We start from the raw sequence: 54796 nt of genomic DNA on the forward strand, positions 1-54796 counted from the left end.
CCAGGCCGCGGGCGCGGCCACGTCCTTGCGCGCCCGCGCGCCAAGGCGCGCGCGCAGCTCCGGGTCCGAGGCCAGCCGCGACAGGCAGCTGGCCAGCGCGCGCGCGTCCTGCGGCGCGAAGAGAAGCCCGGTCCGTTCGTGCTGCACCACCTCGCGCACCGAGGGCCGGTCCGGCCCCACCGCCGGGATCGCGGCGGCGGCGTATTCCGTCAGCTTCATCGGGTTGCCGTAGTCCAGCGTGTCGGGCAGCACGCCCACGTCGAAGGCCGCCATGTAGTCCGGCACCTCCTCGGGCGGCACCGCGCCGACCGAGGTCACCCGGTCCGACAGGCCCAGCTCCGCCGCCTGCGCGAGCACCGCCTCGAGCTGCGGGCCCTTGCCCACCAGCAGCACATGCGCCGGCAGATCGCGCGGCAGCAGGGCCAGCGCCTCGATCAGCAGGTCCACCCGGTGCCAATCCAGGAACGAGCCCACGAAGCCGAAGACGCAGCGGTCCCCCAGCCCCAGCCGGGCGCGCAGCGCCTCGCGGTCGGCCGCGTCGAAGGCCTCGAGCGTCACGCCGTTGCGCACCAGCCGCAGCTTGTCCTCGGGCACCCCCTCGGCGATCAGCCGGTCCCGCACCGAGTTGGAGGTCGCCACGACCACGGGCGCGGCCTCGGCCTGCGACATCAGCAGCCGGTGCGCGAGGCCCGGCAGGCCGGACCCGATCTCGGCTTCCTCCGAGCTTGGCGAACAGTCGTCCAGCACCAGCGGCAGCCCGGTCATCCGCGCCGCCACGGCGCCCGAGACCGCGCAATTCATCTGCGTCTCCACGATGACCTCGGCGCCCTGGTCCTGCGCCGCGCGCGCGACCTTCTTTCCGAAGGCCCGCGAATCCGCCTGCCGGCTGATGTCGCGCAGCGCCAGCGCGATGGGCCGTGGCAGCATGCGCCGCAGCGCACCGCGATAGCCCGCGACCATCGCCGCCGAGGTGCGCGACGCGCCGGCACCGCTCGCGCGTTCGACGACCTGCACCACGTGCCCGGCCCGCCGCAGCGCCTCAATGAGATGCCGCGCGCGCACCATGTCGCCGCGGGTCGAGCCCAGGCCTTCACCCCAGGCGGGGATGCTCCAGGTCACCTTCATCGCGCCGGACCCGCCGGCCGCGCCGCGCCTCCCGCCGTATCGGCGCGCAACGGCGCGCCACGCTCACTCGTGCTGGACATGATCCCGGGCCACCCCTGCTGAAATGCGTGATGCCAGAACGCTAGTCGGCTGCCCGCGACAGCGGCAATCTGACCAATCGGGCGATGCGCCGGGCCGCTCGGAGGTCCCGCACCGCCATTCGGATGAGCCACCTCCCGCCGCGCTACGCCCTGCGCGGCCTTGGGGGAAAACCACGAACACCGGGTCCGCACGGCCTCGAAAGCTGCCCAATCCGGGCGCATGCCGACCCTGCGTCAGCCTCAAGTTTCGGCAATTTCGTTCGATTCTCGAAGTTTCTTTGACAGTTCCGCCGGATGGGGTTGTCCCTCCCGCGGGCTTCCGGTCTACCGCGCCGCAACGGCAACAATCGGAGGCACCCGAAGCAGCATGCAGACGGACACCACCACCGGCGCCGCCATTACCTTCGATGCGGTCGGCAAGGCCTTTCCGAAGAAGGGCGGCGGCAGCGTCATGGCGCTGGAAGACATCTCGCTCAGCGTCGAACCGGGCACGATCACCGGCATCATCGGCCGGTCGGGCGCGGGCAAATCCACCCTTCTGCGGATGGTCAACGGCCTGGAAAAGCCGACCTCCGGGGCAGTTACGGTCGCGGGCCGCGACGTGGGCGCCGCCGGCGCCGCCGACCTGCGCGAGATCCGCCGCGAGGTCGGCATGATCTTCCAGCACTTCAACCTGCTCTCCTCGCGCACCGTGCGCGAGAACGTGGCCCTGCCGCTGGAAATCTCCGGCACCCCCGCCCGCGAGATCGCGCCGCGGGTCGACGACCTCGTCGAGAGGGTGGGCCTGCAGGACTTCCGCAACCGCTACCCCGCGGAGCTCTCGGGCGGCCAGAAACAGCGCGTCGGCATCGCCCGTGCGCTCGCCACGCAGCCCAAGGTCCTTTTGTCAGACGAAGCAACTTCGGCCCTCGATCCGGAGACCACGCAGACCGTTCTCGAGCTGCTGGGCGACATCAACCGCGACCTCGGACTGACCATCCTGCTGATCACCCACGAGATGGCGGTGGTCCGCGACATCGCGAGCCACGTGGCGGTGATCGAGGACGGCCACATCGTCGAGGACGGCTCGACCTACGACGTCTTCACGGCGCCGCAGCACCCCACGACGCAAAGCTTCCTCTCCAGCGTCACCGGCGTGACCCTGCCGCATTTCATCGCCCGCCAGCTGCGCGACACCCGCCCCGAGGGCAATGCCCGCGAGGTCATGCGCATCACGTTCGCCGGCGAGAACGCCACCGACCCGCTGATCGCCGAGATGAGCCGCGACCTCGGCCTGCAGGTCAACATCCTCGCCGGCGCCGTCGAGGAGATCGGCCCGCGCCCCTTCGGCAACCTGCTCATCTCGGTCGATGCCGATGGCGCCGAACAGGCGCGCGCCTTCCTCGAACGCAACCAGCAACGCACGGAGGTCCTCGGCTATGTCGGCTAACCTAGTGAACATGCTCATGGAGGCGACCTGGCAGACGCTCTACATGGTCGCCGTCTCGACCCTTCTGGGTGCCATCGGCGGCCTGCCCATCGGCGTCTTCCTCGCCTGCTCGCAGAAGGGCGAACTGCTCTCCTCGCCCACCGTGAACAAGGTGCTGGGCGTCGTGGTGAACGCCACGCGCTCGGTGCCCTTCATCATCCTCGTGGTGGCGATCATCCCCTTCACGCGGATCGTCGCGGGCACCTCCATCGGCACCACGGCGGCCATCGTGCCGCTGACCATCGCCGCCGTGCCCTTCATCGCCCGCCTGGTCGAGAACTCGATCCGCGAGGTCGACAGCGGGCTGATCGAGGCCGCGCGCTCGATGGGCGCGACGCCCATGCAGATCATCCGCAAGGTCCTGATCCCCGAGGCGCTGCCCGGCATCACGCTGGGGCTCACGCTCGCCGTGGTCAGCCTGCTGGGCTACTCGGCGATGGTCGGCGCCGTCGGCGGCGAGGGCCTGGGCGATCTCGGCATCCGCTACGGCTACCAGCGCTTCATGCCTGAGGTCATGGGCCTCGTGGTTCTCATCCTCATTGTCCTCGTGCAGCTCGTGCAGACCATCGGTGAATGGATCGCGCGCCGCGTGGACAAGCGGGCGCCCAGCAACCGCGGCGCCTGATCCTCCCCCTCCCAATAAAGAAGGAGCAATCCCATGAAACACCTGACGACTCTCGTCTCCGTCCTGGCCCTCACCGCAGGTGCCGCGGCCGCGCAGGAAATCAGCGTGGGCGTCTCGCCCGGTCAGCACGGCGAGATCATGCAGGAGGTGGCCAAGGTCGCCGCCGAGGACGGGCTCGACATCGACATTGTCGAATTCTCGGACTACGTGGTGCCGAACCAGGCGCTGGCCGATGGCGACATCGAGGCCAACAGCTTCCAGCACCGCCCCTACCTCGAGCGCCAGATGGATGACCGCGGCTTCGACCTCGTCGAGGTGGGCACCACCATCAACACGCCGATGAGCCTCTACTCCGACGAGTTCGCCTCGCCCGAGGAGATCCCCGACGGCGCCACCATCGGCATTCCGAACGATCCCACCAACGGCGGCCGCGCGCTGCTGGTGCTGCAGCAGAAGGGCCTGCTGACGCTGGCCGAGGGCGTGGGGCTCGTGCCCACGGTGCTCGACATCGCCGAGAACCCGCGCGACATCCGCATCCAGGAGCTCGACGCGGCGCAGCTGCCGCGCTCGCTGCAGGATCTCGACGCGGCGATGATCAACACCAACTATGCCATCGCCTCGGGTCTCGACCCGGTGAACGATGCCATCGCCACCGAGACCGACAGCCCCTACGTCAACATCATCGTCGTGCGCGCCGGTGACGAGGACGAGCCCTGGGTGCAGCCGCTGGTCGACGCCTACCACTCCCCCGAGGTGAAGGCCTTCATCGAGGAGAAGTACAACGGCACCGTGCTCACCTCCTGGTAAGCCGCCCCGCCGCGATGCATGCCCGGCCGGTCCCGAAAGGGGCCGGCCGTTTGCGTTCCGGGCCCGCGAGTCCCGCCCCTGACGCCCGATCACGCCTGCCGCGAATTGACGTCACCCCGGGGGGCGCCTAGCATGCAAGCGACAGAATGTGGTGTAATGGTCGTTCTGGTGGGAAATCATCCCAATCGCGATTCGAGGGATCGGCGCGCGACGGGGTGCCGAGGTTTGGAGGGCACGCGATGCAGATGGGGGATTTCGCCGACAGGGACGGCACGATCTGGTTCGACGGACGGCTCGTGCCCTGGCGCGAGGCGCAGACCCACGTCATGAACCAGGGCCTGCACTACGGCGCCACCGTCTTCGAGGGCGAGCGCACCTACGGCGGCCGCATCTTCCGCCTCACCGAGCACACCGAACGCCTCATCGCCTCGGCCCGCGCCATGGGCTACGAACTCCCCTACAGCTGCGGCGAGATCGAGCTTGCCACCATGCAGGCGATCAAGGCTTCCGGCCTGCGCGACGGCTACGTCCGTCCCTTCGCCTGGCCCGGCAGCCGCTACATGGACCTGCTGATCCGCGACAACGAGATCCACCTCGCCATCGCCGTCTGGGGCGTGCGCGCGGGCCCCGACGAAAGCACCCGACGCCGCGGGCTACGCCTCCAGCTCTCCGAGGGGCGCCGCCCGGACGACGCCACGCTACCCGGCGCCGCCAAGTCGGCGGCCAGCTGGGCCATCGGCGGCGTGGTCCGCGAAGCCGCGGTCCGCGCCGGGTTTGACGACGCCATCATGCTGAATCCGCAGGGAAATCTTGCCGGAACCACCGGCGCCAACCTCTTCCTTGGCATCGACGGGGCGCTGCACACGCCTCTGCCCAAGGGCTATATCGACGGCATCACCCGTCGCACGGTCATCGACCTGATGAAGCGCCGGGGCATCGAGGTCATCGAGCGCGACATCGCCCCCGGCGAGATCGACAGCATCCGCGAGGCCTTCATCACCGGCACCGCCGCCGAGGTCACGCCGGTCACCCGTATCGGCAATCGCAGCCTCTCCATCGGCACGTTCACCCGCAAGGCCACGGCCGACTACCACGACCTCGTGCGCTCCGAGGGCGAACTAATCAACTGAAACGCACGCGCCGCCCGTTGCCGAGGCTGCGCAGGCGAAAGCTCGTGCGGATGCGGGTCACGCCCTCGATGTTGCGCACGCGCGTCTTGAGGAAATTCTCGAAGTCCTCGAGCCCCTCGCAGATCACGTGGATCATGAAATCGTCCTCTCCCGCGAGCAGGATGCACTCCAGCACCTGCGGGCACCGCATCAGGTCGGCCTCGATCCCCGAGAGGAACTGTTCGCTGTGGTGGTCGAGGCTCAGGAAAATGTAGGCCTGCATCGGCAGGCCGACCTTGGCCGGATTCACCACCGCGACGTAGCGATCGATCACCCCGGCCTCCTCCAGCAGCTTCTGCCGGCGGTGCGCGGGCGAGGGCGAGAGCCCAACGCGCTCGGACAATTCCGCGATGGTCATGCGGCCGTTGTCCTGCAATGCCTCGAGGATGCGAAGGTCGGTGGCGTCAGGCTTCATGGAGAATATTTCCTACGATTTTCAGCTATCGTGGATGATATTTGCGATCATTTCAAGCGCACCCCCGCAGTTTGGGCAATTTGCCGGTGCCGGCAGGCGTAGTGTCCCCGCAAGACATCAACCGGAGAACATGCATGTTGCGCATCGGAGTCGACATCGGCGGCACCTTCACCGACTTCTGCGGCTGGCGGCAGGGGCAGAGCGAGCCCGTCGCCACCTTCAAGGTTCCCTCGACTCCGCCGAACTTCGAGGACGGATTCCGCGAGGGCTTCGAACGCATGCTCGACCTGCTCGAGCCCGAGCCGGGCCAGCCCGCCTACGTCTTCCACGGCACCACGGTCAGCACCAACGCGATCATCGAGCGCACCGGCAGCCGCCTCGCGGCCTTCGTGACCGAGGGCTACAAGGACATGCTCGAGCTGCAGCGCTTCGGCCTGCGCAACCCGCTCAACCTCTTCGAGACCCGCGTGAAGCCGCTGGTCGACCGCCCGATGGTCTTCGAGATCGCAGAGCGCCGCATGCGCGAGGGCGCCCTGCGCACCCCGCTCGACCCCGAGCAGGTCCGCGCCCAGGTCCGCGCGGCCCGCGACGCGGGCGCCGAGGCCTTCGTCGTGGCGCTGCTGCACAGCTACGCCGACGCCTCGCACGAGCAGGCCGTCGCCGGGATCATCCGCGAGGAAGTGGGGCCGGACGCCGACATTTCGCTCTCGTCCGAGATCTGGCCGCGCCCCGGCGAATACGAACGCGCGCTGCTGGCCGTGCTCAACGCCTTCGTCAAGCGCCGCATGGGCGACTACGTCGGCGCCGTCGAGACCTATGTCGCGGGCCGTCTGCCCGGCTCGCACCTCTTCGTCACGCGCTCCAACGGCGGCGCCATGTCCTCGGGCGACGCGGTCGAGCATCCCGTGCACACGCTGCTGTCCGGTCCCGCCTCGGGCGTTACCGCGGTGCAGTATCTCGGCAACCTCATCGGCGAGGACAACATCCTCACGATGGACATGGGCGGCACCTCGACCGACATCTCGCTCATCACCGACGGGCAGACCCTGACCACCGGCAGCGCGGAAGTGGGGGATTTTCCCCTCGTCATGCCCGTCACCGGCGTCGAGGCCATCGGCGCGGGCGGCGGCTCGATCATCCAGATGGACGGCGGCATGCTGCGCGTCGGCCCGCAAAGCGCAGGCGCGCGCCCGGGCCCGGCCTGCTTCGGCCGCGGCGGCACCCGCCCCACGCTCACCGACGCCTACCTGCTCTCGGGCTACCTGCCCGAGGCGCTGCTCGGCGGCGAGATGACCCTCGACCGCGCCGCGGCCGAGGCCGCGCTCGCCCCGGTCGCCCGCGAACTCGGCTGCGACGTGCCGGCGGCGGCCGAAATGGCGGTCCGCGTCGCCAGCTCGAACATGGAGGCGGGCGTTCTGCCCTTCGTGGCGCGCTACGGCGTCGACCCCGAGGACCTGACACTCATCGTCTACGGCGGCGGCGGGGCGCTGCACGGCCCCATCTTCGCCCGCGAGATCGGCGTCAAGCGCATCGTCGTGCCCGGCGTGCCCTCGGTCTTCTGCGCCTACGGCGGCCTCGTCTCCGAGGTGCGCCACGACCTGACCACCAGCGTCCAGGGGCGCAGCGTCACGGCCGACGACATCGCCGGCATCTTCGCCGACCTGCGCGGCCAGGCCTCCGACTGGCTCGACCAGCAGGTCGACGCCTCGCTCCTCGAAGAGGTCGACTACGAGTACTGGTCCGAGATGCGCTACGCCGGCCAGTCCTTCGAGGTCGACGTGCAACTCTCGCAGGAGGCCGTCGAAAACCGCGACCTCGCCGCCATGCAGCAGGCCTTCCACGTCGCGCACGAAAAGCTCTACAGCCACTGCGACCCGTCCAGCCCGACCGAGTTCGTGCACTTCCGCGTCCGCGTGAAGGGCCGCATGCCGATGCCCTCCGAGCCGCGGGGCATGGGCACCGGGGCAGGGGAGCCCCGGCCGCAGACCCGGCGCGAGATCCGCTTCGCCGGACAGGCCTACCCCGACACCGCGGTCTATGCCCGCGAAGACCTCTGGGAGGGCGCGCACCTCTCCGGTCCCTGCGTGGTGCAGCAGCGCGACGCCACCGTTCTGGTGCCACCGGGCTACTCGCTCGAATGCGCCGCCTACGACAACCTCGTGATCTCGAAGGACTGACCGCCATGGACGCCGTCGCGACCGCCATCATGAATAACCGGTTCAACGCCATCGTCGAAGAGGCTTCGGCGGCGATCTACCGGACCGCCCACACGACCTTCGTCAAGCTGGTGCAGGACTACCAGTGCGCCATCGCCACCCCGGACGGCGACATCTTCGCCTATCCCTCGCAATCCGGGGTCAACGTCTTCATCGGCATCCCGCTCAAGAAGACGATCGAGACCATCGGCCTCGAGAACATCGAGGAAGGCGACCTCTTCATCACCAACGACCCCTTCGCCAGCGACGGGCTGGTGACGCACCTGATGGACGTCACCATGATCCTGCCGATCTTCCACGAGGGCGAACTGGTGGCCTTCGGCTGGTCCTTCGTGCACGCCTCGGACATCGGCGGCGCGATCCCGGGCAGCATCTCGCCCGCCTTCCACGAGGTCCTGCAGGAGGGTGTCCGCGTCCGTCCGACCAAGCTCTTCTCGCGCGGCGTGCTGAACGAGACCGTGAAGAACTTCTTCATGGACAACAGCCGCATCCCCGAGGAGATCTGGGGCGACTTCCAGGCCATGATTTCCGGCCTGAAAAGCATGTCGCGGCGTCTGGGCCAGCTCTGCGACCGCCACGGCAGCGACCGCATCTGCCAGTCGATGGAGGACGTCATCTCCTACGGCGAGGGCAAGGCCCGCGAGGTCATCTCGACCATCCCCGACGGCAGCTACGCCTTCTCGGACTACCTCGAGGGCTTCGAGGAAGGCCAGCTCGCCCATGTTTCCGTCACCGTGACGGTCGAGGGCGACGAGCTGACGGTGGACTACGAGGGCACCGACCCGCAGTTGCCCGCCGCCTACAACCTCGTCTCGGGCGAGACCACGCATCCCTACATCGTGCAGGCGCTGGTCTCCTTCATCCTCACGATGGAGCCGCTCACCCCGCGCAACGCCGGTCTTCTGCGGCCGATCCACTCGCGCGCGCCGCGCGGCTCGATCCTGAACGCGGTCTACCCGGCCTCGGGCGGGGCGCGGGCGGCCTCGGCCACGCGGGCCTATGACGTTCTGCTGGGCTGCCTCAACCAGGCGCTGCCCGACGGCCTCGCCGCCGCGGGCGCCGGCATGGCGGGCATCATCGTGGCCGCCGCGCCCGATCCGCGCACCGGGCGCCAGCGCGTCAACGTCATCAACCCCATCGTCGGCGGCAGCGGCGGCCGTGTCGGCCGTGACGGCGTCGACGCGATGGAGGTCCGCTACAGCGCCCTGCGCAGCGTGCCCACCGAGGTGCTCGAGATCGAGACCTCGATCATGCTGCGCGCCGTCCGCCTCGTGCCCGACAGCCGCGCGCCGGGCCAGTTCTCGGGCGGCGCCGCGATCTCGCTCGAGCTGGAGAGCACCGCCGAGAAGGCGCTCATCACCGTGCGCTCGATGAACCGCTTCCAGCTCGCCCCCTGGGGCGTGCGGGGCGGGGCCCACGGCCGCACCGGCGAGACGCTGCTCAACCCCGGCACCGAGCGCGAAAGCTCGGTCGGCATCATCACGCAGCTCGGCCTCGAACGCGGCGACGTGCTGCGCATCACCAGCCCCTCGGGCGGCGGCTTCGGCGATCCGCTCGACCGTGACCTCGCGGCCCTTGCCGCCGACCTCTACCACGGCCTGCTGAGCCGCGAACGGGCCGAAGCCGACTACGGCGTCGTCTTCGACGCGACCGGCGAGATCGACGCCGAGGCGACCGAGGCGCGCCGCGCCGAGCTGCGCAGCGACACGCCTCCGCCGGCCTTCACCTTCTGCGCCGCGCGGCAGGCGCAGGACGCCGCCTGGCCGATGGACCTGCGCCGGCAGCTCGCGACCCGCGCGCTGGCCTTCGACGTTGCCACCCGCAGCCGCATGGTCGACACGCTGCACCGCCGGCAGGTCGCGGCGGGCACGCCCATGTCCGAAGAGGACCTGCAGCAGGCGCTGAACGCCGAAGCGCAGGCCTTCGGCGTCTACGCGGCCTGAGGAGCGCACGAGGATGGATCAGGCAACCCCGCCGCCGCTCGCCCCCGTGCTGGCCGAGATGCGCGCCGCCGCCGACCTCGCGGACGTGCAGGAGCCGCCGGTGCTCGCCGACCTCCGGCAGGGGCGCAGTCCCATCGCGCTGGGCTCGGCGCGCAGCTGGTTCGCGGTCTGGGACGCGGTGCAGGGGCAGCTGCGCGACTTCTCGATGCACATGATCCTGCCGGCCGTGCGCCTCTACCGCGACGACAGCTTCCCCCGCACGGCGGTCCCGCGCATGATCGGCGGCTTCATCCTGCCCAACGCGCGCTTCCTCGCGCAGTTCGGCTTCCCCGAGCTGACCCGCTGGGCCGAGGCCATGGCCGCCGCCGACCCGCGCGATCCCGACCTCGACGCCGCGCTCGCCACCTACGGACGCTACGCCAATCGCCTCAACGCCTGGGTCTTCCACCACTTCCCTTGGGACATGGCCGACGACTGGGACTTCACGCCCCCGCCGCCCGCCGCACCCCACGCCGAGGCGCCGCAGGCCCCCGCGACGCGCGCCGGGATCGCCCCCACCGACACGCGCATCACCATCGCCTTCCCGGACCTCGGCCTCTCGGTCGAGGCATGGCTCGCCGACACCGCGAACCCCGCGCTGGTCGCGGAATTCCGCGCCGCGCTGCCGTTCCGGGTCTTCATCGACCACGCCTCGGTCGCGGGCGAGAGCATGTTCGCATGGTCGCCGCTCTATTCCACGACCCCGCCCGATGTCGCCGAGCGCGTCTGCGATGCCCCGCCGGGGCGCCTGCGCTTCTCGCAGAACACCGGGCAGAAATTCACCATCCAGTACGGCGAGACTCATGAGACCATCGAGGTCGCCGTTCTGGGGGCAGTGCAGGATGCCGACCTCGGCACCCTGCGCGAGATCGGCGCGCAGGTGCGCCACGCGACGACGGTAACGAAGGACCTGGTGTGGATGGAGGTTTCCGAGGCCTGACCCGCCAGCAACGCTTTTCCCCGGGTCGCGCTCCGCCGGCGGCCCCGGGGATACGCAGGACCGGCGGACAACGACACCGGAACGCCAGTGAAACAAGGGCGCCCGCAACAGCGATGGAGACGAAGATGACCAAGCAGACGACATTCCGGGGGACCGCGCTCGCGGCCCTTCTCGCGGCCGCCGCCGCGCTGCCCGCCTCGGCCGAGACCTGGCGCATGAGCACCCAGGCCAGCTCGGAGAGCTTCGAGGGCCAGGCCATCGACAAGTTCGCCGAACTCGTCGAGACCTACACCGACGGCGAGATCGAGGTCCGCGTCTATCCCAACGAGCAGCTCGGCAAGCTCGACACCGTGATGGACCAGCTGGGGCAGGGCGTGATCCAGGTGGTCTCGACCTCGGTCGCGCTGCTGGGGCGCTACGTCGAGGCCATCGACTACACCAGCGCGCCCTTCCTCTTCGAGGACTACGAGCAGTGGTCGCGCTTCATGAACAGCGAGCTCGTGCAGGGCTGGGTCTCCGAGGCCGAGGAAGCCGGCAACATCGAGGTGCTGGGCGACGTGACCGCCATGCCGCGCGGCAGCTACCGCGTGATCGCCTCCGAGACGCCCGTGGCCTCGCTCGAGGACTTCGACGGCCTGCGCGTGCGCCAGTGGTCCAACGACCTCATGGTCAACGCGTGGGAGCACCTCGGGGCCGAGGTCCGCATCCTGTCGTGGTCCGAGGTCTACGACGGCCTGAACCGCGGTCTCATCCAGGCCGTGACCTCGCCCATCGAGCTGATCGAGCCGCAGAAGTTCTACGAGGTCGCGCCGAACATCTCGCGCACCAACGAGTATCCGCAGGCGCTGGCCTTCCTCGTGAACAAGGACACCATGGAGGGCCTCTCGCCCGAGATGCAGGAGGCCGTCGAAAGGGCCCACGCCGAGGCCTCGACCTTCATGGAGGACCTGCTCGACGCGAACGTCGAGGAGATCGTCACCACGCTCGAGAGCGAGGGCGCGACCTTCGTCGACCTCGACCTCGGCCCTGTGGTCGAGCGCATGGACGGCTTCTACCAGGAGCTTGACGCTGCCGGCGAGCTGCCCGATGGCTTCCTCGACGCGGTCGCCGCGGCGCGCACCGAGTAACCGCGCCGCCTGATCCCGCGACCCAAGGCCGCCCGGACGATCCGGGCGGCCGACGCGCATTCACCGACCCGGGGGCCCGCATGGACCTGCTCGACAAAATCCTGAAACGGCTGCGCGACGTCTTCGTCGCCTGCGCCAACATCATCCTCGCGCTGATGCTCGTCTCGAACGCCGTCAACATCGGCTGGCGCGCCCTCGTGGGGACGGCCTTCAACCCCGTCTTTCCCTGGACGGTGGTGGGCTTCGTCTGGCTGACCTTCCTCGGCTTCTACGTCTTCGTGCACGACCGCGGCGACGTGGCGGTCGACCTCGTGACCAGCCGGCTGCCGCGCGTCCTGCAACGCGCCGCCGGCGTTCTGGCCGTCGGCGTGACCCTCACCATGCTCGTCATCATCCTCGCGACCGCGCCCAGGCTCATCTCCAGCCAGTCCGACGCGATGGACATGATCGGAATCCCGCGCTTCGCGCTGGGCATCCCGCTCTTCGTTTCCGCCGCGCTGGTGATGATCGTCACCCTGCGTCGCATCCCCGAGATCTGGCGTGGCCCGCCGGAACACTACCACGTCCCGGAAGGAGCCGACTGACATGACCGGCGTTGTCGTCCTGACCTCCCTGATCGGCTTCATCCTGCTGGGTGTTCCGGTCAGCTTCGCGATCCCCGCCTCGGCCTTTGCCGGCTTCATCGTCGCCGGATGGGGCGGCGAGTGGCTGATCGTCACGCAGCAGCTGCTCGACGGGGTGAACCGCCCGACACTGGTGGCGCTGCCCTTCTTCATCTTCGCGGGCTCGCTGATGAACCGGATCGGGCTCACCGACCGGATCTTCAACCTCGCGCTCGCCTTCGTCGGCCACTTCCGCGCGGGCCTCGCCCACGTCAACGTGGTCGCCTCGCTGATCTTCTCGGGAATCTCCGGCTCGGCCACCGCCGACCTCGCGGGCCTCGGCCAGATCGAGGTGCAGGCCATGCGCAAGCGCGGCTACGACCACGATTTCGCCGCCGCGCTCACGGTCATCACCTCCATCGTCGGCCCGGTGGTCCCGCCCTCGATCACGCTCATCGTCTACGCCTGGCTCTCGAACACCTCGGTTGCCCGGCTCTTTCTCGCCGGCATCATCCCGGGGCTGATGATCGGTCTCGCGCTCATGCTCTTCATCCGGATCACCGCCATCTGGCGCGACTACCCGCAGGAGCCGCGCATGACCCGCTGCCAGATCGGCACCGCGCTCATCGAGGGGCTGCCCGCGCTGGTCGCCCCGATGATCATCCTCGTCGCGATCACCTTCGGCCTCACCACCGCCACCGAGGCGGGCGTGCTGGCCTCGGTCTACGCGCTCTTCCTCGGGATCTGCTACCGCACGGTGCCCGCGCGGCAGCTCTGGTCGGCCCTGACCGAGACCGCGACCGTCAGCGCCTTCATCATGATGATCATCGGCGGCAGCCACGTCATGAGCTGGATCCTCACCTTCGAGCAGGTGCCGCAGGCCATCGCCGACACGGTCCTGCCGCTGGTCGAAAGCCGCGCGGCCTTCATCCTCATGACCATCGCGCTGCTCTTCGTCGTGGGCTTCTTCCTCGAGGCGACGCCCTCGCTCATCATCCTCGCGCCGCTGCTGCTGCCCTCGGTGGACGAATACGGCATCGACCGGGTGCAGTTCGGCATCCTCGCGGTGATGACCCTGCTGACCGGCATCGCGACGCCGCCCGTGGGGGTGGGGCTCTACGTCATGTCGGGGATGACGCGGATATCGCTCGAACGGCTCTCCTTTGCCGTGCTGCCGATGCTGTTGCCCGTCTTCATCGCGATCTTCCTCATCGCCTACGTCCCCGAGCTCAGCCTCTGGCTGCCCAACCTCGTGATGGGGGAGTAGCGCCATGACCGCCACCGGACTCGCGGCGCTGGAGGCCGAACTGGATCACCAGCGCAGCCTGCTGAACCTGCCGCCCAAGGCGTGGATGCCGGAAACGCGCGGCCCGGGCGGCGCGCCGGTGCTCGACGTCGCGATCCTGGGCGCCGGCCTCTGCGGGCTGGTGGCCAACGCGGCGCTCGCGATGGAGGGCATCTCCAACGTCCGCCTCTTCGACCGCGCCCCCGAGGGGATCGAGGGGCCCTGGGTCACCTATGCCCGCATGCGCACCCTGCGCACCGCCAAGGAGGCGGCGGGCCCGGCGCTGGGCATCCCCGCGCTCACCTTCCGCGCCTGGTTCGAGGCGCAGTGGGGCAGCGCGTCCTGGGAGGCGATGGACCTCGCCCCGCGCGAGACCTGGATGGACTACATGCGCTGGTATCGCCGCGTGACCGGCGCCGACGTCGTCAACGACTGCGACGTCACCGGGATCACCGAGGCGGGCGACCTGCTGCGGCTGGAAACCTCCACCGGCCCGGTCCTCGCCCGGCGGGTGGTGCTGGCCTCCGGCCTCGATGCCCTCGGCGCCCCGCGCCTGCCCGAGGTCGCGCGGGGCCTGCCCGAGGGCCGCGTCTTCCATTCCGCCGACTGCTTCGACCCCGCCACGCTGCGCGGCAAGCGCGTCGTCGTGGTGGGCGCCGGCGCATCCGCGATGGACAACGCCGCCACCGCGCTCGAGGCGGGCTGCGCCCGGCTCGACCTGCTGGTCCGCCGCCCGGCGATCCCCACCGTCGACAAGTTCACCGGCACCGGCTCGCGCGGGATGACGGCGGGCTATGTCGGTCTGCCCGACTGGGCCAAGTGGGAGATCATGGACGAGGGGGACCGCTGGCCCGTCCCGCCGCCGAAGCACTCGGTCGAACGGGTGGCCGCCCATGCCAACGCGCACCTCCATCTCGGCGCCACGGTCGAGGCGGTCGAACCCACCGCCGAGGGGCTGCGGATCACCACCCCGGCGGGGCCGGTGGAGTGCGATCTCGCGATCTTCGCCACGGGCTTCGGCGTCGATCTGGACGCGCGGCCCGAACTTGTACAGTTTTCCCGTACGATCCGTACATGGGGCGACGTCGTCGGCCCCGAGAAGGCCGCCACGAATCCCGGCCTCGCGGCGCATCCCTACCTCGCCCCGGACTTCACCTTCACCGAGAAGACCCCCGGCGCCTGTCCCGCGCTCGCCCGCATCTCCTGCTTCGCCTATGCCGCCGTGCCCAGCCATGGCAAGGTCACCTCCGGCATTCCCTCGGCCACCGAGGGCGCCCGCCGGCTGGCCTCCGGCCTCGTGCGCAGCCTCTTCGCCGAGGATGCCGAACACCACCTCGCGCGTTTCCGCGACTACGACACCCCGCTCATGAGCGGCGACGAATGGCCGGCCGACACCCCCGCCATGCCCGCCCGAAAGGAACCCACGTGACCGATCTGCACGCCCGTTCGCACGTCATCGACGCGCTGCAATGCTCTGACTTCAATCGCGAAATCCTGCTCGAGGCGCAGGCCGGAGGGGTCACCGCGATCAGCGCCGCCTCGGTGCTCTGGGAGAATTTCCGGGGCGGCATGGACTACGTCATCATGTGGAAGGAGAAGCTGCGCGAGAACGCCGACATCGCCATGCCGATCCGCACCGTGGACGACATCCACCGCGCCAAGGCGCAGGGCAAGGTCGGCATCATCTTCGGTTGGCAGAACACCTCTCCGGTCGAGGAGCGGCTGGCCTATTTCGAGATCTTCAAGGATCTCGGCGTGAACATCATGCAGCTGACCTACAACACCCAGACCGTCTTCGGCTCGGGCTATCTCGAGGAAAATGACAGCGGCCTCAGTGGTTTCGGCCGCGAAGCCGTCGACGAGATGGGCCGCTGCGGCATCCTGATCGACCTCAGCCACGTCGGCGTCCGCACCTCGCTCGACACCATCGAGCACTCGGACAAGCCCGTCGCGATCACCCACTGCCTGCCGCGCGCGCTGCGCGACGTGCCCCGCAACAAGCCCGACGAGGTCTTCAAGGCCTGCGCGGAAAAGGGTGGAATCATAGGTACTTCGCTTTTCGCGCCGGGCCTCGCGGCGGGCAACGACGCGACCGTGGCCGACGTGATCGACGCGATGGAATACACGCTCGATCTCGTGGGCGAGGATCATGTCGCCATCGGCACCGACTTCAACCACAACCGCCCGCGACCCGGCCCCTGGCTGCTCTGGGCCAACCGCGACAAGGGCACCGGCCGCACCCTGACCGAGTTCGGATCGGCCAAGATCTCCAAGCCCGAGGGCATCCGCCGCAACGACGAATTCCCGAACCTGACCGCCGAGATGCAGCGCCGCGGCTGGAGCGACGCGCGCATCACCAAGATCCTCGGCGGCAACTGGCTGCGCCTGTTCGGTCAGGTCTGGGGCTGACCTGACCGGCCTCAGGCGATGCCCCGTCGCCTGGTGCATGACATCAGGGGCAGGGGGCATCGCCTTGGATTCAGGGTGTATTCCGGGGCTCAGGCCTCCAGCAGATCAGCCACGTGCGCCGGGCCGCTCGGCCGGATGCCGCTCGGGTTCAGGGCCTTGATCGAGTAGTAGCCCCGCGTGATGTGATCCATGTTCACCGTTTCCGCCACGCCCGGCAGACGCAGGATGCGAGCCATGTAGCCGGACAGCCGCGGATACTGCGCGATCAGCCGGCGATTGGTCTTGAACAGCCCGTGATAGGCCGCGTCGAAGCGGATCAGCGTCACGAAGGTGCGGATATCGGTCTCGGTCAGCCGCTCTCCGAAGAGGAAATCCCCCTCCAGCCGCGCCTCGAGTTCGTCCAGCATCTCGAAGACGCCCTCCACCGCCTCGTCGTAGGCGTCCTGCGACGAGGCGAAACCGGCCTTGTAGACGCCGTTGTTCAACTTGTCGTAGATCCGCGGGTTCAGCGCGTCGATTTCCTCGGCAAGATCAGTGGGGTAGAGCCGGATGTTCGAGGGCGCGATCTCCTCGAAAGCGGTGTCGAACATGCGCAGGATGTCCGCGCTCTCGTTGTTGACCATGACGCCGCGTTTCATGTCCCAGAGCACCGGCACCGTGGCGCGCCCGGTGTAATGCGGCGCGGCGCGGGTGTAGAGTTCGTGCATGTATTGCGCGCCCATCAGCGGATCGGCGTCGGCGCCCGGATAGCCGCCGAAGCGCCAGCCCTGGTCGCCGACCGTCGGATTGACCACCGTGACCGGAATCAGATCCTCCAACCCCTTGAGTTTGCGGGCAATCAGCGTGCGCGAGGCCCAGGGGCAGATCAGCGCGACGTAGAGCCGGTAGCGGCCGGCCTCGGCCTCGAAGCCGCCGTCACCCGTGGGGCCCGGGCGTCCGTCGGGGGTGATCCAGTTGCGGAACTCCGAGACCTGCCGCACGAAGCGGCCCTTTTCGTCGGCCTTCTGCACCGGCTGCCAGTTCTCGACCCATTTTCCGTCGACAAGCATGGCGGTTCTCCTTTCAAGTCAATCTGTTCAGGGGGGATCTTCGCGCTCAGGACAGCGCGAAGGCCGTGCCCCAGGGGTCGTTGAAGCGATCGCTGCCGAGGCGCGAGGTGATGGTCTCACGCGCCTGCGGGCTGACGCCCAGCGTGACCTCGGCCAGCCCCGCCGCGCCCGCGTCGCGGGGCCCGGCCCGCCGGCTGTTCCAGACGTTGCCGGCCAGCTGGTGGTGATAGCCGCCGCTGCCGTAGAAGCTCGCGCCCGGATAGGTCGCGGCAATGTCGAAGCCCAGCTGGTCGCGGTAGAAGGCATCCGCCTTGTCCGTGTCGCCCACCTGCAGGTGCACGTGCCCGATGATCCCGGCCTCGGGGAAGCCGGCCCAGGACTTGCCCCCGGCCTCTTTCAGGAGCCCCTGCACGTCGAGCGGGTCGGTCGACATGCGGATCGCGCCCGTGCTGTCGTGCCAGCGGCTCGGCGGCCGGTCGACATAGACCTCGATGCCGTTGCCCTCGGGGTCGGCCAGGTAGATCGCCTCGCTCACGAGGTGGTCCGAGGCGCCCTGAAGCGGCACGCGCGCCTCCATGGCATGGGTGAGCCAGCGGGCGAGATCCCCGCGCGCGGGCAGCAGGAAGGCCGTGTGGAACAGCCCGGCCTGCCGCGGATCGCGCGGCCGCAGGGCAGTGTCACCGTCGAGGTGAAGCAGCGGCGTCTCCCCCGCGCCGAGGGTCACCTGGTCCGCCGATTGCGACAGCGTGGCGAGGCCCATGACGTCGCGGTAGAAGCCGGCGACTGTCTCGATGTCGCGCACGCGCAGGCGGACGGCGTCGATGCGGATCGGGGCCGCGGTCATGTCGAATGAGTCGGTTTGCGTGGTCATGTCGGACCTCCTGTTCTCCGTGCCCGGCGGGTGCCGGGCTGTTGAGAGAGAAGATAGGTCTTGCCCGAAATCAACGAAATGACGATTATATGGAATGACTATCCTCGAAACGTTCTTAAATCCTTTGCATGGACACCATCGATGAACTCCGCGCCTTCGTGGCCACCGCGCAGACCGGGTCGTTCACCCGGGCGGCGGACCAGCTTGGCGTCTCTAACCGGCTGACCTCGAAATACGTGGCCGACCTCGAGCGGCGCCTCGGCGTGCGGCTTCTTCAGCGGACCACGCGCAAGGTCGGCCTGACCCCGGCGGGCGAGGACCTGCTGGCGCGGGCGCCGGCTCTGATCGACGATCTCGACGACCTCTTCGGCGAGGTCTCGGAGGGCTCGCGCGGGCTCACCGGGGTGATCCGCATCTCGGCGCCGGTGACCTTCGGCGAAGCCTACGTGGCGGGCATGCTGGGCCGGTTCGCCCGGCAGAACCCGGACCTGTCCTTCGACCTGCGGCTGAACGACAGCTACGTCGACCTCGCGAGCGAGGGGATCGACCTGGCCTTTCGCATGGGGCAGTCGGAGATGCTCTCGCTCAAGGCGCGCAAGCTGGGCAGCTTCGTCAGCCTGCTGGTCGCCAGCCCCGACTACCTCGCGCGGCAGGGCGCGCCGTCACGGCCCGCCGACCTCATCGACCATGCCTGCATCGTCGACACCAACCGCCGCATGCCGAACAGGTGGGTTTTTCCCGCGATGGCGAGAAGGCCGTCGTCAACGTGCGCGGCCGGTTCCAGGTCAATTCGGCGCGCGCCGCGCTGGCCCTGGCGGCCGACGGCATGGGGGTCGCCTATGCGCCGCGCTTCGCCGCGCACGGGATGCTGGCCTCCGGCGCGCTTGTGCCCCTGCTGCAGGACCACGAGGGCGAAAGCGGCCCGGTGAGCGCGCTCTACCTCGAGGGACGGGTGCTACCGCGCAAGGTTCGCGCGCTCATCGACTTCGCGGCGCAGGACATGCGAGCGACCACGCTTCTTTGACGCCGAGCGGGCAGCGCTGGCGGCCTGACCCTGGCGGAGGGGCCTCAGTCGGCGGTGGGTGCGAGGCGGCGCCGAGCGAGGGTCCGCCGTGCCCGCTCGAGGATCGGCTTGTCGATCATCCGGCCGCCAACCGAGACCGCGCCGCGCCCCTCGCGGGTGGCGGCCTCCATCGCCTCGACGACCTCTTCCGCCCAGGCGATGTCGTCCTCGGAAGGGGAGAAGCCGCGGTTCAGCGGCGCGACCGCGCCGGGGTGGACGGCCGTCGCGCCCGAAAAGCCGAAGGCCGCCGAGCGCGCGGCCAGCTCGCCGATGCCATCGCCGGAATAGGCCGCCACGCTGTCGAGCAGCCCCAGCGGCGCGATCCCCGCGGCGCGGGCGGCGTAGACGATCTGCTGTTTCGCCCCCAGCAGCGTGGCCTCGGACGGCACGATCCCGCAGGTTGCGGCGAAGTCCTCGCTCCCCAGCAGCAGGGCCACCACGCGCGGGTGCGCGGCAGCGATGGCATGGGCCGCGTGCAGGCCCGAGGGGCTTTCGATCAGGGGGACGATCCCGGTGCGGCCCGCCGGGTCGAGCGTGTCGAGCGCCTCGGCGACCATGCGCACCTTGCCCGCATCCTCGCACTTGGGCAGCAGGATCGCGGCGAGGTCTCGCCCGGCCACGAGGTGCAGGTCGCCCGCGAGATGCAGCAGCTCGCCGTTGACACGCAGGCAGAGGTCCGAGGGTCCCCGTTCCAGCTCGGGCAGGGCCCCGGCCACCATGTCGCGCGCCGCCTGCTTCCGGTCGGCGGGGACGCTGTCCTCGAGATCGAGGATCAGCGCGTCGGCGCCACGGCTCTGGGCCTTGCCGAGGAAGCGTTCGTTGTTGCCCGGCACGTAGAGAAGCGAGCGCCAGGTCGCGGCCTGTTCCCTCATTCCGAATGCTCCCCGACGAGCCCGCTTTCGAAGAGCTGCGCCGCCTCGGTGGCGTCGAAGCCCGCGTCCGACAGGATTTGCCGGGCGTGTTCCGAGATGTGCGGGGCAGGGCGGTGAAAGGTTCCCGGCGTCGCCGAGAGGCGCGGGACCGGCGCGTGCATGGGCGCGCCGCCCAGATCCTCGTCGGGCAGTTCGACGTAGATGCCGCGCTCGCGGAAATGCGGGTCCTCCGAGATGTCGGCGATGTCGTAGACCGGTGCGGCGGTGATGCCGTTGCGGTCGAAGATGTCGAGGACTTCCTCGGTGCTGCGCGCGCCGACCCAGTCGCCGACGATCTTGTCGACCTCCGCCCGGCGGGCGACGCGGCGCTCGTTGGTGCAGAAGTCGGGATGCTCGATCAGGTCCTCGCGGCCGATGCAGCGGAAGACGCGCTCGGCGGTCTTCTGCATCGAGGCCGAGAGCGCGATGTAGCCACCGTCCTTCGCCTGGTAGACGTTGCGCGGGCTCGAGGTGTTCGAGCCGTTCCCCAGCCGCGGTTTCGGCGTGTGCGAGATCTGGAAGTCCAGCGCCTCGGGCCCCAGCACCGAGGTCATGGCGTCGAGCAGGCCGAGGTCCACGACCTGCCCGCGCCCGGTGGTCTCGCGGGATCGCAGCGACATCAGGATCGCGTTGGAGCCGTAGAGCCCCGCGATCATGTCGGCCAGCGCGAGCGGCGGCAGGAGCGGGTCGCCGCCCTCTTCGCCGTTGCGGGAGGCAAAGCCCGACATGCCCTCGACCAGCGTGCCGAAGCCCGGCCGCGAGGAGTAGGGCCCGGTCTGCCCGAAGCCCGAGACCCGCAGGATCACCAGCCCCGGGGCCAGCTCGTGCAGCACCTCCGGCCCCAGTCCCATCTTCTCCAGCGTGCCGGGGCGGAAGCTCTCGATCAGCACGTCGGCCCCCGCGACCAGCCGCTTCAGCAGCTCGACGGCGCCCTCCTTGCGGAAATCGAGGCCCAGGCTGCGCTTGTTGCGGCCGTAGACGGTCCAGAAGGTCGACTTGCCCTCGCGCTTCCAGGCCCTCAGCGGGTCGCCGGTCGGCAGGGGCTCGACCTTGATGACGTCGGCGCCGAAGTCCGCGAGTTGCAGCGAGCACATGTTCCCGGCGACGAGGCGCGACAGGTCGACGACCCGGATGCCCTCCATCGGCCCGCCGGCGGTTTCGTCGAAAGTCTTTTTCTGCCAGCTCATGTCGTTTCCTTCACTCTTCGGGGTTCCGCATCTCGCGCAGTTTGCGCGCGCGCAGGCGGCCGAAAACCGAGCCCGCGACGATGAGGATCATCAGGACGAGAATGGTGAGAGAGATCGGCCGTTCCACGAAGATCGCGGCGCTGCCCTGTCCCAGCATGACCGACTGCCGGAAATAGTTCTCGGCCAGCGGCGCGAGCACCACCGCCAGGATGAACGGCCCGGTCGGGTAGTCGTTCTTCTTGAACAGGTATCCCACGACGCCGAAGATCAGCATGATCCAGATGTTGAAGGCGCTGTAGCTGAGTGAAAAGGCCCCGACGACGCAAAGCGCGATGACCACGTTCGCCAGATTGTTCTGGATCGTGCGCAACAGGTTCACGAAGACCGGGATCAGCAGGACGTTCGACAGCAGCAGGAAGAAATTCGCAAGCACCAGCCCCGCGATCATGGCCCAGACGATGTCGCCCGAGGTCTGCATCAGCAGCGGCCCGGGCCGCAGTCCGAACATGATGAGCGCGCCGAGCATGATCGCCGTGCCGCCCGAGCCGGGGATGCCCAGCGTGATGAGCGGGATGAGCGAGCCGGGCACCGCCGCGTTGTTGGTGGCCTCGGGGCCCGCGAGGCCGCTGATCTCGCCGGTGCCGAACTTCTCGGGCCGCTTCGAGAGGCGCTTTTCCAGGGCGTAGTCGAGGAAGGTCGCCACCGTCGCGCCGGCACCGGGCACGATGCCGATGATGGTGCCAAGCACCGAGCCGCGCATGGTGGGGGCGGCGGCCTCGCCCAGCTCGGCGCGGCCGGGGACGAATTCCTTGACGCTGAACCGGGGCTTGCCGAGTTCCAGCTTCACCTTCTTCTCGAGGTTGTAGAGGACCTCGCCCAGCCCGTAGAGGCCGATGATGATCGCGACGAAGTCGATCCCCTCGATCAGTTCGGGCACGTAGGCGAAGCGGATCTGACCCGAGACGTAGTCGCTGCCGAAGCTGCTGACGAGCACGCCGAGGCAGGTGACGAAGAAGGCCTTGAGCATGCTGTCGCCGGCCAGGAGCATGACCGTGGCCAGGCCCACCGCCATCAGCAGGAAATACTCCGGCGGCCCGAGGAAGATCGCGTAGGAGGCGATGATCGGCGCGAGGAAGATCAGCACGCCCAGGCCGAAGAGACCGCCGATGAAGGAGGCGACCGCCGAGATGCCGAGCGCCATGGCCCCGCGTCCCTGCTTCATCATCGGGTAGCCCTCGAGGGCCGTGATGATCGCCGGCGCGTCGCCGGGCGCGTTGATGAGGATCGCGGTGATCCGTCCGCCGTACATGGTGCCCATGTAGACGCCGGTGAGCAGGCACAGGCCCGAGGCCTCGTTCATGCCGAAGGTGAGCGGGAGCATCAGGGCGATGCCCGCCGAGGGGCCAAGCCCGGGCAGGGCGCCGACGACGGTGCCGATGAGCCCGGCCGCGAAGATGATGGCGATGTTGAACGGGGTCAGCACTTCGCCGAACCCCATCATCAGGTTGCCTAAGGCTTCCATTGGGAAAGCACCTTTCTTTTCAGGTGACCGGGATGTTCAGCCAGAGATTGAAGATCGCGAAGACCGCGGCGAGCGTGATCGCGTTGAGGATCAGCGCGCGGATCAGCGAGTGGCCCAGCATGGTGATCGAGATCACGATCATCACGGCGTAGAGCGGGGCGAGCACCGATCCGAAATGCATCAGGTAGGTCGCGACGAAGAGCAGCGCGGCGGCGCCGATGGCGGGCAGTGCGGCGCGGACGCGGTCGCCCACGGCGCTGGGGTCCTCGTCGTCGTCGGGCGCCTTGCCGCGCGACTTGAGCAGGATCAGCAGGCCCAGGACCAGGGTCGCGACGGCGAAGTTCATCGGCACGAAGCCGGGGCCGAAGCCCTGTGCCGAGAAGTAGCGGAATTCGAGGCTCTGGTAGCAGAGCACGGCCGCGAAGACGGCGATCGTGGCGATGAGGACGAGTTCGGACGCTCGCATGGAATCCTCCGGCGAGTTTGAGACACGTTGCGATGGCAGGGGGAAGGGGCCCGGCCCGCCGCTGGCGGGACCGGGCCGGGGGGATTACTGGCTCAGCATGTCCAGTTCGCCGAGGGTCTCGCGGTAGACCTCTTCGGTGTTGCCGAGGTAGTCGGCGAACTCGTCGCCGGTGATCACGAGGGGCACGACCGCGTTGGGCTCGATGTACTCCTCCTGCCAGGCCTCGGTCTCGAAGAGCGTGGTCACCAGCTCGGTCAGCGCCTCGCGCGCCTCGTCCGGGATGTCCGGCGCGGCGGTCAGGCCGCGGAAGAGGCTGATGGTGATGTCGACGCCCTGCTCGGTGAAGGTCGGCACGTCCGGCAGGTTGTCGATACGCTCCTCGGTGCTGATGGCCAGCGCACGGAACTGGTCGCTGTCGAGGTAGTCCGCGACGGGGCCGGGGTTCGTGATCGCGAAATCGATCTGGTTCGACAGCAGGGCCGTCACCACCTCGCCGTCACCCTGGAACGGGATGAAGTTGAGGCTCAGATCCGTGGCCTTGGCCAGCTGCATCGTCACGATGTGCTCGATGCTGCCCGTCGCGGTGCCGCCGACGTTCAGCGTGTCCTCGGCCTCCATCAGCTGCTCGAGGCGCTCGTAGCCGCTGGCCGCGTTCACCACGAGAAGCTCGGGGTCGATGCCGAGGCGCGCGATGGGCGTGAAGTCGGAGTAGTCGAGGCCGATGTTCGAGGTCAGCGGCGTCGCGATGTGCGACGAGGTGATCGACATCAGGTAGTGCGGGTCGCCCTCGCGGGCGTTGAGATAGCCCATGGCCACGGCCGAGCTGCCGCCTTCCTTGTTCACGACGTTGATCGGCACGTCGATGAGGCCCTGCTCCTCGATGAGCCGGGCCATGGTGCGCAGCATGGTGTCATGACCGCCGCCCGGGCCGTAGCCCGCGACGAACTCGAGCGGGCGCTCGGGGAAATCCTGCGCGGCCAGCGGGCCTGCGAGGGCGGCGATGCCGAGACCGGCGATGCCGAGCGTTCTGGTGAGTGCGGTGAGTTTCAAGGTATCCTCCCATTGATCCTTTGGGTTCGGAGCCCGCCGTCGCGGCCCCGTCGGGGTGCGCCGTCAGGTCATGATCGACGCGCGAGGGACGCGCTGGCGTCCCGTGCACCGGTGGTCGTGATCTCGATGATCTCGTCCAGGTGGTCTGCGAGCCGGTCGGCTGGACCGGCAATGTTGAGCGCCGCGACAAGCTGGTTGCCGGGGCCATGGATGGGGGCCGCGACACCGGCCGCGCCTTCGACCACGCCGCGGCGCGTCACGGCGTAGCCGTCGCGCCGGGCGGCCTCGACGCGCGCGACGAGCTCGCCCGCGTCGCCGTAGCCGCTGGCCTCGGCCTCGCGGGCGGCGGCGGCAAGCGCGTCCTGTCCGAGCCCGGTCAGCAGCACGATGCCGCTGCTCACGCGGAACGGGTTGCGCAGCACCTCGATGTTGCGGTCGTAGCGGATCTCGCGGTCGGGCAGGGCCTTGCAGAGATAGCGGACCTCATCCTCCTCGAGCACGGCGATGAAGCCCGATTCCCGCGAGCGGTCCACGGCGGCGTCGAGCGCGGCGCGCGTCTGGCGCAGCAGGGTGCCGTGCATCGCGCGGCCCGAGCCCACCTCGCCGGGCAGGCGGACCAGGCGGTAGCTGTTCTCGGTCGCCTTCTCGGCATAGCCCATGTCGACGAGCATCCGCAGCAGGTTGAGCACGCTCGACTTCGGCGCATCCAGCGCCGTGCTGGCCGCCGCCAGCGACACCGCGCCGGGCTGTTCCGCCATCCACTCGAGCAGCAGCAGAACCCGTTCCGATCCTCGCCCCGAACTCATTGTGTGTTCACTATTTTGAACGCGTTCATCATGAGGAACAAGTTACACAGCGAGGCGCAGCCGTGTCAAGCGACCTCCGCCGGCCCCGCCGGACGGCGGATTTCTCGAAATATTGAAAGGTGTTGGAAGACGGCTTCGGGACGCGGTTCCGGTTTTGCCGCGCCGCGGCGGGGCGATCTTTGCGGCAGCGATGATTCTCCGGAGGTCGTTTGCGACGTCGTCGTTCGGCCGGGCGAATTGGCGGTGGACTGACGACTGGTCGAGCGGATCGCGCCCGACGCCAGGGAGACTGCGACGTCCAGGAGGCGCCGCCCGGGCCTTGGAGCGGTTCGACGGTCCGTCCCTTTGTCAGGCCTGCCCAATCTTTCAGCTTGGCGCTTCGAAAGCGCGTGCCGCCTCCGCATCTGAATTTTGAATGATGTATTATATCTTGAAATCGCCCCGGTCGCTCCCGACACCTGAAGCAACGAAACCGGAGACGACCCATGACCACAACGGACCCCGACTGGCTGAAAAGGACCAAGGACGAGGACCGCGAACTTCGCGCCTTCGTGCGCTTCGCGCCGGATCTGCCCGCCGAAAAGCCGGCAATCCGGCTGGGCGTGAAGGACATCATCGACGTCGCCGGCCTGCCGACCGAATGCGGCTCGCAGATCTGCGAGGGGCAGGTGCCCGCCGCGACAGCGCCCTGCGTCGCGATGCTTGAGAAGGGCGGCGTGACGGTCGTGGGCAAGACCGTCACGACGGAATACGCCACCACGAAACCCGGCCCCACGCGCAACCCGCTCAACCACGCCCATTCGCCCGGCGGTTCCTCCTCGGGCTCGGCGGCCGGGGTGGGCAGCGGCGCGCTGGACTGGGCGCTGGGCACGCAAACGGCGGGTTCGGTGATCCGGCCGGCGGCCTTCTGCGGCATCGTCGGCTTCCTGCCGACCGCCGGCCGTATCCCGCGCGGCGGCGTGCGCATCATGTCTCCGACGCTCGACCGCGTGGGGCTCTTCGCCCGCGACGTGGCGGGCATCGAGGCCATGCTGAAATGCTTCCCCGCCTGGGCGCCCGACACGCTGCCGGACCGCCCGCTCCGCATCGCCATGCTCCCCGCCGAGGTCTGGGAGGGCGCCGACGCGGCCACGCGCTCGGTGATCGAGGGCATGGCCGAGGCCATCCGCGCAGCCGGCGATACGGTGATCGACCTGCCCGACGCCGCGCCCTTCCTCGAGATGATGGCGGCGCAGAAGGTGGTCATGGGCTACGAGATCCTGCGCTCGCTGAGCTGGGAGCTCGAGACCCACGCCGACCTGCTCTCGGACGAGCTGCGCGAGTTCTGCGAGGCCTCGCGGGGCATCACGGATCTTGCCTATGCCGAGGCACTGGAGACCGCCGACCGCTTCCGGCTCATGGCGCTGCGGCTCTTCGGCGAGATCGACGCGATCATGGGCCCGGCGTCGGCGCAGTTCCCGCCGGAGGGGCTGTCGTGGACCGGCGATCCCTTCGTGAACCGCATCTGGTCCCTGTCGAAGCTTCCCGCGATCGCGCTGCCGAGCGCCGCCGCCGAGAGCGGGCTCAAGGGATCGGTGCAACTGAATTCCGGATCCGGCCAGGACGCCAGGCTCTGCGCGATCGCCGCGCGCTACGCGCCGCTGGCAGCCGCGATCCGTCCCGGGTGACCTGCGGCCCCGCCGCAGTCGCAACGAACAAGGCATCGCAAAGAATGCCCGCAACTCCCCCAACACAGCCAGACAACAGAGAGGACCAACCATGTCTTTGATCTCGAAGTATGCCGCGCCCGCAGCGGGTGCGGTGATGGGTGCCGCCGTGGCGGTGGCCGCGCTGCCCGCGGCGGCGCAGGAGTACAAGTGGACCGTGCAGACCGCCTACGCGGCGGGGGACGACCTGCACCTGTCCTTCGTGAAGCTCGCCGAGATGGTCGAGGAAATGTCCGGCGGACGCCTCGTGATGGAGGTCAGCCCGGGCGGCGCCTTCGTGCCGGCCTTCGACGTGCTCGACGCGGTCGATGACGGCGTGATCGACGCCGCCGGCGGCGATGCCGACTACTGGGTCGGCAAGCACCCGGCGGGCAGCCTCTTCGCATCGGCGCCGGGCTTCGGCATGCCCTCGATGGACCTGATGGGCTGGATGGAATACGGCGGCGGCAAGGAGCTCTTCGCCGAGTACATCAACGAGACGCTGCAGTTCGACGACACCGTCTCGTTCCTGCTGAGCCCCGCGCAGGCGCAGCCCTTCGGCTGGTTCGAGGAGGCGGTGACCTCGGTCGAGGAGGTGCAGGGCCTCAAGTACCGCACGCCCGGCCTGCCGGTCGACGTGATGCGCGAGATGGGCGCCGCCGTGGTGACGGTGCCGGGCTCCGAGGTGGTGCCCTCGCTCGAGCAGGGCGTCATCGAGGCGGCCGAGTACTTCAGCCCCAAGGCGGACATGATCCTGGGCCTGCCGGACGTGCGCAAGATCTACATGATGCCCAGCTACCTGCAGCTTGGCCTCGTGCAGAACTTCTTCGTCAACAAGGCCAGGTGGGACGAGCTGCCCGACGACCTCAAGGCCATCGTGACCTACGGGGTCATGGCGGAATCGGCCGACTTCTACTGGCGCGGTCTCGACGAGAACTCCAAGGCGCTTGCGACCATGGAGCAGGAGATGGGCGTCGAGGTCGCCGAGACCCCGCGCGACGTCATGAAGGCGCAGCTCGAGGCCTGGACCGCCGTGCTCGACCGCTATGCCGCCGAGGACGAGTTCTTCGCCAAGGTGCTGGACAGCCAGCGCGAATTTGCCGAGCGGGTCGTGCCGCTCAAGGCGCGCATCAACCCGCCCGCCGACATCGCGCTCGAGCACTTCGGCTTCGAGTGACGACGACCGCCCCGCGGGGCGACGGACAGGCGGCCCCCGACGGGCCGCCTTTTCGGATCGCGCGGCAGAGGCCGCCGCGCCAACCGAGGGACTGACGATGACTTCCGAAGACGACGACGAACTGCTGCGCGCGCTCAAGCAGGACGAGGACCTGCCCGACATCGACAAGATGCGGCAGGCGCCCCTTGCGAACATCCCGCAGCCCTATCGCGGGATCGTGCGCAAGATCGACCGCTTCGCCGACCTCTACGGCTACGCGCTGTCGTGGCTGGTGCTCGCGCTGGTGGCCATCGTGGTGATGGAGGCGATCCGCCGCTACGCCTTCAACAGCCCGAGCATCTGGGCCTACGACATGAGCTACATGCTCTACGGCACGATCTTCATGCTGGGGGCAGGGACCACGCTGCGCTTCGGCGGGCACATCCGCACCGACCTGTTCTTCAAGGACTGGTCGCCGCGCACGCAGGCGGCGGTCGATCTGGCCTTCTACGTGCTGCTGTTCTTTCCCGGCATGGTTTTCTTCCTCTGGGCCGGGCTCGAAAAGGCCGTCGATTCCTTCCTGATCTCGGAACGGGCCGCCGCGAGCTTCTGGCGTCCGATCCTCTGGCCCTACCGGGCGGTGATCCCCGCGACCGCGCTCTTCCTGATGATCCAGGGCGTGTCCGAGGTCATCAAGGCCTTCTTCCAGTTCAAGACCGGAGACACCGCATGACCTTCGACGTTGTCCTCGGCTTCATCCAGCTTCTGACCCTTCTCGTGGGGATCTTCGCGGGATTTCCCATCGCCTTCACGCTGATCGTGCTGACGGTCTTCTTCGGCTACATCGGGCTGGGCGATCTGGCCTTCAACCTCATGGTCTACCAGGCTTGGGGCGTCATGAGCACCGAGACGCTGGCCGCCGTGCCGCTCTTCGTCTTCATGGGCTACATCCTCGAGCAGGCGGGCATCATGGAGCGGCTCTTCCGCGGCTTCCAGTTCACGCTGGCCCGCGTGCCGGGCGCGCTTTACATCGGCGTGCTGCTGACCTCGACGATCTTCGCCACCGCGACAGGCATCATCGGCGCCTCGGTGACGCTGATCGGCATGCTGGCCGCGCCGGTCATGACCAAGTCGAACTACGATCCCGCGCTCTCGGCCGGTACGATCACGGCCGGCGGTACGCTGGGCATCCTGATCCCGCCCTCGGTCATGCTGGTGGTGCTGGGGCCGGTGGTGGGGGTCTCGATCCCCAAGCTCTTCGCCGCCTGCATCCTGCCCGGCCTTCTGATCACGGTGCTCTTCCTCGGCTACACGCTCATCCGCTGCTGGCTGAAGCCCGAGCTGGGCCCCGCGCTGCCCGAGGCCGAGCGGCCGTCGAGCTGGAAAGTCGCGCTGCGCGAGCTGGCCTTCGGCATGACGCCGATGCTGATCCTGATCGGCGCCACGCTGGGCAGCATCCTGACCCGGGGTCGCGACCCCGACCGAGGGCGCCGGCATGGGCGCCGCGGGCGCGCTGCTGCTGACGATCTTCTACGGGCGCTTCACCTTCCCGCGCCTGCAGATGGCGCTCTACCAGACCGTGATCGTCTCGAGCATGATCCTTTTCCTGCTGCTGGCCTCGAACATGTTCGGCGCGGTCTTCAACCGCCTTGGCACCGGCCCCTGGATCGCCAACACGCTCGTCGCATGGGACCTGCCGCCGATGGGCGTTGTGCTGGCGCTGATGGTGGTGGTCTTCCTGCTGGGCTGGCCGCTGGAGTGGGCGCCGATCGTCTTCATCTTCCTGCCGATCTTCCTGCCCATCGTGCAGCAGGCGGACCTCGACCTGCTGTGGATCAGCGCGCTGGTCGCGGTGAACCTGCAGACCGCCTTCCTGTCGCCACCCGTGGCGATGGCGGCCTACTACCTCAAGGCGGTGGCGCCGCAGTGGAGCCTCAAGCAGATCTACAGCGGCATGTTCCAGTTCGTGGCGCTGCAGGTGGTGGCGCTGCTTCTGGTGCTGGCCTTCCCCGAGATCGCGCTCTGGCTGCCGCGCGTGATGTTCGACTGACCGGCTCCCGGCTCCGCCTGCAGGGCGGGGCCGGGGCGCCTCAGGCCTGCTGTTCCAGCGCGCTCAGAACGACGTTGCGCACGGTGCCTTCCGCATGGCGGCGCAGCAGCGCCCCGGTGCGCGGCCCGTCACCCTCGCGGATGGCCTGCATGATCTCCTCGTGATCCTGAGCCGCCTGCCGCCAGGTCTCCTCGGTCTTCTGCAGCAGGAAACGGCCCATGTGCATGCGGGCCAGCACGTTCCCGTAGATATCGAGCAGGGTGGTGTTGCCGCCGTGCCGGATGAGCTGTTCGTGGAACTCCTTGTTGGCCTTGCGGTAGCGCACGTCGTCGCGCTCCTCGAAACCGGTGATGATCTCGGCGTGCAGCGCCTCGAGCTCGCCCAGGATCTCGGCCCGCCGGTCGCTTGTCGCAAGAGCGCAGCAGAGCGTCTCGCCGCCCAGTTGCTCGAGCACCGCCATGACGGGCAGCAGTTCCTCGAACTGCTCGGGCGTCACGACCGAGATCGTCGCGCCGCGGTTGGCCACCAGCGTCACCAGGCCTTCGACCGAGAGCGCCTTCAGCGCCTCGCGCAGGGGTGTGCGGGATACCTCGAGCTGTTCGGCGAGTTCCTTTTCGGGCACCTTCGCCCCCGGCTGAAGCGCACCGTCGAGGATCATTTCACGAATTTCCGAGGTGATCTCCTCGTGCAAAGACCGGCGTCCCAAATCTACCGCACCTTTCCCCTTCACCCAAAATGTAATGCATTATTAATTATTCCAGTTCGGGAATCCACGATCGAATCCCCCGCGGCGTCGAGTTTGCCGGACTTTTCGCGGAAAATTGACCTGTTGCGGAAGCCGAACCCGGCGGGCCGGAACAAGGAGGGCAGGGGGCGGGCTCAGCCGCGCGGGGCGCGGCGCAGCTGTTCCAGCAGGTGGCGTTCCGCGCCGCGGGCGTGGCGTTCGACGACCTCCGCTGCCGCCGCCTCGTCCGAGGCCTCGATGGCCGCGATGATCTCGCGGTGTTCTGCGTTCTGCGCGCTGCGGCGGGCCGGGCTGGGCGGATACCGCAGGCCGAGCGCCTGCACGACCTGGCCGTGGCGCTCGCGGATCGCCAGCGCCTCGGAGTTGAAATGCCCCTCGTAGGTGATGGCGTGAAAGGCCTCGTCGAGATCGCGCAACCGCGAGTCGGCCTCGCCGTCCAGCGCCTCGATCTCGTCCTGGATCGCGGACATGCGCGCGATGTCCTCCTTCGTTGCGTGGCCGACGAAAAGGCGGATCAGGTAGGGCTCGATCAGGGCCCGGATGTCGAAGATGTTGCGCAGGAAGTTCTCGTCGAGCTCCCGGACCTTGGCACCGCGGTTGCGCGACAGGATCACGAAACCCTCGCCGCTCAGCTGGTGCAGCGCCTCGCGCACCGGGTTCACGCTGGTGCCGTAGCGCCGGGCAAGCTCCTGCGTCTTCAGCCGCGAGCCGGCCGGCAGGTCGCCGGCAACGATGTCGCGCCGGAGCCGCGCCGGGAGCGGCAGATCGGCCTCTGCCTGCCCGATTTCGTCATTCATATCAGTGGTCTGTTGCTCTTCCACGGCCTTCGTCAAACTCCGATCGTTACATTCATGTAGCTTATCCGAGCTCTTTGGGTGAATAAAGGCCCCTTGATTGTGTGTAATTTGTGTGGAAACGTCCACCTATCAACTCGAAAGGGAGGAGAATCGCGTTGACCTTCAAAGTGAGACAGACCCTGTCGGTGGCCGCCGTGGCACTGGCGGTTGCGGCACCTTCGGCGATGGCCGAGGAGATCAAGTTCGCCTTCGAGATGTTCGAAGGGGACAACCCGGAGTACAACGCGGCCAGCGCGTTCAAGGCCTACGTCGAGAACAAGAGCAACGGCGAGCTGACCGTGCGCCTGTTCCCGGGCAACCAGATGGGCTCGGTCCGCGAGACGACCGAGATGGTGCAGCAGGGCACGCTCGAGATGACGCTGCCCTCGGACGGCGCCTTCGCTGGCTTCTACGCCCCGATCCAGGCCTGGTCGATGCCCTACCTCTTCCAGTCGGCGCCGGTCGCCTGGCAGGTGATGCAGGGCGAGTTCGGCCAGTGGATGCTCGAGGACATCCACGAGCAGACCGGCATCAAGGCGCTGGCCTTCTCGCAGAACGGCTTCCGGTCCTTCATCAACAACGGCCAGCAGATCGTCTCGCCCGAGGACATGCAGGGCATGAAGATCCGCACCATGGAAAGCCCGGTCTACATGGAGATGGTCGAGGCGCTTGGCGCCGACGCCACCCCGATTGCCGGCTCCGAGGCGGTGATGGCCCTGCAGCAGGGCGTCGTCGACGGTCTCGAAAGCCCGCCGCCGGTGCTGCTGGCGGGCGGCTCGGCCGACGTGGCCGAGTACCTGACGGTGAACGAGCACGTCTTCGGGCTGCATGTCGTCGTCGCCAATGACGACTGGTTCAATTCGCTCTCGCCGGCACACCAGAAGATCGTGACCGACGGGGCGCAGCTCTTCGCCAGCGTCGAGAACGTCGAGAAGACCGCCGGCGACTGGGAAGCGCTCCAGGTCATCGCCGAGGAGAAGGGCCTCGACGTCCACGTCTCCACGCCCGAGGAGAAGCAGGCGTTCAAGGATGCGGTCTACGAGCCCGTGCGCCAGTTCGTGAGCGAGCAGGTCGGCAACGAGATCCTCGAGCGGATCGAGACCGCCGTCTCCGAGGCCGAGACCACGCTCTACGGCGACAGCGTCTCGCAGTGACGCCCACCGGGGCCGGGCCGCCGCAGCGGCCCGGCCCGATCCTGCAGCACCACCGCGGATACCCAAGATGACCCTCAAAAGCCTCACGCGACGGCTCGCGGAGGTCTGCGAGCGTTCGGCCGCCGTGATCTTCGCGGCCGTCTGCATTCTGAATTTCTCGCAGGTCTTCGGCCGCTACATGCTCGGCTCCTCGCTGACATGGGCGGAAGAAATCATGCGCTACTCCATGCTCTGGGTGATGATGCTCGGCGGTACGGCGGCGATCTATCGCGGCGACCGCATGGCCGTGGACACGATCCTCGACATGCTCTCGGAGCGGTACCGCCACCTGGTGCGCAGCGCGCTCTTCGGTGTCGCCGGGCTGTTCTGCGCCTTGCTGGTCTGGTTCGGCTGGCCCGCCGCCCTGGCCAACGCGCGCCAGAGCGCGGCGGCCTCGGGGCTGCCCATGGTCGTGCCCTACCTGGCCCTGCCGATCGGCGGCACGCTGATGATCATCGAGATAGCCCTGTGCTGGGCCTCGGGCTTCGAGGACACCCGCTTCGACGAGGAGGCCTACTGATGGCATGGGTCGCAGCTCTGGGCTTCGTGCTCGTCTTCGCCGGCGTGCCGATCGCCTTCGCCATCGGGCTGGGGGGCACGCTGGGCGTCTGGCTCGCCGGCATCCCGGTTCAGGTGATCATCACCCGCTTCTTCGGCGGCGTCGACAGCTTCGTCTTCATCGCCATGCCGTTCTACATCCTCGCCGCCGAGATCATGAACCGCAGCGGCATCACCGAGCGACTGATCCGCCTGACCTCGCTGGCCACCGGCCGGCTGAGCGGCGGCACCGCCTATACAAACGTGGGCACCTCGATCCTCTTCGCCGGCATCTCCGGCGCGGCGGTGGCCGATGCCAGCGCGCTCGGGCGCTTCTTCATGAACGTGATGCCCAAGGAAGGCTACACGCGGTCCTACTCGGCGGCGGTGACGGCGGCCTCTTCCATCGTGGGGCCCATCATTCCGCCCTCGGGACTCGCGATCATCATGGCGGCGGTCACAGGGCTCTCGATCGTCGACCTCTTCATCGCGGGCATCATTCCCGGGCTTCTGCTGGGGGGCGCCTGCCTCGTCGTGGTGCTGGCCACCGCGCTGACCTCCGGGCTCCCGAAGTCGCGCATCGACGTCAAGCGCAGCCAGATCCCGGGGCTCATCCTGGAAGGCGTGCTCGTGGCGGCGTTGCCCTTCCTCATCGTGGGCGGCATGGTGACCGGCGCCTTCACCGCGACCGAGGGCGGCGGCATCGCCGTGGTCGTCGCGGCGGTCATGGGCCTCTTCATCCTGCGCTCGATGTCTCTGAAGGACCTGTGGGACGCTCTCGTGATCGCGGGGCGGATGACCGCGGCGATCTACTTCCTCGTGGCCTCGGCGGCGGTGCTCTCCTACGCGCTGAACCTGCTGGGCATCGGCAGCATGGTCTCGGCGCTCGCGCCCTACTTCCAGGACAGCCCGACGCTGTTCCTCTTCGGGATCATGCTGCTGATGCTGGTGCTGGGCATGTTCATCGACATCGGCGCGGCGCTGATCATCTTCGTGCCGCTGCTGATGCCGACGATCACGCAACTCGGCATCGATCCGATCCAGGCCGCGCTGGTGGTGATGCTGACGCTGGCGATGGGGCTGATCACGCCGCCCTTCGGGGTCGTGCTCTTCATCATGATGAAGATCGGCGAGGTGAAGATGGCCCCGCTGGTGCGCGCCATCCTGCCCTTCGTGCTGGCCGAGCTCGCGGTGATCGTGCTGCTCGTCCTCTTCCCGCCGCTGACCACCTGGCTGCCGAACCTGCTGAACTGAGCCGGCCGCGGCCGGACAACCAAGGACATTCCATGAAGATCACCGCCATCAAGAGCTATCCCGTGCGCGTGGGCCTGCGGAACCAGCTGCTGGTCAAGGTCGAGACGGACGAGGGTCTGTCGGGCTGGGGCGAATCCGGCCTGTCCTACCGCGAGAAGGCGGTGATGGGCGCCATCGAACACTACACGCAATTCCTGCTGGGCCGCGATCCGATGAACGCCGGTGCGCTCTGGCAGGAGATGTATCGCAGCCAGTACTTCGAGGGCGGGCGCGTGCTGAGCGCGGCCATCGCCGCGCTCGACATCGCCTTCCACGACATCCGGGGCAAGGCGCTCGGCGTGCCGGTGCACCAGCTGCTGGGCGGGGCGCAGCGTCAAAGCGTGCCCACCTTCGCCACCACCGCGGCCGAGCCGGGCGAGGAGATGATCGCGCAGGCGAAGCAGCTGATCGACGCCGGCTGGAGCTGCATCCGGCTGATGGCCGCCGGGCAGGAGAACCCCGAGCTTTTCGAGCCACGCGAGTCCATTGCCGAGACGGCGGAATGGGTCACCCGCGTGCGCGAGGAGCTGGGCCCCGAGCCGGTGCTGGGCGTCGAGTATCACCACCGCCTGAGCGTCGCCGAGGCCGCCGCCTTCTGCCAGAAGCTGCCGCGCGGAACCATCGACTTCCTCGAGGAACCGATCCGCGACGAGACAGCCTCGGCCTACGAGGCGCTGCGCCGGATGACCGAGATCCCCTTCGCCATCGGCGAGGAGTTCTCGTCGAAATGGCAGTTCCTGCCCTATCTCGAGGGCGACATCCTGCAATACGCACGCATCGACATCTGCAACGTCGGCGGCTTCACCGAGGCGATGAAGGTCGCGGGCTGGGCCGAAGCGCATTACCTGGACCTGATGCCCCACAACCCGCTGGGGCCGATCTGCACCGCGGCAAGCGTCCACCTGGCCGCGGCGGTGCCGAACTTCGCCTGGCTCGAATGCCGGTCCACGCCGGTCGAGCAGCACCTGGGCTTCGACGACCGCGCGTTCTTTCCGGTCCAGCTCGAACTGGATGGCGCCGCCTACCCGGTGCCCGACACGCCGGGCCTGGGCGTCGAGGTCGACGAGGCACGGCTCGAGGCCGCCGTCTTCGACTATTCCGAACCGCCGCACCTGCGTCGCCGCGACGGCGCGTTCACGAACTGGTAGGCCCGGGATGAAGATCGCATCGGTCACGGCGTACCCGGTCTGGATCGCCGACAGGAACCAGCTTCTCGTGAAGGTCGCGACGACCTGCGGCGTCACGGGCTGGGGGGAATCCGGCCTCACGACCCGCGAGCTTGCCGTGGCGGGCGCCGTCGCCGATCTCGGCGACTGGCTCGAGGGGCGCGACCCCCTCAACCCCGCCGCGATCTGGGAGGCCCACCACCGCCGCCCCGGCACCGCGTGCGATCGTGTCGGCATGGCAATGATCTCGGCCATCGACATCGCGCTGCACGACATCGCCGGCAAGGCGCTGGACCAGCCGGTGCACGCGCTCCTCGGCGGGGCGCTGCGGCCGCGCGTTCCCACCTTCGGCTGCGTCCGGGCCGACGATACCGACCGGCTCATCGCGCTGACACGGGGCGCGATGGCACAGGGCTGGACCTGCCTGCGGATCGGCTGGCGCACCGACGCCCCCGAGGTTTTCGACCCGCACGAGACGGTCGGCCGCTGGCCCGGCATCTTCGCCGAGGCCCGCCGCGCGCTGGGCACGCGTGTGATGCTCGGCACCGACCTGCACCACCGCTTCAGCGTGGCCGAGGCGGCCTCGTTCCTCGCACGGTGCCCCGAGGGCACGCTCGATTTCGTCGAGGAGCCGATCCGCGACGAGGCCCCCTCGGCCTATGCCGCCCTGCGCCGCATGACCCGCGTGCCCTTCGCCATCGGCGAGGAGTTCACCTCGCGCTGGCAGTTCAAGCCCTACGTCGAGCAGGGGCTCGCGGATTTCGCCCGCATCGACATCTGCAACATCGGCGGCTTCACCGAAGCCATGAAGGTCGGCGGATGGTGCGCCGCGCACGGCATCGACGTGATGCCGCACAACCCGCTCGGCCCGATCTGCACCGCGGCCTCGATCCACATGGCGGCGGCGCTGCCGAACTTCTCGCATCTCGAGTGCTGGGAGACGCCGGGCGACGACAACGCCGCGCGGCAGGACTCGCCGGTCTTCCCGGACCGCCTGCGGCTCGACGGCGCGCACTTCCCGGTGCCGACCACGCCGGGCCTCGGCATCACCGTCGACGAGGATCGACTCGCCGAGCAGCCCTCCTTCGCCCATTGCGAGATGCCGCACCTGCGCCGCTCGGACGGCGCCTTCACCAACTGGTAGGGGCGGGCCGGCCTCACCGCATGGCCGTGCCGCACCACCTTTCGCGCGATTTGATTTGACGGTGACAAGGCGTAATCTGCCCGCAGGTGGAGACTCTGTGGGAGGAGACGATGCACCCTGAACTGGCCACGCGGCGCCGGGTCCTGCGCGCCAGCTACCAGCGCTATCTGGAGGCCGACCGCCAGTGGCGCGCCGCGCTGCGCGAGGTGAGGCTCTGGTTCCCGGGATCGGACGGCGCGCTTCATGCGGCCATGGGCAATCCCGGCTCGCGCGTCCGGCACCTCTACGAGACCCGCATGCGCGCCCTGGCGCGGCTCGAAGTGGCACGCCAGAAACTCGGCACCGCCCGCCGCCGCTTTGCCGAGCGGCAAAGGACGGTCGAGCTGCGCATGATCTCGGTGAGCTTGGCGGACTGACCGCGGCTCCGGCGCCGCGCGGCGGACGCTGCCACGTCTTGCGCGGCGCGGCGCCGGGCGGCAAGATTGCCGGGGATCGCACCCCGCACCTCCATCGGCCTGCCGGGCGAGGGGCACCGCCCTGCGCGGAGCGGTCCAGCATTCATGGCGGAGAACCGCGTGCCGCGTGTCATGATCTCATATGCCCGCGAGGATCGCCGTTACCTCGAGGGCGTCTGCGCCGCGCTCGAGGCAGAGGGCATCGAGACCTGGTGGGACGGCGCCATTGCGCCCGGCGCCAACTGGGACGCCGAGATCGAAAGGGCGCTGGCCGAGGTCGATGCCGTTCTCGTGCTCTGGACGCCGCGCTCGGTCGGGCGCGACACGGTGCGCAACGAGGCCGATGACGCCCGCTCGCGGCGCAAGCTCCTGCCGCTCATCATGGAGCCCTGCAAGCCGCCGCTCTTCTTCCGCCTCGCGCAGGCCGTCGACCTGAGCGACTGGACCGGCGACACCTCGGACCCGGAGTGGCGCCGCGTGCTCGACCGCATCGCCGCCGACCGGCCTCCCGACGGTGCGCCCGGGAACGACCTCGGCAGGGACGCCACCCACGAGATCTCGCCGCAGTTCTCCGAGCCGATCCGCGCGCGCTTCGCCCGCCTCGACCGCATCGTCGAGCGCCTGACCGAGGAGCAGTTCGACGTGCTGCGGATCCTCGGCACCACCCGCCGCGTGCGGATCGCGGGCTGCGCCGGGTCCGGCAAGACGCTCGTGGCCTGCGAAAAGGCCATCCGCTGCGCCCGCGCGGGGCTGCGCGTGTTGTTCCTGTCGCACAGCCCGCACCTTGCCGGGCATGTCTCGGCCCTGACCTCCGGCTCGGGCGTCATGGTTGCGGATTTCACCAGCTGGCTGATGTCCGTCATGGGGCTCGAGCCGTCGGAACAGTCGAAGCGCTGGCTCAATATCGAGGAGCCGGATGAGCAGACCCTGGAACAGGCCTTCGACGTCGTGCTGGAGTCGCAGACCTTCGACGTCGTCGTCGTGGACGAGGGGCAGGACTTCCGCGAGACCTGGTGGCTCCTGGTCGAGGCGGCGCTCGACCAGGGCACGCGGTCGCAGCTCTACATCTTCCACGACGACAACCAGGCGCTGCTGCCCTTCCGGGCGAGCTACCCCTTCGACGACCCGATGCTCAACCTCTCGCGCAACTGCCGCAACGCGGGCCGCGTCTTCGAGGTGATCCGGCGGTTCCACGCGCAGGCCCCGGACCCGGAGGCCGCGCTCGCCAACCAGGGGATGCTGGCCTATTTCCGCGCCGAGCCCGCGCAGCGTGACGTGGCGATCGACCGTTGCCTCGGCTGCCTGAAGGAGCAGGGCGCGCTGCTCGAGGATCGCGTCCTGCTGCTGGCCGGCGGTCTCGAGAAGACGCCTCTCGTCGAGACCCACGTCGAGGCCCGGGGCGAAACCGTGCAACGCTGGCAGGACATCGTGCGCCACCAGCTCGAACGGGCCGTCACGACCTACGTCCGCCGCGGGATCGTCACGCCCCGCGACGTCGCGCTGAAACATCTCGAGGCGCTGTCGGCCCTCGGGACCGGCTCCCGCCCGGGGCCGGAGGACGTCGCGCTCGTGGTCTCCGCCGCCCGGTCCATCGAGCTGGACGCGAAGCTCTGCCGCCAGATCGGCGGCGGCAACGAGGCGGGCCTCGACCTGGCATGGACCCTCGTGGACGGGACACCGCGGTTCCGCCGGGCGCTCGGGGGGCGGCTCCACGGCGTCGAGGTGCTGCGCTTCTTTTCCGATCCCGGCTGGGCCACGGGGCTGCCCGAGACGCACCGCTGGCAGTTCATCACCGAGGCCGTTCCGAACGGCGCGGCGGAGACCGTGCCGGTCTTCGACATCGCCGCCTTCAAGGGGCTCGAGAGCGACACGGTGATCCTCCTGCTGGGCGATCACCAGCCGGTCGGGCGCGAGAAGCTCTACGTCGCCCTGTCGCGTGCCCGTCAGGTGCTGGCCATCGTCGACTGTTCCGGCGGGCTCACCTCGACCGTTGCGCTGCGGAAGGTCGACTTCGACATCTTCGAGACCGTCCGCAGCGGCGCCTGACAGGGGCGGCGGCGGCGACCGGGCAATGGCGATCCGGAGCGGTCGATGACGCCCGTCAATGCGGGTCCGGCCAATCTGTGAAGACTCTCTCCCATGTCCTTTCCGGGACGCGCCCATTCACATGAGAGAAAGGATCGCACCATGTCTTGCACGTTGTCTCACTCCAAGTCGGGCAAGCGCAGGTCCGGTCCGGCGGTCTCGGGACTGGCGGGCCTGATCTGCCTGCTCGGTCTCGGCACGCAGGCCCTGGCGCAGGATGGCAGCGCCTTCGTCGAGGCCGGCCGGCTGGAATACGAACGCAACTGCGCCGCCTGCCACGGACCCGAGGGCAGGGGAGACGGGCCGGTCGCCGAGGTCCTGACCGCCGAGCCGACCGATCTCACGCAGATCTCCGCGAAGTTCAGCGGCACCTTCCCGCGCGATTTCCTGTTCGAGTTCATCGACGGGCGCAACATGATCAACCCGCACGGCGACCGCTCGATGCCGATCTGGGGGCCGCGCTTCATGGTCAGTTCCGAGAGACAGGCCGCCGCCGCGCCCTGGGACGTGGACGCGCGCGCGGTCGCGCTGGGCCGGATGACGGCGCTCGTGGACTACATCGCCTCGATTCAGGAGGAGTGACGGCGGGCTGATGTGGCGCGCCGGAGGCCCGTGTCTCCGGCGCGGCATGACATGGACTGTCGCCGCCTGTTCCATCGCACAGGCGAAGCCCGGAACCAGGGCCGTCCGGCGGCAAGTCCCTTGTCCGATGCGTGGACTGCGCAAGGCAGCCGCGCTGCACAGTGGGCCCTCAGGTGCAAAACGCCCTCGCAGGGTCTTGCGAGGGCAGTGTCAACGTAGGCTCAACGAAAAAGGGCGCCCGAAGGCGCCCCAAATCAAACCCAGGATACACCGATCAGGCGAGCTGAAGGTTCTCGGCGGATTCGCGGCCGTCGCGGCCCGATTGGACGTCGTACTCGACCTTCTGGTTGTCGCTGAGGCCGGTGAGGCCGGAGCGTTCAACGGCAGAGATGTGGACAAAAACGTCCTTGCCGCCCGTTTCGGGTGCAATGAAGCCGAAGCCTTTGGTGGTGTTGAACCATTTCACGGTGCCAGTGGCCATCGTGAGATCTCCTTTACTTTTCAACCTGTTCGCGGAAGTGCAACAGCGTGGCGCAGTCGGCCGATATCGAGTTCGCTGAAGTCCGGTAGGGAAAGCAGGGGATCGATGGAGGTAACGTAGCCCGCTGCGTCTGACAGATCGCAGGCCGCCTGTCCATCGCAAATCGCCGCTCGAACACCGATCACCGGGTCAGGCGCGATCATCAACACATTCGGCAAGGGGCCTGGTCCGGCAGGGGGCCCGTTTCGCATACCCGCACCCGGCCGGCCTGGCCGCGGCGCGATCTATGCCGGATTGTCATCCGCGTGACATGCCGCTGTCATGTCCTGAGCCTAGTCAGAAATTCATTCGGATGAATCGAGAAATGATCAGAGACCGTTGGCGCGAGATCCGCGCAGCAATCGAGCAGGACATCATGGACGGCGTTCTGGAGCCCGGCGCGAAACTGCCCACCGAACCGGCCCTGGCCGAGCGCTACGGCGCGGGCCGGCACACGATCCGGCGCGCGATGGCCGAGCTGGCCAAGGACGGCTACCTCAGCGTCGAGCAGGGGCGCGGCACCTTCGTGCAGCAGCGCCCGATGCTGGAATACACCATCGGGCCGCGCACGCGGCTGCGGCGCAACATGAACGCGCTGGGGGTCTCGGCGGCGGGCGAGCTTCAGGGCATCGACCGCGTCGAGGCCAGCGGCCGGGTGGCCGGGCAGCTGGGCCTCGCGCCCGGCGCGCCGGTCTTCGCCACGCGGCGGCTCTCGCTGGCCGACGGCGTGCCGGTTTCGAGCGGGGTCATCTACCACGATGCCCTGCGCTTTCCCGATCTGCCCGAGCGGCGGCGCGCGATGGACTCGCTCACCGCCGTCTACGAGACCTACGGCATCACCGACTACCTGCGCGGCAGCACCCGGATGCACGCCCGCAACGCGCGCGCCGCAGAGGCGCGGGCGCTGCGGCAGCACCCCGACATGCCGGTGATCGTGGTGGTGGCCGTGGACACCTACCCGGACGGTACGCCCTTGTCCTTCAGCAAGGTCATCTGGTCCGCCGCCCGCGTGAAATTCAGGATAACGACCGAAGAGGAGGGGCCATGACGCCCGAACCGCAGGAGCTGCCCGAGCGCTCCCACGAGGAGCTTTTGGGCATACTCGCCCGCGCCGAGCCCGAACGGCTCAAGGCCTTCGCAGAGCCGCTGATCGCCGAGCTGCCCGAGATCGAGGTGCGCGAGAACCGCACCGGCCTCGTGATGCTGCCGATGCGCGACACCGCGCAGGGCCGGCATTTCCACCTGGGCGAGGTGCTGATGAGCGAGGCGCGCATCGCCGCCGGCGGGCTCGAGGGCTACGGCATGCGACGCGGCCGCGATCTCGAGGCCGCCATGGCCATGGCGCTGGTCGATCTCGCCGTCGCGCTTGGCGTGGCCCACGACCGCTGCGCCGCCTTCGTGACCGCCGAGGACCTGGCGCAGGCCGAGGCCGACCGCGAGACGCTGCGCCGGGTCGAGGCGACCCGCGTGGACATGGAGACCTTCTGATGACCGCGCATCCCGTCCCCTCCGAGTTCGAGACCCGCACGAACGCCACCTACGACGCGCTGATGTGGGCGCTCTCGCGCCCCGGCCTGATCCGTGCCTTGCCCGGCCAGGGCCCCGCGCAGATCGTCGAGGCGCTGATCGACCGCGAATGCGCCGTGCATTGCGCCGACACCGACCTCGCCGCGCTGGTCGCCCGCACCGGCGCCGCGCCGGTGGCGCCCGAGGCGGCCGATCACCTCTTCGTCTCGGCGCTGAGCCCGGACCTGCCGGGCCGGCTGGCGCTTGGCTCCGACCTGCACCCCGAGCACGGCGCCACCCTCGTCGCCCCCGCCACGCTGGGGCAGGGCGCCCGGCTGCGCCTGAGCGGCCCCGGCGTGGACGGTACGCTCGAGGTCGCGGTGGGCGAGGTGCCCGACGGTTTCTGGACCGGCCGCGACCGCGTCCTGCGGTATCCGCTGGGCTTCGAGCTTTTCCTCGTCGATGGCGACCGCGTGCTCGGCCTGCCCCGATCGACCCGCGTGGAGGTGCTCTGATGGCCTATGTCGCAACCCGTGGTGGCGAGCGCGCCATGGAACAGTCGCAGCGGCTCTTCCGCGCCGAAATGGGCGCGATCACGCCCGAGCGCGTGGCCGAGGTCCGCGCGGCCATGCCCTATCTCGTCGACCGCGTGATGGGCGAGGCTTCGCTCTACGATCAGGACCTTGCCGCTTTGGCACTCGCCCAGACCGGTGGCGAGCTTTACGAGGCAATCCTGCTGCTGCGCGCCTGGCGCACCACGCAGCCGCGCCTGACCGTGGCCGACCCCGTCACGCAGGAGGGGCTCTTCACCCATCGCCGCATCTCGGCCGCCTTCAAGGACATCCCGGGCGGGCAGGTGCTGGGCCCCACGCTGGACTACGCGCACCGCATCCTCGCGACCGAGGTTCTGAAGGGCGAGACGCATGTCCCCGCGCCGGTCGAGCCTGCGTCTCGGCCGTCGCCCGCGCGGCAGCCCTCGGTCGCCGCATGGCAGGCCGACAACGACCTGCTGACCGCGCCCGAGCCCGACACCGCCACCGGCAACGACATCCCCGATGTCACGCGCGAGCCGCTGATGTTTCCCGCCGACCGCGCCCACACGCTGCAAAGCCTCGCGCGGGCGGAAACCGGCGGCGTACTGGCGCTGGGCTATGCCGCGCAGCGCGGCTACGGCCAGGCCCACCCCACGGTGAACGAGCTGCGTCTTGCCGAGGCCGATGTCGTCGTCCGCCACCCGCGTGGCACCCGTTTCAGCGCCGGGCGCGTCAAGGTCAGCCAGGCCGAGGTCGTCTCCAAGCAGGGCGAGGCGCTGGGCCTGGGCTTTTCCGCCACGCTGGGCTGGAACGAGGTCAAGGTGATCGCCGCCGCGACGCTGGATCTCAACTCGAACGGCGCGCCCAAGGGCTCGGCCACCGAGGAGGAGTTCTTCCTCTACCACACCGAGGGCGTCGAGAGCTCGGGCTTCTGCATCCACTTCAAGCTGCCCCACTACGTCACCTTCCAGTCCAGCCTCGACGCCATGCGCGACGCGAAGGCGAAGCGCGCGGCGCGCGCCAGGCACGCCGAGCCCGCGGAATGAGCGCCGCCCGTCCGACACTCTCCCGCCACGGAGGACCCCGATGACACTCCAATCCCTCACCCGCGCCTGGGAGCCGATGAGCTACGGCTTCCTCGACGCCTCGGCCAAGCGCGAGATCCGGCGCAAGATGCTCAAGGCCATCGCCGTGCCGGGCTGCCAGGTCCCCTATGCCAGCCGCGAGGTGCCCATGGCGCGCGGCTGGGGCACCGGCGGGCTGCAGATCTCCTGCACGCTCATCAACCCGCGGACCCGGATCAAGGTCATTGACCAGGGCGCCGACGACAGCGTGAATGCCGCCTCGATCCGCAAGTTTCTCGCCCGTGTCTCGGGCGCGCCCACCACCAACGACGCGCTCGAGGCCGACCTCATCCAGTCGCGCCACCGCGTGCCCGAGGAAGTGCTGCGCGAGGACCAGGTGCTGGTCCTGCAGGTGCCCAACCCCGAGCCGCTGCGCCCTGTGCAGCCGAACATGTCCATCGCGCGCCAGATGCACGCCGATGCCGACTACGGCCGCATGTGGCTGCAGCTCTACGAGCAGATCGTGCGCTCGGGCCGGGTGATGCAGGGAGCGAGCTACCCCTCGCTGGTGAACGGCCGCTTCGTGATGACGCCCTCGCCGATCCCGCGCTGGGACGTGCCCAAGCTGCACATGGCGAGGCACCTGACCATCCTCTCGGCCGGCCGCGAGAAGCGCCTGCACGTCGTGCCGCCCTTCACCCGCGTCGAGCCGCTGGTCTTCGACGACGTGCCCTACCGCGTCGAGGACCACGGCGGCCTCACCTGCCAGCGTTCCGGCGCGCGCGGCTACTTCATGAACGAGATCCCGCAGGACGACGGCTCGTCCATCCACGAGGTCTCGGACAGCGATCTGGGCGTCAAGACGATCCGCCGCCGCGAGGGCGAGGCGGTCGCCATCGGCGCCACCTGGTACGAGAACGGGGAGATGACCTCATGAGCCTGACCATGGACGAACCAACGCTGGTCACCACCCGCCCGCTGCTGACCGCGCGCGACGTCTCCAAGGCCTACGGCCCCGTGCAGGCGCTGCGCGGCGTCTCGGCCACGGTCTACCCCGGCGAGGTCCTGGGCATCGTCGGCGAAAGCGGCTCGGGCAAGTCGACCTTCCTGCGCGCGCTCAACCTCGAGGAGACGCCCGATACCGGCAGCTACACGCTCGACCTGCCGGACGTGCAGGGCAACCTCTTCGATCTCGACCGCTACGCCCGGCGGATGCTCTGCGCCACGCGCATCGGCATCGTCTACCAGAACCCGCACCTCGGGCTGCTGATGTCGCATTCCTCCTCGGGCAACGTCGCCGAGCGTCTGCTGGTCGCGGGCGAACGCCGCTTCGCGGTGCTCCGCGACAAGGCGCAGCGCGCGCTCGAAGCCTCGGAGTTCCCGACCGAGCGCATGGACGCGCCGCCGGCCGAACTGTCGGGCGGGATGCAGCAGCGCGTGCAACTGGCCAAGGCCATCGCGCTGGAGCCCGCGCTGCTGCTGCTCGACGAGCCCACCACCGGGCTCGACGTCAGCGTGCAGGCGCTGGTGCTCGACACGCTCAAGCGGCTGCAGCAGGAGCGGCGCATCACCATGGTGATCGTCAGCCACGACCTCGGCGTGATCCGCACGCTCTCGGACCGCGTCATGGTGATGCGGCGCGGCGAGGTAGTGGAGCAGGGCCTGGCCGACCAGGTCTTCCAGGACCCGCAGCACGCCTACACGCAACAACTGGTGCACGCGAAACTATGACCCGGATCCTCGACGTTCGTGCCCTCTCGAAGGGCTTCACCATGCACCATCTCGACACGCGGATGGCGGCCTTCTCCGACATTTCCTTCACCTTGGACGCCGGCGAGTTCCTGCTGCTCAAGGGCCGCAACGGCGCCGGCAAGTCGACGCTGCTGCGCACGCTCTACCGCAGCTACCTCGCGGCCTCGGGCGAGATCCTGTTCCATGGCCCCGAGGGCGTCATCGACCTCGCCCGCGCGGCGGATGTCGACGTGACCTACCTTCGCCGCACCGAGATCGGCTTCGTCACCCAGTTCCTCACCGCGCGTCCCCGCGTCAGCGCCGAGGCGCTGGTGGCCGAGCCGCTGCGCCGGTCCGGCGCGCCCGCCGAGGCGGCGCTCGAGCAGGCGCGGCACTGGCTGCAGGCCTTCGGCGTCAAGCCCGAGCTCTGGGCGGCCTATCCCACGACCTTCTCGGGCGGCGAGCAGCAGAAGGTGAACCTCGCCCGTGCGCTGATCCTGCCGCAGCGCCTGCTGCTGCTGGACGAGCCCACCGCCTCGCTCGATGTCTCGGCGCGCGCGGCGCTGATCGACCGGCTGGCCGAGCTCAAGGCAGGCGGCACGGCGATGATCGGCGTCTTCCACCACCCCGGCGATGTGGCCACGCTGATCGACCGCGAAATCGACCTGACCCCGGATGCCGCGACACGAGAGGACCGAGACGATGTGGTTGTCTGATGCAACGCTTGTCCTGCCCGACCGGGTGATCGAACACGGGTCCCTGCGGATCGAGGGCGCCCGCATCGCCGAGATCGCCGAGCGTCCCGTGCCGGGCGGCGTGCCCTGCGCGGGACACACGCTTTTCCCCGGCTTCATCGACATGCACGGTGACATGATCGAGCAGGAGCTCGAACCGCGTGCCCGCGTCGATTTCCCGATGTCCGTGGCATTGGGCGCGCTCGACGCGCGCCTCGCCTCGGCCGGGGTGACCACGGCCTATGCCTCGGTCTCCTTCTCGCGCGGGGTGCGCGAGGGCGAGCGGCGCTCCTTCGAGCACACCAGCCGCGTGATCCGCGAACTCTCGGAGGCGCGCGACACGGCGCGGGTCGATCACCGAATCCACGCGCGCTTCGACATCACCTTCGACAACGCCGTGGGCGTGCTGCGCGACCTTCTGGACGAGGGCCGCGTCGATCTCGTCTCGTTGATGGATCACACGCCGGGACAGGGGCAGTATCGCAACCTCGAGGTCCACATCCGCAACAAGGCCGCGCACCACGGCATCTCGGAGACCGAGGCGCGGCAGATGGTCAGCACGGCCATCGCCACCCGCGCCCGTCCGCAGGAGGTGCTGCTCAACAACATGCAGCAGGTCGCCCGCATGTGCCGCGACCACGGCGTCGCACTGGCCAGCCACGACGACGATACCCGCGACAAGGCGCGCCTCATGGCCGACCTCGGCGCGGTGATCGCCGAGTTTCCCGTCACCATGGAGGCCGCCGAGACCGCCGTCGCGAAGGGTCTCATGACCGCGATGGGTGCGCCCAACGCCATGCGCGGGCAGAGCTATTCCGGCAACCTCTCGGCGCGCGAGGCCCATGCCCGCGGGCTGCTGTCGATCCTTGCCGCCGACTATCACCCGGCCGCCATCCTGCCCGCGATCCGGGCGCTGGCGGGGGCCGATCCGCAGGGCCTCGCAGGGGCGGCACGGCTGGCGACGGCGAACCCGGCGCGGGCGCTCGGCCTGCGCGACCGGGGCGAGATCGGGGCGGGCAAGCTGGCCGACCTGGTGGTCGCGGACAGCGCCGACCGCGTGGTTCTGACACTCCGCGCGGGCGAGGTCGTCCATTCCAGCGGCACCCTGCCGCGCGTGGCCGAGGGGCTGCGCACCGTCGCCTGAGCGACGTCAAGGAAGTGTCACGCAGCGGTCAGCGCGCTGTCATCGAGCCCGGCTAGGACAGGCGAAGAACATTCATTCGGATGAATCGCCGGGAGCCGAGACATGACAGGGAACCTCACCCTCACCGACGTCACCCGCCACTTCGGTGACACGACCGCCGTCGACCGCGCGTCGCTTTCCATCGCGCCGGGTCAGTTCGTCGGCGTGATCGGCCGCTCCGGCGCCGGCAAGTCGACGCTGCTGCGCCTCGTCAATCGCCTCGTCGACCCCAGTTCGGGGTCGATTTCGTTCGACGGGGTCGAGGTGACGGCCCTGCGCGGCCGCGCCCTGCGCGCCTGGCGGCGCGACTGCGCGATGATCTTCCAGCAGTTCAACCTCGTGGACCGGCTCGACGTGCTCACCAACGTGCTGGTGGGCCGCCTGTCCGAGCACGGCTTCCTCGGCTCCATGGCCATGCGCTTCAGCGACGAGGAACGCGCCATGGCGATCCGCGCGCTCGACCGGCTCGACCTCGTGCCGCAGGCGCTGCAGCGGGCGGGCACGCTCTCGGGCGGGCAGCAGCAGCGCGTCGCCATCGCGCGGGCGCTGGTCCAGAACCCCAAGATCATGCTGGCCGACGAGCCGATCGCCAGCCTCGACCCGGCCAACGCCACCCGCGTCATGGACGGGCTGCGCCACATCAACCGCGAGGACGGGCTGACCGTGCTCGTGAACCTGCACACGCTGGATACCGCGCGCGCCTACTGCGACCGCATCGTCGCCATGCGCGCCGGCCGCGTGATGTTCGACGGCACCGCCGCCCAGCTCACCGACGACGTCGTCCGCGACATCTACGGGCTCGAGGGGCTGGCCGAGTTCGACGAGGCCGTCACCTCGACCGCGGCCCGGGCCACCGGCCGCGTGGCCATCCCGGCCTGATCCGACCGACACCGCAAACGCACAACACGGGAGACCTCCACATGCGTTTCATCACCGCCACCGCACTCGCCGCCCTGCTCGCCGCTCCGGCGCTCGCCGAGGGCTGGAAGGACGACTACCAGGTGCTCAAGTTCGGCATCCTCTCGGGCGAGAACGAGAAGGACCGCCTGATGCGCAACGAGCCGCTGCGCGCCTACCTCGAGAAGGAACTCGGCGTCGAGGTCGAGATCTTCACCGCCGGCAACTACGATGGCGTGATCCAGGCCATCGCCGCCAACCAGATCGAGGTCGCGCGCTTCGGCTCCTCCTCCTACGCGGCCGTCTATACCGCCACCGACGGCGGCGTCGTGCCCACGCTGACGACCAAGGCCCAGAACGGCAACACCGGCTACTACTCGGTCGTCGTGACCCGCTGCGACAGCGGAATCGAGAGCCTCGCCGACGCCAAGGGCAAGGTCCACGCCTTCGCCGACCCGGACAGCACCTCGGGCTATGCCGTGCCCTATTTCAACATGGTCAACCGCGAAGGCTTCACGCCGGAAGAGCATTTCAGCACCGTGACCTTCTCGGGCAGCCACGAGGCCGGCGTCTCGGGCGTGGTCAACGGCACCTTCGACACCGCCTCGACCTACCAGGACAACGACGCCGATGGCATCTACCAGCGCATGGAGCGCAAGGGGATGATCGAGGAAGGCGTGGTCTGCAAGATCTGGGAAAGCCCCGAGATCACCTCCGGCCCCTGGACCTTCCGCACGAACCTGCCCGAGCAGCTGATCGAGGACGTGACCGCCGCCATCGAGTCCTTCCCCGAGGCGGACCCCGAGGGCTACAAGCTCTACTCGTCGTGGTCGGCCGACAACCCGAACCCCGACGCCGGCTTCACCCGCGTCGACCACGAGCGCTACCAGTGGATCGTCGACATGCGCGACTGGATCAAGAACCAGCGCCGCTCGGGCTCCTGAGCCCCGACCTTCGACACGATCATGGCGGGCGATGACGCCCGCCATCCACGCACGGGACCATCACGATGACAGCGACCGATCATTTCGCGGGCGATGCCGCCGCGGGATCCGGCGACCGGATCGACCGCTTCGAGGCCGACTTCGCCGACCGACGACGCCGCGCCCGCCTTGGCTGGCTGATCGGCTCGGCGGTCTTTCTCGTGATCTTCGCGCTGACCTCCTGGATCGGCGACTTCTTCAAGATCACCCAGGTCACCATGCCCGACGGCGGGCGCGAGTGGCGCTGGATCATCCCGGCCGGCCTGCCGCGGCTGGGCGAATACATCGAGCAGACGCTGCCCGCGCTGAGCTGGGACACGCTGGGCGCCGACCTCGGCAACTGGTTCTGGCGCTGGAGGATCTGGCTCGAGCTGCTTTTCGAGACCATCCTGATCGCCTACTGCGCGACCGTGCTGGGCGTCATCGGCGGCTTCCTGCTGTCGTTCCCCGCCGCGCGCAACCTCGCGCCGAACGAATGGATCCGCTGGATCACCCGTCGCTACCTCGAGATCGCGCGCACCGTGCCGGAACTGGTCTGGGCGCTGATCTTCGTCTTCTGCTTCTCGGTCGGCCCGCTCGCCGGGGTGCTGGCCATCGGCATGCACGCCACCGGCGCGCTGGGCAAGCTCTACTCCGAGGTCAACGAGAACATCGACATGCGCCCCCTCGAGGGCGTCAAGGCCGCCGGCGGCACCTGGTTCGACCAGATCCGCTACGGCGCCGTGCCGCAGGTGCTGCCCAACATCATCAGCTACACGCTGCTGCGCTTCGAGATCAACGTGCGCGCCTCCTCGATCATCGGCTACGTCGGCGCCGGCGGGCTGGGGCAGGAGTTCCGCACCGCCATGAGCTTCCAGGAATACACCGACCTTTCGGCGCTCTTCATCATCATCTTCGTGACCGTCATGGTCATCGACTACGGATCGGAAAAGCTGCGCCACCGCGTCATCGGCATGGAGACCCGCACATGACCCTCTCGCCGCAACAGGTCGCCGAAGCGCGCGCCCGCGTGCCGCTGGCCTTCCGCGCGCCGCTGTCGCAGCGCCTGCAACGCGCCGCCACCTGGGCGCTGCTGATCGGGCTCATCCTCTGGTGCCTCTACGACTTCGACGTGACGCCCGCGCGCATCTGGACCGGGCTGGGCCGCCTCGGCACCGTGGCAAGTTTCATGTTCCCGCCGCACGTCTGGACCACCTGGGAGGCCTTCGCGCCGATCCTCGAAGGGCTGGGCGAGACGCTGGCCATCGCCTTCCTCGGCACGCTGCTGGGGGCCGTCGTGGCCTTTCCGCTGTCGTTCCTCGGCGCCAAGAACATCAACCGGCTGAACGTTCTGCGCCTCGGCGTGCGCCGCGGCTACGACGTGATCCGCGCCTTCGAGACGCTGATCCTCGCGCTGATCTTCATCCGCGCCTTCGGGCTGGGCCCGCTGCCCGGCATCCTCGCCATCGCGGTGAGCGAGATCGGCACCTTCGCCAAGCTCTTTTCCGAGGCCATCGAGAACACCTCGACCAGGCAGGTCGAGGGCGTGCGCGCGGCGGGCGGCTCGCGGCTGCAGCAGATCCGCTTCGGGGTCGCGCCGCAGGTCAACCCGGTGATCCTGTCTATCCTGCTCTACAACTTCGAATCCAACGTCCGCTCGGGCACCATCCTCGGGATCGTCGGCGCGGGCGGCATCGGCTTCCTGCTCTCGGATCGCATCGCCGCCTACAAGTGGGACGAGGCCTGGTCGATCATCTTCCTCATCATCGCGATGGTCTACGTCATCGACTGGCTCTCGGGCATCGTCCGCGCGCGGCTCATCGGCAAGCAGGAGCTGGCGAAATGAGCGGCGCCGGATCGAAACAGCAGCTCTCCGAGACCCCGACGATCCACCCCGAGGCACGGGTCGAGGACTGCGAACTGGGCGCCTGGACCGAGGTCGGCAAGGGCACGATGATGCGCGCCTCGGCGATGGGGGATTATTCCTACATCACGCAGCACTGCCACGTCGTCTGGACGACCATCGGCAAGTTCTGCTCCATCGCCAACGCGACCCGCATCAACCCGGGCAACCACCCGACCTGGCGCGCGGTGCAGCATCACTCGGTCTATCGCGCCGAGGCCTACGGGCTGGGCGAGGACGACCGGGATTTCTTCGAGTGGCGCAAGGCCGACTGGGTGACCATCGGCCACGACGTCTGGATCGGGCACGGGGTCACGGTGACCGCCGGCGTCACCATCGGCACCGGCGCCGTGGTCGGCGCGGGCGCGGTGGTGACACGCGACGTCGCGCCCTATACGGTGGTCGGCGGCGTGCCGGCCCGTCCCATCAGGCGCCGTTTCTCCGAGGCCCAGGCCGAGGCCCTGCAGGAAATTGCTGTCTGGGACTGGCCGCGCGAAACCTACAAGGCGGCTCTGCCAGACATCCGGGCGCTCGACATCGATGCCTTCATTGAAAAATACCGAGGCTGAGGCGCCCCCGGCGCGACGGCCCCGAAAGATCCTCGACGGCGGTTTCCTCGTCCTGCTGGGATTCACCCTGGCGGGCGGGATCGCCGTATTCCTGACCCGGGGCGGGGGCCGCGTGGCCGACATCGCGGCCGAGACGCTGGGCTTCGTCGCCGTGCTCTCGCCCAAGATCGCGGCCGGCATCTTCATCGCCGCGACCCTGCCGATGTGCCTGCCGCGCGAGAAGGTCGGTCGTCTCGTCGGGCGCGAGAGCGGCTGGCGCGGGCTTGCCGTCGCCACGGCCTGCGGCGCGGCGCTGCCGGGCGGGCCGATGATGACCTTTCCGCTCGCGGCGGGGCTCGGGACCGCTGGCGCCGATATGGGCGCCGTGGTGGCCTTCATCTCGGGCTGGAGCCTGCTGGGTCTCAACCGGACGCTGATCTGGGAGTTCTCCTTCCTCCCGGCCGACCTGGTCTGGACGCGCTACCTGCTCAGCCTGCCGGCCCCGCTGCTGCTGGGCCTCACGGCGCGAGCCATGATGAAGCGGCGCATGGCATGAACATCCTGATCGGAACCGTGCTGATCGGGGCCGGGGCACTCTGGCTCTGGTGGTCGCTGCCCAACGCCGAGTGGCGCCGGGCCGCCGGGCGCGCCTCGCTCGACACGCTGGCCTTCACCGCGCCGCGCGTGCTGGTGGCGCTGCTCGGCGCGGGCTTCTTCGCCGAGCTTCTGCCGGGTGACGAGGTGCGCCGCCTGCTGGGCGACGATGCGGGGGCAGGGGCCGTGCTGCTGGCCATCGCGCTGGGGCCGTTGACCCCCGGTGGCGCCTTCGTCAGCTTCGCCATCGCCGCGGCGGCGCTGCGCGCGGGGGCGGCGCCCGTGGCGGCGGTGGCCTATGTCACCTCGTGGTCGCTCTTCTCGACGACCAAGATCTTCGCCTACGAGCTGTCCTTCATGGGCCGGCAGGCGACGCTGACCCGCGTGCTGGTCAGCCTGCCGGTGCCCTTCCTCGTGGCCGCCGCCGTCGCCGCCTTCTGAAGCCGCGCGAAACGCTGTCCCCGCGGGGACGCGTCACCACATCCGTTCGCGGGCGTAGGCGGGATAGCCCGCGTCATAGGTCTCGGCGTCGAAGCCGGCGTCGATCTCGCGCTGGAAGGCGCCGGCGGTGGGCACCTCGCTGCTGAGGTCCGCGCCCGACCAGAGCTCGGAGCGCATGATCGCCTTGGCGCACTGGTAGTAGAGTTCCTGCACCGTCACGACGATGACCGTGGCCGGCGCCTTGCCCCGCCGCTCGAACGAGCCGCAGACCTCGGGGTCGGCGGTGACGACGGCGGTGCCGTTGACCCGCACGACATTCTTGGAGCCCGGCACCATGAACATCAGGCTCACGCGGCCGTCGGTCACGATGTTGCGCAGCGAGTCGAGCCGGTTGTTCCCGCGCCAGTCCGGCAGCAGCAGCGTGCGATCGTCGGAGATGTGGACCACCGGTTCGACATCCCCGCGCGGGCTGGCATCCGTCCCCTCGGGGCCCACGGTCGAGAGCACGACGAAGCGCGCGGCGCCGATCCAGTCGCGGTAGCAGGGCGTGACGTGCTGCACGACCTTGGACCGTGCAGCTGGCACCACCGAACCGTACAGGTCTTCGAGGGCGGCGATGTCGGTGATGGTCTGCATGGGGGGCCTTTCCGGTGGCGTCAGGTCACGAGCCCGCGCGCCTGAAGGTACGCGAACGCGGGCAGGATATGCCTCTTGTCGCGCAGCTCAAGCACCAGGTGCGGCGCGCCCTCGCATTCGGACAGCGCACGGAAGACGGCGGTCCACTCGATCTCGCCCTCGCCGGGCGCCCAGTGCCGGTCGGCGTGGCCGTCGACGTCCTGCAGGTGCACATGCGCGAGCCGCGCGCCCGCGTCGGCGACGAAGTCCGCCACCGGCGGGGCGCCCGACATGCGGCGCGCCAGCTGCGCGTGGCCGGTGTCGATCGAGAGCGCGATGGACTGCGAGCCGAAGCTCTCGACCATCTCGCGCCGGGTCTCGGGGCGCACGTCCTGGATGTTCTCGATCACCAGCGTGATGCCCGCCTCCTCGGCGGCGCGGACCACGGGGCCCAGCACCTCGTGTACGCGGGCGAGCTTCTTCTCGGGGTAGCCGGGAAAGCTGAAGACGTTGTTCTGGTACCAGGCGTCGTAGGGCGAGTGGAGCACCATCTGCCGCGCGCCGATACGGTCGGCGGCCTCGAGCGCCGCCAGCAGGCGCGCGGTGATGAGCGGGCGCAGCTCGGGGTCCTTGTTGTCCAGGTCGAGCCCCTCGAAGGGCCCGTGGATGCCCCGCCGCCCGGTATGCCCGTCAAGCGCGGCGCGGGCCGCTTCGATGCGCTCCTCGCGGTCGTGCGTGACGGCGGCGTGGGACATGAAGTCCTGTATCTCGATGTCGCGCTCCGCCTCGAAGAGCCAGTCCCGCAGGGTCGCGATCTCGTCGGTCTTCAGGCAGGCGCCGATCTTCAGCGGGGTCATGCCAGGCTCTCCTCGTGACGGGGGGCGGGGGCGGGCGCCGCATCACGCGCGGGATGTCCGCGATAGGCCGCGCGGCCGGCGACCCAGGTGCCCTCGATGGCCGGCGCGTGGCCCTCGGGCCAATCGATCAGCACGAGGTCGGCGCGGCGGCCGACGGCGATCTCGCCCCGGTCGGTGAGCTTCATCGCCCGCGCCGGCCCGCTCGAGACCAGCGACCAGAGCGTCAGCCGGTCGGCGCGGCGCTCGGCATCGAGGCGCGCCACGGCGGCCAGCATGGCCGGGTAGAAGTAATCCGAGGCAAGCGCGTCGCAGAGCCCGGCCTCGACCATGTCGCCGGCACCGAGCGAGCCGATGTGGCTGCCCCCGCGCGCGGCGTTGGGCGCGCCGAAGACGATGGGATCGCCGTGCGCCCGCGCGGCCTCGGCCGCCTCCAGCACCATCGGGAACTCGGCCACGCCCGCGCCGAGATCGCGGAAGAAGGCACGCGTTTCGGCCCGGGTGTCGTCGTGGCTGAGCATGGGCGCGCCCGCGCGGCGGCCCATCCCGGCGACCTTGGCGATGGTCGCGGGCACCTCGGCGCGGCGATCCCAGACCTCGCCCAGAAGG

The 54796-nt window shown here is 69.2% G+C and carries 55 protein-coding genes and 2 pseudogenes (1 of these 57 only partly in view); 41 read left to right on the forward strand and 16 right to left on the reverse strand.

What is annotated here, in order from left to right; translation table 11 throughout:
• Positions 1-1125, reverse strand: a 1125-nt coding sequence (locus SALMUC_RS03670; protein ID WP_037370998.1) for a glycosyltransferase family 4 protein, incomplete at its 3' end; no start/stop codon positions are given.
• 447 nt (positions 1126-1572) lie between these two features.
• On the opposite strand from SALMUC_RS03670, the gene SALMUC_RS03675 reads away from it, so the two are divergent.
• The 4 genes from SALMUC_RS03675 (at position 1573) to SALMUC_RS03690 (ending at position 5235) form a co-directional block, all read left to right on the forward strand.
• The gene (locus tag SALMUC_RS03675; protein ID WP_020039785.1) at positions 1573-2634 is read left to right on the forward strand and encodes a methionine ABC transporter ATP-binding protein; all 1062 of its coding nucleotides are present in this window, start codon (positions 1573-1575) and stop codon (positions 2632-2634) included.
• Positions 2624-3298 (forward strand): methionine ABC transporter permease, encoded by a 675-nt coding sequence (locus tag SALMUC_RS03680; RefSeq protein WP_037370999.1) that lies wholly within the window; start codon positions 2624-2626, stop codon positions 3296-3298. The genes SALMUC_RS03675 and SALMUC_RS03680 overlap by 11 nt, the downstream gene beginning before the upstream one ends.
• A gap of 33 nt (positions 3299-3331) precedes the next feature.
• On the forward strand, positions 3332-4105 hold the full coding sequence (locus SALMUC_RS03685) for a MetQ/NlpA family ABC transporter substrate-binding protein (protein ID WP_020039787.1): 774 nt from the start codon (positions 3332-3334) through the stop codon (positions 4103-4105).
• A 239-nt stretch (positions 4106-4344) separates the two neighbouring features.
• Positions 4345-5235 (forward strand): aminotransferase class IV, encoded by an 891-nt coding sequence (locus SALMUC_RS03690; RefSeq protein ID WP_020039788.1) that lies wholly within the window; start codon positions 4345-4347, stop codon positions 5233-5235.
• On the opposite strand, the gene SALMUC_RS03695 is transcribed toward SALMUC_RS03690, so the two are convergent.
• Positions 5228-5689: an Lrp/AsnC family transcriptional regulator gene (locus tag SALMUC_RS03695; RefSeq protein WP_020039789.1), complete on the reverse strand. Its 462-nt coding sequence runs from the start codon at positions 5687-5689 to the stop codon at positions 5228-5230. The two genes, SALMUC_RS03690 and SALMUC_RS03695, sit on opposite strands and share 8 nt — an antisense overlap.
• 134 nt (positions 5690-5823) lie before the next feature.
• On the opposite strand from SALMUC_RS03695, the gene SALMUC_RS03700 reads away from it, so the two are divergent.
• The 8 genes from SALMUC_RS03700 to SALMUC_RS03735 all read left to right on the forward strand — a co-directional run bounded on the left by SALMUC_RS03700 (position 5824) and on the right by SALMUC_RS03735 (position 16250).
• The gene (locus tag SALMUC_RS03700) at positions 5824-7866 is read left to right on the forward strand and encodes a hydantoinase/oxoprolinase family protein (protein ID WP_020039790.1); all 2043 of its coding nucleotides are present in this window, start codon (positions 5824-5826) and stop codon (positions 7864-7866) included.
• Between the two features lie 5 nt (positions 7867-7871).
• Positions 7872-9848 (forward strand): hydantoinase B/oxoprolinase family protein, encoded by a 1977-nt coding sequence (locus SALMUC_RS03705; protein ID WP_020039791.1) that lies wholly within the window; start codon positions 7872-7874, stop codon positions 9846-9848.
• Between the two features lie 13 nt (positions 9849-9861).
• On the forward strand, positions 9862-10827 hold the full coding sequence (locus SALMUC_RS27950) for a hypothetical protein (RefSeq protein WP_020039792.1): 966 nt from the start codon (positions 9862-9864) through the stop codon (positions 10825-10827).
• A 125-nt stretch (positions 10828-10952) separates the two neighbouring features.
• Positions 10953-11954 (forward strand): TRAP transporter substrate-binding protein, encoded by a 1002-nt coding sequence (locus tag SALMUC_RS03715; RefSeq protein WP_037371133.1) that lies wholly within the window; start codon positions 10953-10955, stop codon positions 11952-11954.
• Positions 11955-12034: 80 nt separating this feature from the next.
• Positions 12035-12538, forward strand: a complete 504-nt coding sequence (locus SALMUC_RS03720; protein ID WP_020039794.1) for a TRAP transporter small permease — start codon at positions 12035-12037, stop codon at positions 12536-12538.
• Between the two features lies 1 nt (position 12539).
• Positions 12540-13823: a TRAP transporter large permease gene (locus SALMUC_RS03725; RefSeq protein WP_020039795.1), complete on the forward strand. Its 1284-nt coding sequence runs from the start codon at positions 12540-12542 to the stop codon at positions 13821-13823.
• A 4-nt stretch (positions 13824-13827) separates the two neighbouring features.
• Positions 13828-15270, forward strand: coding sequence for an NAD(P)-binding domain-containing protein (locus tag SALMUC_RS31480; RefSeq protein WP_020039796.1), 1443 nt, complete (start codon positions 13828-13830; stop codon positions 15268-15270).
• Positions 15267-16250 carry a membrane dipeptidase gene (locus tag SALMUC_RS03735; protein ID WP_020039797.1) on the forward strand — a complete coding sequence of 328 codons (984 nt, stop codon included), beginning with the start codon at positions 15267-15269 and terminating at the stop codon, positions 16248-16250. Before SALMUC_RS31480 ends, SALMUC_RS03735 begins: the two co-directional genes overlap by 4 nt.
• Before the next feature lie 89 nt (positions 16251-16339).
• Here SALMUC_RS03735 and SALMUC_RS03740 read toward each other — a convergent pair whose 3' ends face one another.
• Both SALMUC_RS03740 and SALMUC_RS03745 read right to left on the reverse strand, forming a co-directional pair.
• Entirely contained in the window at positions 16340-17299 is a 960-nt protein-coding gene (locus tag SALMUC_RS03740) for a glutathione S-transferase family protein (protein WP_020039798.1), read from the reverse strand.
• A gap of 46 nt (positions 17300-17345) precedes the next feature.
• Positions 17346-18170: a VOC family protein gene (locus tag SALMUC_RS03745; RefSeq protein WP_020039799.1), complete on the reverse strand. Its 825-nt coding sequence runs from the start codon at positions 18168-18170 to the stop codon at positions 17346-17348.
• A 128-nt stretch (positions 18171-18298) separates the two neighbouring features.
• Between SALMUC_RS03745 and SALMUC_RS03750 the strand changes: the two are divergent.
• Positions 18299-19194, forward strand: a pseudogene (locus SALMUC_RS03750) (LysR family transcriptional regulator).
• A gap of 44 nt (positions 19195-19238) precedes the next feature.
• On the opposite strand, the gene SALMUC_RS03755 reads toward SALMUC_RS03750, so the two are convergent.
• The 6 genes from SALMUC_RS03755 to SALMUC_RS03780 all read right to left on the reverse strand — a co-directional run bounded on the left by SALMUC_RS03755 (position 19239) and on the right by SALMUC_RS03780 (position 25175).
• Complete coding sequence (locus SALMUC_RS03755) at positions 19239-20105, reverse strand: HpcH/HpaI aldolase/citrate lyase family protein (protein WP_020039801.1); 867 nt, start codon at positions 20103-20105, stop codon at positions 19239-19241.
• Positions 20102-21331, reverse strand: coding sequence for a CaiB/BaiF CoA transferase family protein (locus tag SALMUC_RS03760; protein WP_020039802.1), 1230 nt, complete (start codon positions 21329-21331; stop codon positions 20102-20104). The genes SALMUC_RS03755 and SALMUC_RS03760 overlap by 4 nt, the downstream gene beginning before the upstream one ends.
• A 10-nt stretch (positions 21332-21341) precedes the next feature.
• Entirely contained in the window at positions 21342-22853 is a 1512-nt protein-coding gene (locus SALMUC_RS03765) for a tripartite tricarboxylate transporter permease (RefSeq protein WP_020039803.1), read from the reverse strand.
• 19 nt (positions 22854-22872) lie between these two features.
• The gene (locus SALMUC_RS03770) at positions 22873-23319 is read right to left on the reverse strand and encodes a tripartite tricarboxylate transporter TctB family protein (RefSeq protein WP_020039804.1); all 447 of its coding nucleotides are present in this window, start codon (positions 23317-23319) and stop codon (positions 22873-22875) included.
• An 84-nt stretch (positions 23320-23403) separates the two neighbouring features.
• Entirely contained in the window at positions 23404-24369 is a 966-nt protein-coding gene (locus SALMUC_RS03775; protein ID WP_020039805.1) for a Bug family tripartite tricarboxylate transporter substrate binding protein, read from the reverse strand.
• Between the two features lie 68 nt (positions 24370-24437).
• Entirely contained in the window at positions 24438-25175 is a 738-nt protein-coding gene (locus SALMUC_RS03780; protein WP_021119798.1) for an IclR family transcriptional regulator, read from the reverse strand.
• 485 nt (positions 25176-25660) lie between these two features.
• Here SALMUC_RS03780 and SALMUC_RS03785 point away from each other — a divergent pair, with 485 nt between their 5' ends.
• The 5 genes and pseudogenes from SALMUC_RS03785 to SALMUC_RS31490 all read left to right on the forward strand — a co-directional run bounded on the left by SALMUC_RS03785 (position 25661) and on the right by SALMUC_RS31490 (position 30066).
• Positions 25661-26842 (forward strand): amidase family protein, encoded by a 1182-nt coding sequence (locus SALMUC_RS03785; RefSeq protein WP_020039807.1) that lies wholly within the window; start codon positions 25661-25663, stop codon positions 26840-26842.
• A 91-nt stretch (positions 26843-26933) separates the two neighbouring features.
• The gene (locus SALMUC_RS03790) at positions 26934-28037 is read left to right on the forward strand and encodes a TRAP transporter substrate-binding protein (RefSeq protein WP_020039808.1); all 1104 of its coding nucleotides are present in this window, start codon (positions 26934-26936) and stop codon (positions 28035-28037) included.
• Positions 28038-28134: 97 nt separating this feature from the next.
• Positions 28135-28749, forward strand: a complete 615-nt coding sequence (locus SALMUC_RS03795; RefSeq protein WP_020039809.1) for a TRAP transporter small permease subunit — start codon at positions 28135-28137, stop codon at positions 28747-28749.
• Positions 28746-29405 (forward strand): annotated as a pseudogene (locus tag SALMUC_RS31485) (TRAP transporter large permease subunit); the annotation flags it as partial. The gene SALMUC_RS03795 and the pseudogene SALMUC_RS31485, both read left to right, overlap by 4 nt.
• Positions 29406-29511: 106 nt before the next feature.
• Positions 29512-30066, forward strand: a complete 555-nt coding sequence (locus tag SALMUC_RS31490; protein ID WP_021119800.1) for a TRAP transporter large permease subunit — start codon at positions 29512-29514, stop codon at positions 30064-30066.
• A gap of 40 nt (positions 30067-30106) precedes the next feature.
• Here SALMUC_RS31490 and SALMUC_RS03805 read toward each other — a convergent pair whose 3' ends face one another.
• Together SALMUC_RS03805 and SALMUC_RS03810 are read right to left on the reverse strand one after the other, a co-directional pair.
• Complete coding sequence (locus tag SALMUC_RS03805; protein ID WP_051155861.1) at positions 30107-30757, reverse strand: GntR family transcriptional regulator; 651 nt, start codon at positions 30755-30757, stop codon at positions 30107-30109.
• Between the two features lie 188 nt (positions 30758-30945).
• Positions 30946-31608, reverse strand: coding sequence for a GntR family transcriptional regulator (locus tag SALMUC_RS03810; protein ID WP_020039812.1), 663 nt, complete (start codon positions 31606-31608; stop codon positions 30946-30948).
• Positions 31609-31763: 155 nt separating this feature from the next.
• Between SALMUC_RS03810 and SALMUC_RS03815 the strand changes: the two genes are divergently transcribed.
• From SALMUC_RS03815 to SALMUC_RS03850, 8 genes are all read left to right on the forward strand, one after another.
• Complete coding sequence (locus SALMUC_RS03815) at positions 31764-32801, forward strand: DctP family TRAP transporter solute-binding subunit (protein WP_020039813.1); 1038 nt, start codon at positions 31764-31766, stop codon at positions 32799-32801.
• A gap of 67 nt (positions 32802-32868) precedes the next feature.
• On the forward strand, positions 32869-33360 hold the full coding sequence (locus SALMUC_RS03820) for a TRAP transporter small permease (protein WP_020039814.1): 492 nt from the start codon (positions 32869-32871) through the stop codon (positions 33358-33360).
• Entirely contained in the window at positions 33360-34631 is a 1272-nt protein-coding gene (locus tag SALMUC_RS03825) for a TRAP transporter large permease (protein ID WP_020039815.1), read from the forward strand. Before SALMUC_RS03820 ends, SALMUC_RS03825 begins: the two co-directional genes overlap by 1 nt.
• A gap of 32 nt (positions 34632-34663) precedes the next feature.
• The gene (locus SALMUC_RS03830) at positions 34664-35818 is read left to right on the forward strand and encodes a mandelate racemase/muconate lactonizing enzyme family protein (protein WP_020039816.1); all 1155 of its coding nucleotides are present in this window, start codon (positions 34664-34666) and stop codon (positions 35816-35818) included.
• A gap of 7 nt (positions 35819-35825) precedes the next feature.
• Positions 35826-36980 (forward strand): mandelate racemase/muconate lactonizing enzyme family protein, encoded by a 1155-nt coding sequence (locus SALMUC_RS03835; protein WP_020039817.1) that lies wholly within the window; start codon positions 35826-35828, stop codon positions 36978-36980.
• A gap of 110 nt (positions 36981-37090) precedes the next feature.
• Positions 37091-37396: a hypothetical protein gene (locus SALMUC_RS03840; RefSeq protein ID WP_020039818.1), complete on the forward strand. Its 306-nt coding sequence runs from the start codon at positions 37091-37093 to the stop codon at positions 37394-37396.
• 144 nt (positions 37397-37540) lie between these two features.
• Complete coding sequence (locus SALMUC_RS03845; RefSeq protein ID WP_020039819.1) at positions 37541-39481, forward strand: TIR domain-containing protein; 1941 nt, start codon at positions 37541-37543, stop codon at positions 39479-39481.
• 141 nt (positions 39482-39622) lie between these two features.
• Positions 39623-40102: a c-type cytochrome gene (locus SALMUC_RS03850; protein WP_021119802.1), complete on the forward strand. Its 480-nt coding sequence runs from the start codon at positions 39623-39625 to the stop codon at positions 40100-40102.
• 274 nt (positions 40103-40376) lie between these two features.
• Here SALMUC_RS03850 and SALMUC_RS03855 read toward each other — a convergent pair whose 3' ends face one another.
• Positions 40377-40583 carry a cold-shock protein gene (locus SALMUC_RS03855; RefSeq protein WP_020039821.1) on the reverse strand — a complete coding sequence of 69 codons (207 nt, stop codon included), beginning with the start codon at positions 40581-40583 and terminating at the stop codon, positions 40377-40379.
• 364 nt (positions 40584-40947) lie between these two features.
• Here SALMUC_RS03855 and phnF point away from each other — a divergent pair, with 364 nt between their 5' ends.
• From phnF to SALMUC_RS03930, 15 genes are all read left to right on the forward strand, one after another.
• Positions 40948-41670 (forward strand): phosphonate metabolism transcriptional regulator PhnF, encoded by a 723-nt coding sequence (gene phnF, locus SALMUC_RS03860; protein WP_020039822.1) that lies wholly within the window; start codon positions 40948-40950, stop codon positions 41668-41670.
• A complete protein-coding gene (locus SALMUC_RS03865) occupies positions 41667-42110 on the forward strand; it encodes a phosphonate C-P lyase system protein PhnG (protein ID WP_020039823.1) in 444 nt (147 codons plus the stop codon). Before phnF ends, SALMUC_RS03865 begins: the two co-directional genes overlap by 4 nt.
• The gene (gene phnH / locus SALMUC_RS03870) at positions 42110-42643 is read left to right on the forward strand and encodes a phosphonate C-P lyase system protein PhnH (RefSeq protein WP_020039824.1); all 534 of its coding nucleotides are present in this window, start codon (positions 42110-42112) and stop codon (positions 42641-42643) included. Before SALMUC_RS03865 ends, phnH begins: the two co-directional genes overlap by 1 nt.
• Positions 42643-43707 (forward strand): carbon-phosphorus lyase complex subunit PhnI, encoded by a 1065-nt coding sequence (locus tag SALMUC_RS03875; protein WP_020039825.1) that lies wholly within the window; start codon positions 42643-42645, stop codon positions 43705-43707. Before phnH ends, SALMUC_RS03875 begins: the two co-directional genes overlap by 1 nt.
• Before the next feature lie 40 nt (positions 43708-43747).
• Complete coding sequence (locus SALMUC_RS03880) at positions 43748-44662, forward strand: alpha-D-ribose 1-methylphosphonate 5-phosphate C-P-lyase PhnJ (protein ID WP_020039826.1); 915 nt, start codon at positions 43748-43750, stop codon at positions 44660-44662.
• The gene (locus SALMUC_RS03885; protein ID WP_020039827.1) at positions 44659-45456 is read left to right on the forward strand and encodes an ATP-binding cassette domain-containing protein; all 798 of its coding nucleotides are present in this window, start codon (positions 44659-44661) and stop codon (positions 45454-45456) included. Before SALMUC_RS03880 ends, SALMUC_RS03885 begins: the two co-directional genes overlap by 4 nt.
• The gene (locus SALMUC_RS03890) at positions 45453-46172 is read left to right on the forward strand and encodes a phosphonate C-P lyase system protein PhnL (protein ID WP_020039828.1); all 720 of its coding nucleotides are present in this window, start codon (positions 45453-45455) and stop codon (positions 46170-46172) included. Before SALMUC_RS03885 ends, SALMUC_RS03890 begins: the two co-directional genes overlap by 4 nt.
• Complete coding sequence (locus SALMUC_RS03895) at positions 46159-47334, forward strand: alpha-D-ribose 1-methylphosphonate 5-triphosphate diphosphatase (protein WP_020039829.1); 1176 nt, start codon at positions 46159-46161, stop codon at positions 47332-47334. The genes SALMUC_RS03890 and SALMUC_RS03895 overlap by 14 nt, the downstream gene beginning before the upstream one ends.
• A 102-nt stretch (positions 47335-47436) precedes the next feature.
• On the forward strand, positions 47437-48252 hold the full coding sequence (gene phnC, locus SALMUC_RS03900; protein WP_020039830.1) for a phosphonate ABC transporter ATP-binding protein: 816 nt from the start codon (positions 47437-47439) through the stop codon (positions 48250-48252).
• A 41-nt stretch (positions 48253-48293) separates the two neighbouring features.
• The gene (gene phnD, locus SALMUC_RS03905; RefSeq protein ID WP_020039831.1) at positions 48294-49214 is read left to right on the forward strand and encodes a phosphate/phosphite/phosphonate ABC transporter substrate-binding protein; all 921 of its coding nucleotides are present in this window, start codon (positions 48294-48296) and stop codon (positions 49212-49214) included.
• Positions 49215-49279: 65 nt separating this feature from the next.
• Positions 49280-50224 (forward strand): phosphonate ABC transporter, permease protein PhnE, encoded by a 945-nt coding sequence (gene phnE, locus SALMUC_RS03910; protein WP_020039832.1) that lies wholly within the window; start codon positions 49280-49282, stop codon positions 50222-50224.
• Entirely contained in the window at positions 50221-51078 is an 858-nt protein-coding gene (gene phnE, locus SALMUC_RS03915; protein WP_020039833.1) for a phosphonate ABC transporter, permease protein PhnE, read from the forward strand. The genes phnE (SALMUC_RS03910) and phnE (SALMUC_RS03915) overlap by 4 nt, the downstream gene beginning before the upstream one ends.
• Complete coding sequence (locus SALMUC_RS03920; protein WP_020039834.1) at positions 51075-51704, forward strand: DapH/DapD/GlmU-related protein; 630 nt, start codon at positions 51075-51077, stop codon at positions 51702-51704. The genes phnE (SALMUC_RS03915) and SALMUC_RS03920 overlap by 4 nt, the downstream gene beginning before the upstream one ends.
• The gene (locus SALMUC_RS03925; RefSeq protein ID WP_020039835.1) at positions 51685-52239 is read left to right on the forward strand and encodes a hypothetical protein; all 555 of its coding nucleotides are present in this window, start codon (positions 51685-51687) and stop codon (positions 52237-52239) included. Before SALMUC_RS03920 ends, SALMUC_RS03925 begins: the two co-directional genes overlap by 20 nt.
• Complete coding sequence (locus SALMUC_RS03930) at positions 52236-52718, forward strand: hypothetical protein (RefSeq protein WP_020039836.1); 483 nt, start codon at positions 52236-52238, stop codon at positions 52716-52718. The genes SALMUC_RS03925 and SALMUC_RS03930 overlap by 4 nt, the downstream gene beginning before the upstream one ends.
• A 33-nt stretch (positions 52719-52751) precedes the next feature.
• Here the strand turns inward: SALMUC_RS03930 and SALMUC_RS03935 are convergent, their stop codons facing one another.
• The 3 genes in view from SALMUC_RS03935 to SALMUC_RS03945 are tightly spaced (at most 20 nt apart) and all read right to left on the reverse strand, a layout consistent with a single transcriptional unit that may run on beyond the window.
• Entirely contained in the window at positions 52752-53354 is a 603-nt protein-coding gene (locus SALMUC_RS03935) for a pyridoxamine 5'-phosphate oxidase family protein (protein WP_020039837.1), read from the reverse strand.
• A 20-nt stretch (positions 53355-53374) separates the two neighbouring features.
• Entirely contained in the window at positions 53375-54190 is an 816-nt protein-coding gene (locus SALMUC_RS03940) for a sugar phosphate isomerase/epimerase family protein (protein ID WP_020039838.1), read from the reverse strand.
• Positions 54187-54796, reverse strand: the 3' portion of a protein-coding gene (locus SALMUC_RS03945) for an alpha-D-ribose 1-methylphosphonate 5-triphosphate diphosphatase (RefSeq protein ID WP_020039839.1). It continues 644 nt past the right edge of the window; 610 of the gene's 1254 nt are visible here — the last part of the coding sequence; its start codon lies beyond the right edge, outside the window; its stop codon occupies positions 54187-54189. The genes SALMUC_RS03940 and SALMUC_RS03945 overlap by 4 nt, the downstream gene beginning before the upstream one ends.

Source organism: Salipiger mucosus DSM 16094, from assembly GCF_000442255.1.
Classification (GTDB): domain Bacteria; phylum Pseudomonadota; class Alphaproteobacteria; order Rhodobacterales; family Rhodobacteraceae; genus Salipiger; species Salipiger mucosus.

What these genes read in the sequence shown, in the direction of transcription:
- phnD (WP_020039831.1), top strand. Translation starts at nt 48,294, where the DNA reads ATGCGTTTCATCACCGCCACCGCACTCGCCGCCCTGCTCGCCGCTCCG.
- phnE (WP_020039833.1), top strand. Translation starts at nt 50,221, where the DNA reads ATGACCCTCTCGCCGCAACAGGTCGCCGAAGCGCGCGCCCGCGTGCCG.
- SALMUC_RS03830 (WP_020039816.1), top strand. Translation starts at nt 34,664, where the DNA reads ATGAAGATCACCGCCATCAAGAGCTATCCCGTGCGCGTGGGCCTGCGG.
- SALMUC_RS03765 (WP_020039803.1), bottom strand. Translation starts at nt 22,853, where the DNA reads ATGGAAGCCTTAGGCAACCTGATGATGGGGTTCGGCGAAGTGCTGACC.
- SALMUC_RS03850 (WP_021119802.1), top strand. Translation starts at nt 39,623, where the DNA reads ATGTCTTGCACGTTGTCTCACTCCAAGTCGGGCAAGCGCAGGTCCGGT.
- SALMUC_RS03895 (WP_020039829.1), top strand. Translation starts at nt 46,159, where the DNA reads ATGTGGTTGTCTGATGCAACGCTTGTCCTGCCCGACCGGGTGATCGAA.
- SALMUC_RS03795 (WP_020039809.1), top strand. Translation starts at nt 28,135, where the DNA reads ATGACTTCCGAAGACGACGACGAACTGCTGCGCGCGCTCAAGCAGGAC.
- SALMUC_RS03845 (WP_020039819.1), top strand. Translation starts at nt 37,541, where the DNA reads ATGGCGGAGAACCGCGTGCCGCGTGTCATGATCTCATATGCCCGCGAG.
- SALMUC_RS03700 (WP_020039790.1), top strand. Translation starts at nt 5,824, where the DNA reads ATGTTGCGCATCGGAGTCGACATCGGCGGCACCTTCACCGACTTCTGC.
- SALMUC_RS03685 (WP_020039787.1), top strand. Translation starts at nt 3,332, where the DNA reads ATGAAACACCTGACGACTCTCGTCTCCGTCCTGGCCCTCACCGCAGGT.
- SALMUC_RS03890 (WP_020039828.1), top strand. Translation starts at nt 45,453, where the DNA reads ATGACCCGGATCCTCGACGTTCGTGCCCTCTCGAAGGGCTTCACCATG.
- SALMUC_RS03780 (WP_021119798.1), bottom strand. Translation starts at nt 25,175, where the DNA reads ATGAGTTCGGGGCGAGGATCGGAACGGGTTCTGCTGCTGCTCGAGTGG.
- SALMUC_RS03940 (WP_020039838.1), bottom strand. Translation starts at nt 54,190, where the DNA reads ATGACCCCGCTGAAGATCGGCGCCTGCCTGAAGACCGACGAGATCGCG.
- SALMUC_RS03885 (WP_020039827.1), top strand. Translation starts at nt 44,659, where the DNA reads ATGAGCCTGACCATGGACGAACCAACGCTGGTCACCACCCGCCCGCTG.
- SALMUC_RS03720 (WP_020039794.1), top strand. Translation starts at nt 12,035, where the DNA reads ATGGACCTGCTCGACAAAATCCTGAAACGGCTGCGCGACGTCTTCGTC.
- SALMUC_RS03755 (WP_020039801.1), bottom strand. Translation starts at nt 20,105, where the DNA reads ATGAGGGAACAGGCCGCGACCTGGCGCTCGCTTCTCTACGTGCCGGGC.
- phnH (WP_020039824.1), top strand. Translation starts at nt 42,110, where the DNA reads ATGACCGCGCATCCCGTCCCCTCCGAGTTCGAGACCCGCACGAACGCC.
- phnE (WP_020039832.1), top strand. Translation starts at nt 49,280, where the DNA reads ATGACAGCGACCGATCATTTCGCGGGCGATGCCGCCGCGGGATCCGGC.
- SALMUC_RS03745 (WP_020039799.1), bottom strand. Translation starts at nt 18,170, where the DNA reads ATGACCACGCAAACCGACTCATTCGACATGACCGCGGCCCCGATCCGC.
- SALMUC_RS03855 (WP_020039821.1), bottom strand. Translation starts at nt 40,583, where the DNA reads ATGGCCACTGGCACCGTGAAATGGTTCAACACCACCAAAGGCTTCGGC.
- SALMUC_RS03680 (WP_037370999.1), top strand. Translation starts at nt 2,624, where the DNA reads ATGTCGGCTAACCTAGTGAACATGCTCATGGAGGCGACCTGGCAGACG.
- SALMUC_RS03825 (WP_020039815.1), top strand. Translation starts at nt 33,360, where the DNA reads ATGGCATGGGTCGCAGCTCTGGGCTTCGTGCTCGTCTTCGCCGGCGTG.
- SALMUC_RS03760 (WP_020039802.1), bottom strand. Translation starts at nt 21,331, where the DNA reads ATGAGCTGGCAGAAAAAGACTTTCGACGAAACCGCCGGCGGGCCGATG.
- SALMUC_RS03810 (WP_020039812.1), bottom strand. Translation starts at nt 31,608, where the DNA reads ATGAATGACGAAATCGGGCAGGCAGAGGCCGATCTGCCGCTCCCGGCG.
- phnF (WP_020039822.1), top strand. Translation starts at nt 40,948, where the DNA reads ATGATCAGAGACCGTTGGCGCGAGATCCGCGCAGCAATCGAGCAGGAC.
- SALMUC_RS03725 (WP_020039795.1), top strand. Translation starts at nt 12,540, where the DNA reads ATGACCGGCGTTGTCGTCCTGACCTCCCTGATCGGCTTCATCCTGCTG.
- SALMUC_RS03930 (WP_020039836.1), top strand. Translation starts at nt 52,236, where the DNA reads ATGAACATCCTGATCGGAACCGTGCTGATCGGGGCCGGGGCACTCTGG.
- SALMUC_RS03690 (WP_020039788.1), top strand. Translation starts at nt 4,345, where the DNA reads ATGCAGATGGGGGATTTCGCCGACAGGGACGGCACGATCTGGTTCGAC.
- SALMUC_RS27950 (WP_020039792.1), top strand. Translation starts at nt 9,862, where the DNA reads ATGGATCAGGCAACCCCGCCGCCGCTCGCCCCCGTGCTGGCCGAGATG.
- SALMUC_RS03715 (WP_037371133.1), top strand. Translation starts at nt 10,953, where the DNA reads ATGACCAAGCAGACGACATTCCGGGGGACCGCGCTCGCGGCCCTTCTC.
- SALMUC_RS03835 (WP_020039817.1), top strand. Translation starts at nt 35,826, where the DNA reads ATGAAGATCGCATCGGTCACGGCGTACCCGGTCTGGATCGCCGACAGG.
- SALMUC_RS03865 (WP_020039823.1), top strand. Translation starts at nt 41,667, where the DNA reads ATGACGCCCGAACCGCAGGAGCTGCCCGAGCGCTCCCACGAGGAGCTT.
- SALMUC_RS03840 (WP_020039818.1), top strand. Translation starts at nt 37,091, where the DNA reads ATGCACCCTGAACTGGCCACGCGGCGCCGGGTCCTGCGCGCCAGCTAC.
- SALMUC_RS03785 (WP_020039807.1), top strand. Translation starts at nt 25,661, where the DNA reads ATGACCACAACGGACCCCGACTGGCTGAAAAGGACCAAGGACGAGGAC.
- phnC (WP_020039830.1), top strand. Translation starts at nt 47,437, where the DNA reads ATGACAGGGAACCTCACCCTCACCGACGTCACCCGCCACTTCGGTGAC.
- SALMUC_RS03675 (WP_020039785.1), top strand. Translation starts at nt 1,573, where the DNA reads ATGCAGACGGACACCACCACCGGCGCCGCCATTACCTTCGATGCGGTC.
- SALMUC_RS03935 (WP_020039837.1), bottom strand. Translation starts at nt 53,354, where the DNA reads ATGCAGACCATCACCGACATCGCCGCCCTCGAAGACCTGTACGGTTCG.
- SALMUC_RS31480 (WP_020039796.1), top strand. Translation starts at nt 13,828, where the DNA reads ATGACCGCCACCGGACTCGCGGCGCTGGAGGCCGAACTGGATCACCAG.
- SALMUC_RS03920 (WP_020039834.1), top strand. Translation starts at nt 51,075, where the DNA reads ATGAGCGGCGCCGGATCGAAACAGCAGCTCTCCGAGACCCCGACGATC.
- SALMUC_RS03880 (WP_020039826.1), top strand. Translation starts at nt 43,748, where the DNA reads ATGACACTCCAATCCCTCACCCGCGCCTGGGAGCCGATGAGCTACGGC.
- SALMUC_RS03770 (WP_020039804.1), bottom strand. Translation starts at nt 23,319, where the DNA reads ATGCGAGCGTCCGAACTCGTCCTCATCGCCACGATCGCCGTCTTCGCG.
- SALMUC_RS03705 (WP_020039791.1), top strand. Translation starts at nt 7,872, where the DNA reads ATGGACGCCGTCGCGACCGCCATCATGAATAACCGGTTCAACGCCATC.
- SALMUC_RS31490 (WP_021119800.1), top strand. Translation starts at nt 29,512, where the DNA reads ATGGGCGCCGCGGGCGCGCTGCTGCTGACGATCTTCTACGGGCGCTTC.
- SALMUC_RS03695 (WP_020039789.1), bottom strand. Translation starts at nt 5,689, where the DNA reads ATGAAGCCTGACGCCACCGACCTTCGCATCCTCGAGGCATTGCAGGAC.
- SALMUC_RS03740 (WP_020039798.1), bottom strand. Translation starts at nt 17,299, where the DNA reads ATGCTTGTCGACGGAAAATGGGTCGAGAACTGGCAGCCGGTGCAGAAG.
- SALMUC_RS03790 (WP_020039808.1), top strand. Translation starts at nt 26,934, where the DNA reads ATGTCTTTGATCTCGAAGTATGCCGCGCCCGCAGCGGGTGCGGTGATG.
- SALMUC_RS03820 (WP_020039814.1), top strand. Translation starts at nt 32,869, where the DNA reads ATGACCCTCAAAAGCCTCACGCGACGGCTCGCGGAGGTCTGCGAGCGT.
- SALMUC_RS03875 (WP_020039825.1), top strand. Translation starts at nt 42,643, where the DNA reads ATGGCCTATGTCGCAACCCGTGGTGGCGAGCGCGCCATGGAACAGTCG.